We start from the raw sequence: 41,468 nt of genomic DNA, 5'->3' as shown, positions 1-41,468 counted from the left end.
AGTGTGCCGACGGGGTCAGGCTTTTGTTATTGATGTTATCGACCAAGGCCTTTGCCAACGAAAAAAGCCTCGATAATGTCAATAACGAAAGCCTGGCCCCACCACGAAATGCGAACACCGAAAGTTGAGCCAATAACAATAAATCTCATAATAATGCCGAAAAAATGTTAATATACCCCTTAGCCAGTGGAGTGGCCACGATGGTCCCTATTTTTACCAAAATTTTAAGGCGTTAAAATCAAACAATGGAAACAACAATTTTTTACATTATTATCGGAATTCTGGTCTTAAATTATGCACTTGAACGTCTGCTTGACCACTTGAACATAAGCTGCATGGGGCAACCCATCCCCAAAGCCCTTGAAGGGGTATATGATCCTGAAAAATATAATAAACAACAACTCTACCAGAAAACCAACACACAATTTGAGCTGATCAGTTCAACCTTCAGCCTGATGGTTGTCCTTGTATTTTTATTTATCACGGGTTTTGCCAGGGTTCATGTTTTTGCAGCCGGTATCACCGGGAACCCCATCATGCAAAGCCTGATTTTTTTCGGTATACTGATGCTTGCCCAGGACATTATGGGCACGCCCTTTCAAATTTACAAAACCTTTGTCATTGAAGAAAAATTCGGATTCAACAAGGTCACATGGAAGCTTTTCATCGGTGATAAGATCAAAGGATGGCTGTTGACAACACTGCTGGGCGGCGGCATTCTTGCCCTGATCACCTGGTTTTACCACAGAACAACGGACATGTTCTGGATTTACGCCTGGTTGATGGTGGGAGGTGTCAGTCTTTTTTTTACCATGTTTTACTCCAATCTGATTGTTCCGCTTTTCAACAAGCAGACAAAGCTGGAACACGGTGAATTAAAAACCGCCATAGAAGAATTTGCTGTCAAGGTCAATTTCCCGGTGAAAGATATCTACATCCTGGACGGGTCCAAACGCTCCACAAAAGCCAATGCCTATTTCACCGGTCTGGGAAGCAAAAAAAGAATCGTCCTTTTTGATACCCTGATAAAGGATTTGACCACCGAAGAGGTGGTGGCCGTTCTGGCCCATGAAATCGGGCATTACAAGAAAAAACATACCCTACAGGGAATTGTCATTTCCATTGTGCAGATGGGGGTCCTTTTTTATCTGCTTTCCCTTTTTCTGGGGCAAGGGGTGTTTTCCCGGGCACTGGGAGCGGACAGGGCTGTTTTTCACATGGGTCTGGTGGCATTTGCCATGCTCTACAGCCCGGTTTCCCTGGCAACCGAGCTGATCATGAATGTATGGTCACGCAAAAACGAGTACCAGGCTGATGATTTTGCCGTACAACACTTCAATGGCAGTGCCCTGGGAAACGCTCTGAAAAAACTATCAATCAACAACCTCAGCAACCTGACACCCCACCCGGCCTATGTATTTTTTTACTACTCGCACCCCAGTCTGCACCAGCGGATTGTTGCAATGAATAATAAAGGATAATTTTTAATGAAAATTTACAACGATTGCATCCCCTGCCTTGTGCGCCAGTCCCTTGACGCGGCAAGACTTGCAGGAGATGATGAACAAATGCACCAGCGGGTGCTCAAAGAGACGCTTACCAGTCTTACCCAGATAGATCTGGATCAGTCACCGCCCATGATGGCGGCCCACACCCAGGAAACCATCCGCCGGGTGACAGGGGATGCTGACCCTTACAATGCCATTAAAAAACAGTACAACGGCTTTGCCCTGGAACTGTACCCGGAACTGAAAAAAAAAGTTCAAGCCTCCGCCACTGCCCTTGAAACCGCCCTGCGGCTCTCCATTGCCGGGAATATCATTGATTTTGGCGCCCTTTCCACACTGGACAATGACAAGGTTCTAAAAACACTTGATCATGCATTAACACAGGATGTTCATGGTGATCTTGGGGCATTGATAAATGCCATGGGCAAGGCCCGGTCCATTTTGTGGCTGGCGGACAATGCCGGTGAAATTGTGTGCGATCGCCTGGTACTGGAGCTGCTGGACAAAAGCCGGGTGATATTTGCCGTCAGGGGGGCACCGGTTATCAATGATGCCACCCGGGAGGATGCCAGGGTGGCAGGTATCTGTGATATGGTCACCGTTATTGACAACGGCACGGCCATTCCCGGAACGGAGCTGAAACAGTGCTCCAAAGAATTTATAAATGCCTATGAAAATGCAGATTTGATCATTTCCAAGGGTCAGGGAAACTATGAAACCCTGCCCCATGATGATCATCGCATCTATTTTCTTTTTAAAGCCAAATGCCCTGTGGTGGCCCGGGAAGCCGGGTGTGTGGTGGGAGACATTGTGGTTCAAAATAAGGAGAATATTTAAATTTTGAAAAACAGAGAAAATGATGACAACAGTCGACTTGTATATTCAACGGAAACAGGCAAAATGTGCCCTGTGTGCGAAAAACCGGTTCACCGGTGCAAGTGTAAAAAGAAAAAAAACAGCCCTGGCCCGGGGGATGGAAAAATTCGTGTCCAGAGAATAACAAAGGGACGCAAGGGAAAGGGGATTTCTGCCATTACAGGAATTCCCCTTGAAGGCGCTCCTTTAAAGGATCTGGCCAAAAAACTTAAAATCAAGTGTGGCACAGGGGGTACTGTAAAAAGCGGTACAATCGAAATCCAGGGGGATCACAGGGACCTGCTGATTCAAGAACTGGGCAAGCTTGGTTATAAAGCAATCAAAGCAGGGGGCTGACACCCCACCAAATTTCACTGCCGCGGAATGACCAAAAAATTACCGTCATCCTGGTGCTCTGGCAAAAGAGGTCATGGAAAAATATCCCGGCCTGATGTCAGGGGGACGAATTCTGATGGAAGTTGAATTAAATTTCTCATAATATTTCACCCAGTATGTCTAATAAATTGGACGTACTGGTTGTAATTTGTGGGCTGAATTGAAATTTGTTAAAAAATGTTAACAATTTAACGCGATGCTGAGCGGCATCGTGGGCTGTCTATGGTCATTTTTATCCGGGATAACAGTGGAGTGTTTATGAAAAAAAAGACACCATTTGGAAGATTTTACCACAATGCAATTATCAAATCTTCCCCACCGGAGCCAGATAAATAACAAACTCATTCTCACCATCAAGCCCCAGAAATTCATCCATCTCCTCCTGGTCATATGCAGCAATGGCACATGTACCGGCCCCAACAGCTTCACAGGCAAGATACAGATTCTGGCAAACATGTCCGGCATCCAGCGCAATGACCTTATGGGCGGCAAGGCCATAGCGCCACTCCATGCGATAGGGAACCGCCACCCAGATAAAGGTCACCGCCGACCGCCCCGGATAGGTTTGCCCCAGGGAGCCATGAATCATTTTTTCAGAAAGCATCTCATCACTAAATTCAAACACCAGTTGATGGTCCAAGGGAAGATATCGATAAATACCGGGCTCCAGCTCTTCCACATTAAAAACAGCAAGATAGGTTTCAAATGCATGGCGGCACCCGGCAGACGGCACAGTGCGGTATGCATGGCCGTGGGTGGGAGATTCGCGAAGCCCCTGTGTGGTCCATAAAAGATATGCCAGCTCTTCCTTTGAAAGACTTTGGGCCAGATATTTTCGATGACTTTTCCGATTGGCAATGGCCTGGGTAAGGTCGACAGGTGCGATGTTTTCCCATTCTTTTGGTCCGGGAAGATCAATGCGCTTTGCATCGGCCGGACAGGGATTTTGAATGGGCGGCGGCGAAATATTCCGGTTCTGATCGGTGTTGCGAAAGTTGATTCTTTTTCTGATACTGTCCTTTAAAAAATATCGGTATGTTTTCATGGCTTGAGTGTCCATTATCTTTCCTCCCACCTATGATGAGTTATGGTTAATGGAAACAACATAAGGCCGTATTTATATTTTGCCAATCCAATCGATGAATATGAGAAAAGTGAATCTATTTAAAAATTTCAGACTGTCCCACTTAGAAAGTCAGGCAAATCAATTGACCTGTTAATCAGAAAGAAAAGTCGATATTACTAAATATAAAAAACATAAGGGAGTCAGCAGCTTTCAATTTACCGTTTATCCGATATGCCACCCATAAAATATGGCTGTCTGAGTTTTGTAAGTGGTAAATCAATAAGATCTGACTCCCTAAGTGGTAAATTGAAAGCCTCTAAGTCCCTTAGTAATCGGAGATATATTGTTTTATCTTCCGGGCCGCCGACGACTGACTTATTTTCAGGGCCTCCGCCACCTTGACTGTTGTCCGGTGTCTTTCATATGCCTTTTGAATAATCTGTTTTTCCACCATCTGCAAAGCCTCTTTTAAAGGCATGTTTTCATCCGGAGTCATGGTGGATTTATTTGTGGTGCGACTGAGGACGCCGGTCCGGCTGATGTGATTTTTGTCAGAAAGAATAACCAGGCGTTCAACAACATTTTTCAACTGCCGGATATTACCCGGCCATTCATAGGAAATCAGGGTATCCACAGCATCGTTTGAAATGGTTCTGTTCTTATTGTATTTCTTGTTTGCCAGTTTCAAAAAATGCATGATCAAAGGAAGAATATCCTCACTTCTCTCCCTGAGGGGCGGCACATGGAGGGGGACAACATTAAGACGATAAAAAAGATCTTCCCTGAAAAGCCCTTTGTTTACAAGTTTGTTCAAGTCTTGATTGGTGGCGGCCACCAGCCTGAAATTCACACTTGAATCTTCAGTGCTCCCAATGCGTTTTAATACTTTGTCCTGGATCACCTTAAGGAGTTTTACCTGGAGGTTCAAGGAAAGCTCTCCAATCTCATCCAGGAACAGGGTCCCTTCATGGGCCAGCTGGATCATGCCGATTTTTCCGGACTTAAGCGCCCCGGTATAGGCCCCGGGCTCATATCCAAAGAGTTCAGATTCCAAAAGATTCTCTGGTATGCTTCCGCAGTTGATTTCAATGAAGGGTCCTTTGTTCCGGGTGCTGTGCTGATGAATCTTACGGGCAATAAGGCTCTTGCCCACCCCGGATTCCCCGGTGATTAAAAGATTGGTCTCCACCTGGGCCACCTTCATGATCATTTTAAAAATCGTGTTCATCTTCTGACTCTGGGCAACCACCCCGGGCAGATGCATCTCTTTTTCCCGCAGTTCCCGAATCTCTGCTGAATAGCGGGATATCAATGCTTTCATGTTCTGGTACTGCTCACTCAGCTCCAGAAGATAGGAAGGATCAAAGGAGTAACTGACCACCCGTTTGATCTCGTTATCCTTATTAAGGATGGGGATTCCGGTGACCACCAGTTTTTCCCCTTTTTTGGTCTGTTCCAGGATGGTGACTTTTTCCTTGCTCCGTAAAACCATGGGGGCAACGGCCGGATACCATATCCTGCGGCGTTCCATTTCAAAGGTATCTTTGCCGATGAAATCCTGCCTTCGCATGCCATAGGTCTCTTCGCAGGAGGGGCTGACCCATTGAATAACACCCTGCCCGTTGGTGATCACCACATTGTCATGTATGGATTCCATGAGGTAATACAGTTGACTGTCTTCGCTGAGTTTATCTTTATTTTTTTTCTCCATGATCCTTTCCCTGTGCTCAAAACAAATTTACCCATTTTTGGGTAAAGCTAACCAAAATTGGGTAAATACGTCAAGTCCGTTTTATATCCCCATGGGCCGCGTAAATATTCGGCTTTCATGGTGCTGCTTGCTTTATGGAGGCAATCCGGCTACCCAAAAATGAATATCCATTGCATCCCCAAAAAGAAAACCCCTTGAAAACAAAGGCAATTCACATATGGCATTCTTATTGCAAACGTCTTCATTGCAATTGCTCATGGAAATAAATTTTGCCCAGGCCCGGAATCACCGGCCCGGGACCACAACACAAAAAAGGAGAACACTCTGTGATAAAATATCAACCCATCGACCCCCTGGTCTCCCCAAGATTTTCCGGAATACGAACATTCATGCGTCTGCCCAATGAGGAGACCCTGGAGGATGTCGATTTCATTGTTGCCGGAATCCCCTTTGACACAGGCTGCACCTACGGCATCGGGAGCCGGTTTGGCCCCCAAGCCATCCGGGAGGTATCCGGCATATTAAAGCCCTATAATCCGGTACTGGATGTTAATGTGTTTGATCATTGTTCCGGTGTGGATTACGGCGACTTTCCCACTGTCCCCGGCTTTATAGAAGAAACCTATGAAATGGTGGAGCAGGCTCTGGTTCCGGTGTATAAAAAAAATATCATCCCGGTGTGCCTGGGGGGCGATCATTCTGTCACCCTTGCCGAACTGAGGGCCGCAGCCCAGGTCCACGGCCCCATGGCCATTGTTCATTTTGATGCCCACAGCGATACCGGAGACACCTATTTCGGTAAATTGTACAACCACGGCACTTTTTTTCGCCGGGCCATTGAAGAAAATCTCATTGATCCTGAAAGTGCCATCCAGGTTGGGCTCCGCGGTCCCTTATACGACGGCAGACAATTTAAATTTGCCCAGGATGCCGGTGTGGAAATCCTGACAAACTGGGATGTCAGAAAGATGGGAATAAAGGCGACCATCACCCGTATCCGGGAAAAAATTCAAGAAAAACCCGTGTTTGTCACCTTTGACATTGATTTTCTGGATGCAGCCTATGCACCAGGCACCGGCACACCTGAAATCTGCGGCTTTACCACTTTTGAAGCCCAGCAGCTGGTACTTGACGGACTTAAAGGCGCCAATTTTGTGGGGTTTGATATTGTGGAGGTCCTGCCGTCGGGTGATTCACCGGGAAAAATTACCTCCTTTGCCGCTGCCGGAGTTGCGTTTGATTTTATCTCCCTGATTGCATTTAACAAACAACAAGGCAATTAACTGGCATAAATAAAACGGAAAAATCCCATAACTACCATGGGAAGACCCGGTTCTGCCCACAACAAATAAAGGGTCGTAGATGCGGAGCCAAATGGCATTATACCGCCGCCCTCCCAGCACCCAGTACCCAGTACCCAGTACCTAAAATAATAAAATAATGGAGACACACCATGAAAAAACTATTTACCCTGGCTGTTCTAATGATTTTTGCAGCAGCCAATACAGCAACGGCAGATTCCAAGATATTTAATCTTAAACTCCAGAGCTACTACGGCACCAACATGCTCAGCGCGGAAAAAGCCTTTGCTGCAGCCGTGGCAAAAAACAGCAATAACAGCATTAAAATCGCAGTTTATTCCGGTGGAGAGCTGGTACCGTCAAGCCAGATACTCAATGCCGTAAAAACCGGTACCATTGATATGGGCCGGGGAATGGGCCATCATTTCACCGAAAGTAAAATAGGCTCTGTTGAATCCGGCCTGCCCATGGCCTGGACCAGTGCAGACGAAGCACAGGCCATCTATGAAAAATACGGCCTGAAAAATATCATTGCCAAAGAATACAAAGAACTGGGGGTAAAATACCTGGGGCCGGTGTGGGCAGCCCCCTATCATTTCCTGGGAAAACGCCCCATCACCAGCATCAATACCATGAGATCCATGAAAGTCAGGGCCGTTGGGGCCTCAGCAAAAATGCTTAAAAAAGTTGGCGTAAATCCAGTCAACGTGCCTGTTGAAGACATTTATCTTTCCTTGACCACCGGCCAGATAGACGGTGTTCTCTACGGATCTGCCTTTGAATACAAAGAAACCAAGTTTTACGAAGGTGCCCGTTTTTTCAATAACACGCCGGTGCTTGATCCCATTGTGGACACCCTGGTCATCAACCAGAAGGTGTGGAATGAGTTTTCTGCGGAACAACAGAAAATCGTCCAGGAAGCCGCAGATGTTCTGCGATGGAGCTATTATAAATGGATCGCAGCCGAAGACAAAAAGACCCTCAACGAATTGTTCAAAAATACCACCACGAACTTTTCCGATGCTGATTTAAAAGAGATGACAAAAGCGGCTCTTAACGTCTGGAATGACGAAGCCGGCAAAAGCCCCCGCAATAAAGCGGCCATTGAGCTGATTAAAAAAGCAGCCAAGGATTCCGGCCGTCTCTAACCCACAGTCCCAACGGTCCGTTAAAGCAAGGTCGCAATACCACTTTAACGGACCGCATCACCCAAGGAGAGCACTTCAATGAAAAACGGGAAACAACAGCTCATGGGTATGGTGACAATCATTGACCGTACCAACGGTATTATCGGCAAAGTCCTGGCCACCGTTGTGCTGGTCATGGCGGGGATCATGCTCTATGAGGCTGTATCCAGGCATTTTTTCCAGAGTCCCACGTCCTGGGCAAATGAAATTTCCAAGATGGTCTTTGGGTTCTATATGATCTGGGCCGGAGCCCATGCCATGCTCCACAAAGAGCACATCAGCATGGATCTGTTCTACGACAGATGGACACCCCGGGCAAAGGCCATGATGGACAGCATCACCTTTGTCTTTTTTATTCTTTTTATCTCTTTGCTCCTGCAAAAGGTGGGGGCAGATGCCATTTTTGCAGTCTCCATAAAAGAGACATCCAACTCAACACTGAGCCAGCCTCTCTACCATTGGCGGGCAAGCCTTGTTGTGGGCATTGTTCTACTGGCTATCCAGGGACTGGCCCATTTTATCCGCAATATCTGGTTTGCCGTTTACGGAGAAGAACTTAAATGAACAGCACTATAAATACCACCTGTGCAGACGTACTGCCGGCCCGGGCGCCGGACACTGCGAGCCCAGACAATGCATCTGATAATTTTTCCCTGAAGATCTTAGGAATTATGATTCTGGGCTATCTGGGACTCATGGTTTATTTCCATGCCATGGGATATTTTACCCCTGAACACAAGTATGCGATCACCTTTTTCATGTTCACAAGCATGCTGCTCCTCATGGCAACCGGCCTGCCCATTGCTTTTGCTTTATCAACCATTGCCATTGTCACCGCTTTGATCTGGCAACCCACCCTGGTAAATATGCTTTTATTTCAGTTCAAGGCATTTACCCTGGAGTCGGGGAAAACCCTCATTGCCATTCCCCTTTTTATTTTCATGGGTTTCATACTCCACAATTCTGAAATAGCCAAAAATCTTTTTGATGCAGTGTATCTTTGGGCCGGGGGGCTTCGGGGGGGCCTGGGCATGGGCACCATCATCATTTGCGCCATCATGGCGGCCATGATCGGCGTGAGCAGCGCAGCCACCTTATCCATGGGCATTATCGCCGTACCGGCCATGCTGGCCAGAAATTACGACAAACAACTGGCAACTGGAATGGTCCAGGCCGGAGGCGCGCTGGGTTTTTTAATTCCCCCCAGCATGATGATGATCATGTACGCCTTTGTGGCCCAGGAATCTCCAGGCCGCCTTTTTGCCGCAGGCGTGGTTCCAGGGATAATGCTGGCCTCCATGTATATCCTTTATATTGCAGTGCGGGCCTATTTAAACCCGGAACTGGCACCGGCGCTTCCACCGGAACAGCGGGGCTCCACCAGGGAAAAAATCGCGGCCATCCGTTTTCTGATCCTGCCGGGCCTGTTGATATTTTCTGTGCTGGGTTGTATTTTTACCGGGGTGACCTCTCCCACAGAAGCGGCTGCCGTTGGGGCCGTCGGGGCCATGATCTGTGCCGCCGTCCGGGGCAAAATGACCAGAAAAACCTTCTGGGATTCCGCCATACGGACCCTGAACCTTTCTGGATTCAACGCATTCATCATATTTGGTGCCATCACCTTCAGCGCTGTTTACAGTGGTCTGGGGGCCTCGGCCATGATCCGGGACACCATCACGGGACTGGAAGTTAATCCCTGGGTGATCCTGATTCTCATGCAGCTGAGTTTTTTTCTCCTGGGCATGTTCCTGGATGATATTGCCATTCTCTTTTTGTGCATGCCCATCTATGTGCCCATCATAAAGGCCCTGGGATTTGATCCGGTCTGGTTCGCCATTCTCTATGTGGTGAATATGCAAATGGCTTATATCACCCCGCCCTACGGCCTTAATCTTTTTTACATGAAAGCTGTGGCCCCCAAAGAAATATCACTGGGGGATATTTACCGCTCCATTGTGCCTTTTCTGGGATTGCAGTTCGTGGGTCTGGTGGTTCTGGTGGCCTTTCCGGAAATCACCCTGTGGCTTCCCGGTCTCCTCTTTGACTACCTTCAGATGAAGATGAACCCGGATATGCTGTTTGGTAGAATTGATGTCATCCTGGAATATCCCAGCCTGATCAAGGTGCTTATTGCAAATCCGGACCTTCTCTTTGATTCCGGTAATTTCGTAAACATCTTTGCCAAGGCAGACGTTGTGGATCTTCTTTCCACCAGCAAGGCGTTCACCTCCCATGTGTTCAACAGCGCCCGATTCCTGGATATGCTTCACACAGACAGCTGGCTGCTCCAGATTCCTGAAATAGCCGACTTTGTGTCCCACGCCAAGGGATTCCTCCAGCAAAATCCGGACATCATGGAAATGCTGCCCAAATAGTAATTCAACTTTCGGGCTTCATTTCAAAGCCGGCATTTTTAAATGTACCGATGGGCTCAGTGTGCCGACGGGGTCAGGCTTTTGTTATTGATGTTATCGACCAAGGCCTTTGCCAACGAAAAAAGCCTCGATAATGTCAATAACGAAAGCCTGACCCCACCACGAAATGCGAACACCAAAAGTTGAGATAGTAATAGAATGTGCCCTTTTTACATTATCATCTCAATTTCAACTTTTAACGAAAATCCCGGGATGGGTTTTCAACAAAATCCTCTCCCGGGTTAATCTGAGAAGGGTACATAAATAATAATCCCAGCCTCAGCTTGATTAAAGCTCTGCCGATTGTACCCCCATTTTAATTGAGCTGCCCCATCAGCATGGCCAGAATAATGGACATTGCAATCCAGAATCCTGTTTTAAAAGCCCCGGAGATATTGTATCCGGGGTTTTTTATTGAAAAAGACCTTGCCTCCCCAGTGTCAGTGGTGTCTTCCGGGGTTATGCAAAAAAACAACACCCGGCTGATTTTGTTAAAAGAATCCATAAAGGCATGGGAGATATTGTTATTAAAATAAGATTTACGCACTGTACGAACCGAATGATTTAATGCCTGCACCATATCCACCTCATATATTTGAATACCATTTTCAATATTTGTTGTGTCCATCAGGACATGCCTGTTATATGAAAGATGCCTCAGTAAGTACAATTAAATGAATTTAACTATAGATTAAGGCAGGCTTATGTTACAAAATTTAGGTCGACTAAAAGTGTTTTATCACGTCTTTTCCAAAGGAAGCGTGTTATCCGCCTCAAAAATATTACATGTGTCCCAATCCGCCGTCAGCCAAAGTCTGCAAAAATTGGAGGAAGAAATCCAAAGTCAACTTTTCACCCGCATGCATAAGCGCCTGGTGCCAACGGCGGCAGGTGAACGGCTGTTTGCTGTGGTGCATCCTTTTATGCAGGAGCTGGCGGGCTGCCTTAAAAACATCAAACAATCCCGGGAGAAACCGTTTGGAGAACTTCGCATTGGTGCCCCCGTGGAATTTGGCAAAGCCTATTTTCCTGGAATGGTTGCCCGGTTCCGGGAACAATACCCAGAGGTGACTTTTTACTTAAAACTCGGAAATCCGGCAACATTGCTGCCCCTGGTGGAAACAGGGCAAATTGATTTTGCCTTTGTGGATCTTTTTTTAACCCAAAACCAATTCTTTGCAAACCTGGACATTTATCACTTTTCACCGGTTGTGGACGAAGAAATCATCCTGGCCTGCTCTAAACGGTATTACGAAAAACAGATCAAATCCGACCACTCATTCTCCCACTTGAAATCCCAGCAATTCATTGCCTACCGCCACAACGCACAAGATGTTAAAAACTGGTTCAAACATCATTTTAATAAAGGAAATGTAAAATATGATGTGGTTCTGGTGGTGGACAGTCAACAGGCCCTTATTTCAGCCGTTAAACACCATGCAGGGGTGGGCATTGTTGCATCCCACCTTGTGGCCAAAGAGATGAAAGAGGGGTTAATCGTTCCCATCCACACCCCAAAGCCGAAAATTATCAACCAGATCTCCCTTGTGCTTTTGCAGGATAAAGTCCCAACCCTTACGGAAAAAATTTTCCAGAAATTTCTCATAGAAAAAATTCAATCCATGAACCTGTTTTCGTAAGATTCTTCATAATTTCTGCGGGCAGGTCGGCCGTGGGATGCGGCATCATACTACCTTTGTGAAAGTTATTTATGGTCCGTATCTGTAATCTTATATCCAAAGCCGTTGTTTTCAAAAAAACAGTCTTGACTTTAATTCAAGCGACCACTAAATAGTTGAGTATTTACTCATATCGATATTTATAGATGGCATTAATGCCCGGAATAAAATGATGAATTAAAGGGGACCTCCATGAAATCAAAACGCTCCATCAATGCATTACTTATAAAGATAACCCTCAGTCTGCTCCTGGTGCTCCAGGCAGCCTCCTTGTATGCCGCCCCTGGCGGAAAACTGATTATTTTCCATGCCGGTAGTCTTTCTGTTCCCTTTGCCGCCATGGAAAAGGCGTTTGAAACAAAATTCCCGGAGGTGGACATTCTCCGGGAAGCAGGCGGCAGCACAAAAATGGCACGACTCATCTCAGAGGTGGGAAAATCTGCCGACATCATGGCATCTGCCGATTATAAGGTCATAGACAACACGCTCATGCCCGATTTTGCTGACTGGAACATCCGCTTTGCCACCAATCAGCTGGTATTGTGCTACACAGACCAGAGCAAACACAGTGACACTGTTTCTGAAGAGAACTGGCACAAAATTCTCCGGGAAAAAGGTGTGGTATGGGGACATTCCGACCCCAACCTGGACCCCTGCGGATATCGAAGCCTCATGGTCATGCAGCTGGCGGAAAAATTCTATAATATTCCAGGGCTCTACGAGGAACTGATTGCCAATCGTCCCATGAAAAATGTCCGCCCCAAATCCGTGGAACTGGTAAATCTGTTAAAAACCGGCAACATGGACTATGCCTGGGAATATCTTTCTGTGGCTGTGCAACATGGTCTGAAATATATAAAACTCAACGATCACATTAACCTTGGTAACTATAAATATGATCCCTTTTATAAACAGGCCCAGGTAAAGGTCACCGGCAAAAAACCGGGAACATGGAAAATCAAAAAGGGAAAATCCTGCACCTACGGCATCAGCATGATCAAGTCCTGTGCCAACCCTGAAGCTGCCCAGGCGTTTCTCAGCTATCTGCTCTCTCCTGAGGGTGGCCTTAAAATACTCAAAGACATGGGGCAGCCCCCCTTTGTTCCTGCACGGGTAACCACAGATGAGATCAAAAACAGCCTGCCCGGATCATTGAAAATGCTTGTTGAGGTTAAAAACTAAGTTGTTTAAATTGCCTTCCTTCACCAGGGGATCACAACCTTTCTGGTCTTTTTCCATCCTTTTAAGCATACCCCTGGTTCTCTTGATCATCCTGCCCCTGGGCAGGATGATCACCACCCCTGAAATCGGGGACCTTATCTTCACCATCAAGGAAAAAACCGTTCAGGAGGCCCTGGGACGGAGCATTTTCACAGCCCTCATGGCCACCCTTGTGTCCATACTGTTTGGCACCCCCCTTGCCTATATCCTGGCCCGGAAATCCTTTAAAGGAAAAAACATCATTGAAGGACTGGTGGATCTGCCCATCATGATCCCCCATCCGGTCATCGGCATTGCCATTTTAAGCCTGTTTGGCAGAAACACACTGCCGGGAAAACTCATGGCCATGTTCAATGTGGAAATCATGGGATCTATCAGCGGCATTGTCATGGTGCTCACCTTTGTGGGAGCCCCTTTTTACGTGAACACCGTGAAATCAGGGTTTGAAAATATTCCCCTGCGTCTGGAAAATGCCTCCCGCAGTCTTGGGGCAGGCATGGGAGCCACCTTTTTCCGGGTGACCTTTCCCATGGTGTGGCGCCATATGATTCTGGGATCAGTGATGTGCACGGCCCGGGCCATCAGCGAGTTCGGGGCCGTTGTCATTGTGGCTTACCACCCCATGACAGCACCGGTGCTTATTTACGAGCGTTTCACCGCCTACGGCCTGAAATATTCCCAATGTGTGGCCTTCTGGCTCATTCTCATCTCTTTGCTGCTGTTTATCACCCTGCGCCTTTTGTCCAGGGAAAGGCAGGACCGATGATCACACTTTCCGATGTATGCCTTAATCTGCCCGGTTTTTCTTTAAAGCACATTGATCTTTCCATTCCCACCAATGATTTTTTTGCTGTTCTTGGCCCCACAGGCTCTGGGAAATCTTTGCTTTTAGAAGCCATCATGGGACTGATGCCCATCACTTCGGGTACCATTTTCATTGATGACAAAGATATCAAGGATATGCCTCCTGAAAAGAGAAACATGGGCATTGTGTACCAGGATTTTGCCCTGTTCCCCCACATGACCGTAAAGCAAAATATTCTCTATGGGGTCCGATACCATAATATTTCCCCGGGCACCGTGTCCCAACGCTTTGATACATTGGTGGAACAGATGAATCTGTCTCACCTGTTGACCCGACATCCCGGCACCTTAAGTGGTGGAGAGAAACAACGAACCGCCCTGGCCCGGGCCCTGATTTTGAATCCGGGGATACTTCTTCTGGATGAACCGTTATCCGCCCTGGACCCCATGCTCCAGGATGATCTGAAACATCTTCTCAAATCCCTTCACCGGGAATTTTCCACCACCTTTGTCATGGTGTCCCACAATTTCTCCGATGTGCTGTTTCTGGCCAGCAACGGTGCCATCATCAAAGACGGTGCCATTGAACAGACCGGAACCATCAAGGAACTATTTGAACAACCCAATTCACCCTTTACGGCCCAGTTCACCGGCATGAAAAACATATACACCCTGCCTGCCGCCTCCCCGGCCCTGGCCTCCCTTATCCGGCACAATGGCCATCGTCCCCGGGCAGAACATGGGCACCTGGCCCTAAGGCCCGAAGAAATCCTCAATGAAAACAATGGTAAAAAAGAGAGTTGCTGTGCCATGGAAGGGGTGGTTACCCGGTTGATTTCCAGGGGATTTTTCTATGATGTGGTTATACAGATGGATGCCGTGGAACTCACGGCCCAATGGACCCGTCATGATGTGCTTGTGAAACAGATCCAGCCGGGACGACGCATTCCTTTTTTTGTTCCTTTTAGCAGCATCCATACCTTTTAATATATTTATTATATTGGGGTCGGGCCATATTAAGTGATTGAAATATAAGAACATCATCCTATAAAAATCCTTGTTTATGGCCTTAGGCTGTGTTTTTTGGGTATGAAAATGCCCGTTTAAGTTAAATTTATTTTTTACTTGAATCTTTTAAACCCCTATTTCCCATATCAAAAACAACTACTTAAGACCAAATAATCGTCAGAAAAAACACATTGTTCTATAATATCAATTAGTTTTTTTGGCCCGACCCGTATCCGTATCCCTCTGCAATGATCGTTGACAAAAAAAGTATACAGTTATAATATCACGCACTATGAATGAGAAACGGTCGAGCCGGACCAAACAGGCAGGCAACACATCTGAGTTCATTGCAGACAGCTTGAGAGAGGCCATCTTCCAGGGTGAATATAAGGTGAATCAACCCCTTCGCCAGGATCAGATAGCCAAAAAACTCAACGTCAGTAAGATCCCCCTGCGGGAAGCCCTGGTTCAATTAAAATCAGAGGGTTTAGTGCAGTTCATGCCCAATCGCGGGGCTGTGGTGTCCGGTTTATCACCGGCTGAAATCAAAGAAATTTTTCTCATGCGCATTGCATTGGAAAATCTTGCCATAGAACATGCCGTTCCCCTTATCCCTGTGCGGGACCTCATCCGGGCCCAAAGTGTCCTTGAGATCATTGACAATGAAAATGATAAGCACCAATGGAGCGATCTGAACTGGGAATTCCATAAAACACTATATCAATCCGCACAGATGCCCCTGGTTATCAGCACAGTTCACACCCTGCATAACAATGTATCCCGATTTTTGCTCATTTATTATGATACCCTGGCAGGATGTGATGTCTCCCAAAAGGACCACTGGGATCTTTTGGCAGCTTTCAAAAAGAAAGATATACCCAATGCCCAGAAAATTTTAAAAAGGCACCTGAGTACAGCCGAGCGTAAACTACAAAATTTTCTCACCTGAAACAGGCCAATCTCAACGCATAAAAGCGGGAAAACCCTTATTCTCCACGGCAGTTTTTTTATACAAAACTCCGCCCAAGGATTTGTAATAATTAGAGTTTCATTTTTCGTTGTGGGCAGGTCAAATCCCAATACTATCTGCCCGTGGCAGTTATATACAATGCAGCCTCCAAGGCACGCTAAGGCAGAGGCGCCCCCCCCCGATGGGCAATAGGAACCGGACAATTGAGCTGTCTACAGTTCCGGTCCGGGCCCCATTGCCCGTCGGGGGGGCCGCGGCATATCACCACCCATACATCATATTAAAATTACTGAATTGGATCCCTATGTTTTTCTTATTTCTGGCGGTTTTATCGTCTGCCACCATGACCCTGATCCTGAAATACAGCGAAGTCAGACAACAAAATCGCTATGCTGTCACCACCCTTAACTATATTATGGCATCCCTGGTGTTGACCATCAGCATCATCCTTTCCGCCACCCCTTTGCCACCGGTGCAGCCCGGGCTGTTCCTCCAGGAATTTCATCCCGTGGTGGTGGGCAATGAAGGCGTGTTTTCTCCGGGGGCTGCCATGATCTGGATTTTGATCATTGGCATGACAGGGGGATGTTGTTTTTGTGCCGGGCTGATTTTTATCCAGAAAAGCATTGAAGAAAACGGCGTCAGCATAACCGGAGCCTTTGCAAAACTCGGCATTGTAATACCCCTTTGCTTTGCCCTGTTTTTATGGAAAGAAATTCCCACCCTTTTTCAGTTTTTCGGCATTTCCATGGCCTTTGTCTCCATTTTAATGATCAATCCTCCCTGGGCATCCGCTAAAAATCGGTCATCGTCAGGGGTAAAAACCCTTGTTATCCTTTTTCTGGTGTCCGGAATGGGGGATTTCATGGCAAAACTCTTTGAAAAATATGCCACAGGAGAAGCAAAACTGATTTATCTTTGGGTGGTTTTTTCAACAGCACTTTTTATCAGTGCCTGGTATACATGGCAAACCCTGCAACAGGGACACAGCATCAGCAGACGGGATATAATAACCGGTGTGATGGTGGGAATCCCCAACATGTTGACATCCTATTTTCTCATCAGCGCATTTAAAACAGTGAAAACCTCTCTGGTGTTTCCTCTTTTTTCTTCAGGGGTCATTTTCATGGTCACCCTGGGGGGCGTCACGCTTTTCCGTGAAAAGCTGGGAAAACAAAAAATCACCGCCATCTGTATGATTGTGATGGCGGTGATTTTTATGAATACCCATTGAAAATACGAGAAAAGACGTTGATCCGGTTAAAGACGCAGAACCCGGTCACACCGGCAATAATTAAATATCAAATTTAATTCCCTGGGCCAGGGGCAGGCCCTTACCATAATTAATGGTGGTGGTCTGTCGACGCATATACCCCTTCCAGGCATCAGATCCGGATTCCCGGCCTCCGCCGGTCTCTTTTTCACCGCCAAAGGCGCCGCCGATCTCCGCTCCAGAGGTGCCGATATTCACATTGGCAATGCCGCAATCAGACCCGGCAGCAGAAAGAAAGGCTTCGGCCTCCTGGAGATTATCCGTAAATATAGCAGAGGAGAGCCCCTGATCCACATCATTGTTCAGGGCAATGGCAGCCGCCACATCCCCTTTATATTTAATAAGATATAAAATAGGGACAAAGGTTTCTTCCTTCACAATTTCGTAATGATTTTCAGCTTCGGCAATCACAGGGGTAACATAGCAGCCCGATTCATATCCCTCACCTTCCAGCACAGTGCCGCCGGTGAGCACTGTTCCGCCTTCTTTTTTCAGACGCTCCAGGGCATTTTTGTAATCCCCCACAGCACCGGTATCAATGAGGGGTCCCATGTGATTGGCTTCATCCATGGGGGTACCGATTTTCACGGATTCATAGGCCTTGACCAGAAGGTTTTTAACTTGATCGTAGATGGATTCATGCACAATGACCCGGCGGGTGGTGGTGCAACGCTGCCCTGCCGTACCCACAGCAGAAAAAACAATGCCCGGCACAGCCAGTTTTAAATTTGCCTCCGGGGTCAAAATAATGGCATTGTTCCCCCCCAGTTCCAGGATGGATTTACCAAATCGTTTGGCAATGCACTCGGCCCCATGACGTCCCACCCGGGTGGAGCCGGTGATGGATATAAGGGGCACCCTCTTGTCGTTGAGCATCCCCTCTCCCACGTTTGATCCCCGCCCCACGATCATGTTAAAAAGACCTTCCGGCAATTTATTTTCCCGGATCACAGGCTTTAAGATATTTTGAATGGCAATGGCAGTTAAAGGGGTTTTGGAAGAAGGTTTCCACACATTGGTATCTCCGCACACAGCAGCCATCATTGCGTTCCAGGACCACACGGCCACAGGAAAATTAAAGGCTGTGATGATTCCCACAATCCCCAGGGGCTGATAGTGATCATAAAGCCTGTGGTCCGGTCGTTCCGAATGCATGGTAAACCCATAAAGCTGCCGGGACTGGCCCACGGCAAAATCACAGATATCAATCATCTCCTGGACCTCGCCAAGCCCCTCCTGGAGGGATTTTCCCATTTCACAGGACACCAGGGCCCCCAGATCTGCCTTGTATTCCCGCAGGGCATTACCGATCTGTCTGACCACCTCCCCCCGCTGGGGGGCAGGCACTTTGCGCCATTGGATAAAAGCCTTTCCCGCCTGGTCAATGATATTGTCATAATCGGCCTGGGATGCCAGATACACCGAAGCAATTTTTTTGCCGTCTGCCGGAGAAACAATGTCAAGGATTCCCTGATCCCGGGTATTGTTCCAGTTCAATCCTGTGGAAGCGCCCTGATTAATATCATTTAAGCCCAATTTTTCCATGAATGTCATCTTAGAGTTCTCCTTGTGGGATTCCCCGACCAGGCGGCACAATGCGCTCAGCAAATTACACCGCGTTTCTGGATCGGCTCTCCTTTTTCCTGGTTTCGATTTCTTCCAAAATATGGGAGAGCTTTATCTTCTTCATCTTGTTTTCAATTTCCACCTGAATATCACTGAACAGATCCAGAAAATAATGATTGGTCAGGGTGGTCTCTTCCCTGTCATTGATGGGATCTGCCGTCACATCAAGGTGAAATGCCTTCCGGTCCTCCAGGGCGCAGTAAATCTCCTGGAGATCAATGTCCGAAGGATCTTTTTGAAACAAAAAACCACCGGAAGGTCCCTGAATGGTTTTTAAAATACCTTCCTTGGCAAGGGCGGACAAAAGCATTCTCACCTTTGAGGCATTGATACCGGTATTGCGTGAAATGGCCGCACTGGTCTGGGGTTCCGGCATGCGCCGGGCCAGAAAACAGAGCGCTTTCACTGAATTTGATAATTTTGTTGATGCAGACATAAAACTCCCTTATTAATGTTACAGTAACTGGTACATACATAAAACAAAAAGTAATTACAAGATATTTATATTCGTTATATTCTTTTTTTTTAAAAAAATATAACCGTAGGGATTTGAAAAACCAAAACATACCAAAAACAACCTAATGTATTTTTTCTCCTTGCAACACCGCCATCCCCTTCCCCTGTTTCCCACATGTGCTTGTTCATTGATTTTTTAATATGATATTAATGGAAATCCAGCTTCCCGGGTTGACGCAATGCCGGGGTTACTGGTACATTAGCTCCCTTGGGGTATGCTGATGGACGCGCTTTTATTGTCAATACGGCAAACAGGTGGTGTAACCTTATAATTTCACACGGCTGATGAAGAAAGTAAATGAATGACGCAAAAATTTTAGTTGTGGATGATGAACCCGCCATTGTCAGCGGGTGTGAAATGATCCTTTCAGAACAGGGATACCATGTGGAAACCTGCCTTTCAGGCAGAGAAGGTCTGAAAAAGCTGCAAACCGTCCCCTTTGACCTTGTGCTTCTGGACATCAAGTTTCCCAACATCAACGGCATTGACATCCTCAAAATTTTAAAACAGAAAAATATCCAGGTCACCGCTGTGATCATGACCGGTAAAGGCACCATTGAAAATGCAGTGGAGGCCATGAAAAGCGGAGCCTTTGATTTCATCACCAAACCCTTTGGGGAAGAACAACTCCTGGAAGTCATTACCAAAGCCCTTGAAAGTCTCACTCTGATAAAAGAGAATGAAAACTTAAAAAAACAGCTCTACGATAAATTTGATTTTAACAACATCATTGGCCATACCCCCGAAATCCAAAAGCTGTTTGAAAAAATCCAACGGGTGGCTCCCCTGGACAGCACTGTATTGCTAAATGGGGAAAGCGGCACAGGAAAAGAACTGTTTGCCCATGCCATCCATGAAAAAAGCAACCGTTCCAAGGAACTTTTTCTGGCCGTTGACTGTAGCACCTTGGCCTCCACAATCATGGAAAGTGAACTGTTTGGTCACGTAAAGGGAGCCTTTACCGGGGCCGATGCCAATAAGCAGGGAATCTTTGAAACCACATCCCGGGGCACCCTGTTTCTGGATGAAATTGCCAGCCTTGACATGGATATCCAGGGAAAACTGTTGCGGGTTCTTGAAACCGGTGAATATAAGCCTGTGGGCTCCAGCCGTATCAAAAAAACCGCTGCCCGGATGGTGGCCGCCACAAACCGGGATCTTGGAAAAATGGTGGAAAAAAAAATTTTCCGGGAAGATCTTTTTTATCGACTCAACGTCTTTCCCCTTCATATTCCCCCCCTCCGGGAGCGCCGCAAAGACATTCCGGAAATTGCCTACCATTTTCTTAAAATATTTTCCCGCAAAGCTCACAAAAAAATCCATGGTTTCTCCGATGATGCTCTGAGTGCACTGGTAAACTTTGACTGGCCCGGGAATGTCAGGCAATTAAAAAATGTGGTGGAACGCCTTGTGATCATGTGTGATGCACAAGAGTTGAATTATCAGTCTTTGATGGATAATTTTCAAACAGATTCCCAGCCGGCGGAATGTTCCTCCATTCCCACAAACCTTGAGGAGCTCAAAATTGCAAAAAAAAGCCTTCTCAAGGACCGCTTTGGCCCCATTGAGCGGTCTTTTCTTCGCCAGGCCCTGGATGCGGCAGAAGGAAATATCTCCCAGGCGGCAAGATCGGTGGGAATGCAACGATCCAATTTTTCTGCCATGATGAAAAAACACGGCATCCGCTTCTGATTTTTCCTCCCCTTTCTGCAATAGAACGGACATGTCCTGTCAAACAAAACGAATACAGGGTCGTAGACGCGGAGCCAAATGGCATTATGCCGCCTGCTCCAAGGGGCAATGGGCCGGCCCGGCCCGGAACTGTAGACAGCTCGATTGGCCGATTCCTATTACCCCTCGGGGGGGCTCTGCTGAGGGTGCTTGAACATCACCTTTTCATATAAAACCGCGGGCACACCGCATTCTGACCTTGCTCTGAAAACCTGTGTATATTTTTTTATGCAAATCAGGACAAATTCCTTCTTTCCCATTGAATTAAAAACAAACCTCATCTTCCCTTTGCGCTGTTGTCAGGCCCAACCCCACACCCGGCGTCATGGACCTTTTGTGCCATGCCGCCCCCTTCATTTTGGTTAACCGACTAAAATAAATCAAAATTCAGCTTTTAAAAAACCTGAAAAAAGAATAGATGTCTCCTTCCGCTTGCAGAAAAATTTTCAAAAATGCTTTTATCGGCTGTCCAGCATTAAAAAATGGCACGCTCCATGCATTGTGCAATCTCCAAAGAAAAACGCCCATGGAAAACATGGAACCAATGAATTTATATAACTGCCACGGGCAGACCGTATTCTGATCCGGATCTGCCCACAAGAAGCATGGAATACCCCCCCTGATCTGTAGAGTATTTCATATAAAAGGAGAACTATCATGGTCGCATTAAAAGAGAAGCAGTCAACCGTTTCCTCCCCCCACATCCTCATCATGGAAGATGACCTCAATGTTGCCCGGGGGTTGAAGATGGTTCTGGATGAAGATGGATATGATGTGGATCTGAGGGACACGGGATACGGTGCCCTGGATGCCATGGGACAATATCAGTACGATCTTCTCATGGCAGATCTGCGCCTGCCGGACATTGACGGCATGCAGGTCATTAAAAAAGTAAGGGCAACAAACCCCTCAACCGGGATCATTGCAATGACAGGTTATGCCACCAATGATCTGGCAGTGGATGCCATGAAGCTGGGTGCCCGGGACTTTATTGCAAAACCTTTTACCCAGGAGCAGATCAAGACTGTTATTGATGAGGCCCTTGCAGCCAACCTGGCGGAAATGGAGGCGATGGAACGTCTTCCCCAGGCCAAAAAAGGCATCATCTCCATCCAGAAGCAGGAGGTGCTCAAGATATTGAACAGAACATCAGAAGATAAAAAATTTAAAAACAGACTTCTGAAAACCGGTAATAAAGCACTGGATGGATACACCCTTTCCCTGGACGCCAAAACAGCCATTGCCGCCGGTAATCTCAAATGGATCACTGAAAATGTGGGAGAGTTAAACCAGAAACAGCTCATGTACGTTTTCCAATGCCTTGAACAACGGGGCGCACTGTAACAAAATTGTACCCGATAATGCATTGCAGGATAAAAGAGGGGCTATCCTGAAAAAAACACAGGGTCTGGGATTGTGTGGTGAATATTTATTTATACGCAGATAAAGCCGGGCATGGCACGGGCCACAGTAAAATCGTTAAAAAAAGCATATATTTTTTCATACACATTTATCTTCAATAACCATACATCCAATGAATCCCCCAAAAAGAGCACTCCCATAACTGTCTTAATTATAAGGCAATAAAAACAAATTAATTTTAACAAAAAATATATTGAGTCATGGCTCAATAAATGCAATGTATCCAAACAACAAAAAACAATTAGAACGATGCACCAAATTATATTGCTCTAAGGTAAAAAATTTAGAATTTCAGGGAAAAGATTTCCCAATGGAACGACGCCGGCAAAGATAAAGCAGCAAATGAAAAATGCCGAATATAAAATCAATTTTAAATAAAGGAGTTTACCATGGGATCATTAACACAGATGTCCGCAGCTGAGGCAATCTCCCCTGCCCATATTCTCATCATGGAAGATGATTTAAATGTGGCCCGGGGCTTAAAAATGGTTCTGGATGAAGAGGGCTATGATGTGGATCTCCAGGATACAGGTTACGGAGCCCTGGATGCCCTGGGACGTCAGGATTATAACCTGTTGATGGCAGATCTTCGTCTGCCGGACATTGACGGTATGCAGGTCATTAAAAAAGTCCGGGAGTCAAATCCTGACACCGGGGTCATTGCCATGACAGGCTATGCCACCAGCGCCCTTGCCGTGGACGCAATGAAACTGGGAGCCCGGGATTTCATTGCCAAACCGTTCACTGAAACGCAGATCAAAAATGCCATTGACGAAGCCCTGAGTGCCAATCTCAATGACATTGCCGCCATGGGCACACAATACCGGGCCAAAGGAGAGGTCGTCTCCATACAAAAGCAGGAAGTGCTCAAGGTATTGGACAGAACCTGTGAGGACAAAAAATTCTGGAACAGCCTCATGAAAAACGGTGGGGAAGCCCTATGGGAATACACCCTCACCCCCGAAGCAAAGGCGGCCATTGCCTCCGGCGATCTAAGATGGATCAATAAGAATGTGGGAGAATTAAACCAGAAGCAATTGCAGTATGTTTTTAAACGCCTTGAACGGGAAGTGTGGTAAATCACAAGGCAGATAAACCCGATAAATAACAAAAAAAGACCATTGCGCCACCAGGAGAACAGGGAGATTTTCAAGGTTGTCCCCTGGGCATGACCAGGAAAGCATTGTGTCAATGGGTAGCAAAATATGGGGATGATGTATGACGGATTTAAAACAATATAAACGATTTTACCGGCTGTTCAGAGAAGTGAGCCAGGTTGTTCACTCCAAAGGAGATCTGGATGATGTTCTTGATCTGGTGATATCCCGCCTTGTCCAGGGTGTTGACGCCATGGGCGGGGTGTTGTGTGTGATGGGTACGGATTCAAAACAGTTTATACCCCGGGCATCTTATAAAGTGCCGGAGTCCTATCTGTCTTTGAAACCCCTTGCCGGGGAGAAATTATCCAATTGGCCCGAGGCGGATAACAGCATCCACATCATCAATGACATTTTCAAATCCCCCCGGGTGAAATACCCCCAGAAAGCATGGGATGCCGGGGCTCGAATGATGCTGGATATTCCCCTGGTGATCCAGGGCCAGATATTTGGATTCATCCGACTCTATTTTTCCCGCAAGCCGGTGCTGTCCGATGAGGTACTGGATTTTATCCAGGCCATATCCGAGCAGAGCTCCTGCGCCATCAACCACGTCACCGAGATAAAATCCCACATTCTCCAGTATAACCAGCTGGCCACCAAAGTAGACCGCATGTCCTCTTTGGGAAGAATGGCTGCCGGCATCGCCCATGAGATCAACAACCCATTGACAGGAATTTTACTTTACAGCTCAAATCTTTCCAAAAAAGCCGACCCCGGTCCCTGCAAAGAAGGGCTTGAAATCATCATGCAGGAGACCCAGCGCTGTAAAAAAATCATCCAGGGACTGCTGGATTTTTCCCGGGAAAAGAAACCCCAGAAAATCATGGCAAATATCAATAAAGTCATTGAAAAAGCCCTGGCCCTCATGGACAACGAATTATTCATCCGGCGCATTAAAGTGGTGCGGGATTTTGATTATGATGCCAGAAGTTTTTTCCTGGACGACGATCAGATGGAACAAGTGCTCATTAATCTGCTTTTCAATGCCGTCCACGCCATTGGAGAAAAGGGTGTCATTAACATTCGAACCATGAGTAATGAAGAAGATCAAACCGTGTCTGTGGAGATTGAAGACAACGGATGCGGTATTCACAAGGACAACCAGAAAAAAATATTTGAACCGTTCTATACCACCCGGGCAGAAGGCACAGGCCTGGGGCTTGCCGTCAGTTATGGAATCATCAGAAATCATCAAGGCAGGATCAAGGTATCAAGCGAACCCGGTATTGGAACACTGATCAGACTGACCCTGCCGGTGTTGAAGGAGAATAACGATCTTGAATGATAAAAAAAATGAGATAACACAAAAAAAGGTGTTGATCATTGATGATGAGGATGTGATCTGCAAGGCCTGTAAAATGGTATTGAACGAACAGGAAGTTATCTGTGACCATTGCCTGTCCGGAGAAGAAGGCATTGAGAGGGTGATGGAACAAGATTATGATCTGCTCCTGCTGGACATGAAGTTAAAAGAAATGGACGGCATGGATATATTAAAACGGGTCAAGGAAGAGAAACCCGAGCTTTATGTCATTGTCATCACCGGGTATTCCACCATTGCCAACACGGTAAAGGCCATGAAACTGGGTGCCAATGACTATTTGTCCAAACCCTTTGCCGACCATGAATTGATTGATGCTGTCAACGCATTGTTAGACAGCGAGTAATAAATATGGGATCAGGCCTGGGTTGTTGTGGCTGTTTAATAACCATGTGGGCATCAACTGACCTGTCCCTTCATGAACGTTCGAACCACGGAGTTGTTTTATGGATAAAAATATAAATACCCCCGCAAATCCCCAGGGGGCGGTAATGGTAGTGGGGGGCGGTATTGCAGGCATGCAGGCGGCCCTGGACATTGCCAATTCAGGATTTTATGTGTATCTGGTGGAAAAATCCCCGGCCATCGGCGGAAAAATGGCCCAGCTGGACAAAACCTTTCCCACCAATGACTGTGCCATGTGAATTATCTCACCTAAACTGGTCGAGGTCGGCCGGCACATGAACATTGAACTATTGACATTAACTGAAGTCACCGCCATATCCGGACAGGAGGGGGACATCACCGCCACCCTGGTCCAGCACCCAAGATATGTGGACACGGACAAGTGCATTGCCTGCGGGCTCTGTGCAGAGAAATGCCCCAAAAAAGTGCCTGATGAGTACAATGAAGGACTTGGCAAACGAAAAGCCATTTATGTTCCCTACTCCCAGGCAGTACCCCTGAAATATACCATTGATCCAAATAATTGCCTCTATTTGACCAAGGAGAGATGCGGCCTTTGTGAAACGGTCTGTCCCTCCCATGCCATCAATTACCTGGATCAAAAAAAGGAGATCACTTTAAATGTGGGGTCTGTGGTGCTTTCAACGGGTTTTAAATCCTTTGATCCATCAGGGCTTGATCATCTCTCCTTTGGCAAACATCCTGACATTGTCACATCCATGGGATTTGAACGGGTGCTTTCCGCCACCGGTCCCCAGGGGGGACACCTGGTGCTGCCCTCGGATAAAAAGCATAAAAAAGAGCCCAAAAAAATCGCCTGGCTCCAATGTGTGGGCTCCAGGGATGAAAACCGCAGCAAAAACAGCTATTGCTCTTCGGTGTGCTGCATGTATGCCGTGAAACAGTCGGTGATGGCCATGGATCACAGCAAGGCCCCCCTGGATTGTGCCATCTTTTACATGGACATGCGCACCCAGGGAAAGGATTTTGACACCTACCTTGAAAAGGCAAAGGACAATGGCGTTCGATTTGTCAGGTCCCGGGTTCATACTGTGATGCCCGATCCCCACAAAGGCAATCTTGTGATGACCTATGTGGATGAACTGGGAGCACTTAAAACCGAATATTTTGACATGGTGGTTCTCTCCACAGGTCTTGAAATAAGTGCTGACAGCTTTGCCCTGGCAACGGGCATGGGCATTGAACTGGATGCATCCAATTTCATCAACACCAACAGCTTTAACCCGGTGTCCACTTCCATGCCCGGCATTTACGCCTGTGGTGTTTTCACAGGTCCCAAGGATATACCCCAGTCAGTGATGGAGGCAAGCGCTGCTGCCGCTGCCGCCACCGAAGGACTTGCCGTTTCACGGAACACCTTAACAAAGGCCGTTGTCAAACCCAAAGAGCGTGAAGTGGCAGAGGATGCCCCCAAAATAGGGGTATTTGTGTGCAATTGCGGTACCAACATCGGCGGCATTGTGGATATCCCGGCGGTGGCGGCCTATGCTGCCGAACTTCCCGGCGTGGTTTATGTGGAGGAAAATCTTTTTACATGTTCCCAGGACACCCAGGATAAAATGGTGGAGGTGATCCGGAACAAAGGCCTTAACCGCATTGTGGTGGCAGCCTGCACCCCCAAAACCCATGAAGAACTTTTCCGGGAAACCCTCATTGATGCGGGGTTAAACAAATATCTCATTGAAATGGCCAACATCAGAAACCAGGATTCCTGGGTCCATTCTGATGAACCGGAAAAGGCCACAACCAAGGCAAAGGATCTGGTAAGAATGGCCGTGGCCAAGGCCTTCAGGCTGGCACCGTTGTTTGAAACCCAGTTGCCGGTGAGCCCGTCGGCCCTGGTGGTGGGAGGAGGCATTGCCGGTATGACAGCTGCCCTGTCACTGTCCCGTCAGGGGTATCCTGTCACCCTGGTGGAAAAAAACCAACACATGGGGGGCAATGGTCGACAACTTTGCAAAACCTGGAAAAATGAAGAAATCGCCCCCTTTGTAAAGGGCCTCATTGCCGACATTGAAGCCGATGGACAGATCCAAACCCTTTTGGGCGCCACAGTGGAATCTGTGGAAGGCTTTGTGGGGAACTTTAAGACCACCGTTACCTCTGTGGACAAGACCCAACTCATTGACCATGGCGTGGCTCTTATTGCCACCGGGGCTGTGGAATCAAAACCCACGGAATACGCCTATGGCCAACACAAGGCCGTGATGACACTCCTGGAACTTGACGCTCTTTTCATGGAAAAAGATACCCGCCTTGAAAAAGCCATGGAAGTGGTGTTCATCCAATGTGTCGGCTCAAGGGATAAAGAACATCCCTATTGTTCCAAGGTGTGCTGCACCCATGCCATTAAAAGTGCCATGGCCTTTAAGAAAAAAAATCCTGACACCGGTGTATATGTGCTCTACCGGGATATCCGCACCTATGGTCAGCGGGAAACCCTCTACCGGGAGGCCCGGAAAGCAGGCATTCTTTTCTTCCAGTATGACCTGGACAGCAAACCTGTGGTCACCCCGGGGGAAAATCGTGTGAGCGTGGAATTCACCGACACAATCCTGGGAAGACGTTTGTGCGTGGACGCTGACATTCTATGCCTTTCCGCCCGCATTGATGCCAGGGATAACACCCATCTTTCCCAGGCTTTCAAGGTGACAGCGGACAGTGCAGGATGGCTCCTTGAGGCCCACCAGAAACTCAGACCCGTGGACTTTGCCACGGACGGGGTCTTTCTCTGCGGCATGAGCCACTACCCCAAACCTGTGGATGAAAGCATTGCCCAGGCAAAGGCGGCAGCGGCAAGGGCGTTAACCGTACTTTCCCGGAACAGTATCAATGTGGGTGGCATTGTGGCACAAATTGATCCGGAACGGTGTGCCGGATGCGGTGGATGCGTGGAGGTGTGCTCCTACAACGCCATCACCATGGACCCTGAAAGGGAGGTGGCTGTGGTCAACGACGCCCTTTGCAAGGGGTGTGGCGCCTGTGCTGCCACCTGCCCCTCCGAGGCCCCTTCGTTGATGGGATTTAACAATGATCAACTATATGCACAAATCAAGTCTGCCTTGGCAGTTTGACAAACCACATCCGGGAACCGGCTCCAAAGGTTCCCGGTGATAATAAAGGAGTATATTCGGTGAAAACAGATCTTTTTGAACCCCAGATTGTTGCCTTTATGTGCAACTGGTGCACCTATGGTGCGGCCGATCTTGCCGGTGTCAGCCGCATGCAGTACCCGTCCAATTTAAGAATCATACGGGTGATGTGCTCGGCAAGTGTAAGCCCCCATCATATTCTAAGGGCCTTTCAGAGCGGGGCCGACGGTGTCATGGTGGGCGGCTGACACATCGGCGACTGCCATTACCTGTACGGTAATAACATGACTATCAAACGTATCACCTTTGTCCAGGAAATGCTTAAGTTCATGGGATTGGAAGGACGACTTCACCTGGAATGGATTTCCTCGGCCGAGGCCCAGAAATTTGCCCGGGTGGTGACCGATTTCACAGAAAAAATCACCCACCTGGGACCCAGCCCCATTGCCGGACAAACCCGGTCAATTTCCATGGAGCCCCATGAAAACAAAAGGAGGAAACATGAATATCACAAAGCAGGTTGAGCAATTGCTCAAACAGGGCGATGTGGATATTTTTCTGGCTTACAGAGAGCTTGACGGCCATCTGATTCCCCATGGCTACACCCTGGACAACCTGGAAGATCTTGAGAACCTCAAAGTGAGCCAACATCGCTACAGTCTGGAAAAAGTGGCCACCCACCTCACCGAAAAAAAACCGAATCTTAAAATCGGCATTGTGGCAAGGGATTGTAACCAGCGGGCCTTGAATCTTCTTTATACATGGAATCAGCTCAGCCCGGAAAACATCACCCCCCTCATGGTGAACTGTTGTCCTTCCCAGACCAGGAATCACAGCGACTGCACCTACCTTGAACCCAAAAAAACCGGGACATTCAAGCAGAAAAAGGGCATTGATTTTAATGAAAATCCCCGGGAATTCATGGATAATAATGACAACGGCCAGCGTTTTTCCCGGTGGATGTACGAATTCAGCAAATGCATCAAGTGCTATGGATGCAGAAATATCTGTCCGGTCTGTTTCTGCACGGACTGCAGTCTGGAAAACCCGGATCTTGTTGAACCCGGGGCACTGCCGCCGGAAATCCCCATTTTTCATCTGGTGCGGGCCACCCACATGGCTGGACGATGCATTGACTGCGGTCTGTGCGAAGATGCCTGTCCCGCTGAAATTCCCTTAAGATTTCTTTACCGGGAAATGAACCGCATTGTATCTGACGTGTTTGATTACACACCCGGAGCGGGACTGGAAAAATCACCCTTTACCATCATTGGTAATGAGGTGACACTGGAACCCAGACCCATGGATGCGTAGGCTTGATGATAACTTTGGCCATGGCTGACCCCATGGCCCATGCAGGGTGAACGAATTTTTAATCAGGCCTGAACAGGCATTTTTTAATCCGGCACCATGCAAAGAACGCACCCCGGGCATTCACCATAAAGATTGACCCGGGCGGATTGCGTAAATCAGGAGATGAACAATGAATTGCAAGTTTGTACCTTCCGTGTGCTCATATTGCGGAACAGGGTGCGGCGTTCTTTTTGAAGTGATTGATGGAAAAATCAACTCAACGCTGCCCTTGAAGTCCCACCCGGTGAACCAGGGAAAACTGTGTATCAAGGGATGGAGCCTCCACGAATATATCAACAGTTACATGCGCCTTAAAGCCCCTCTGGTAAAAGAGAACGGACACTTTCAAAAGGCCACCTGGGACGAAGCCATCACCCATGCAGCCAAAAATTTCAACCGTATTAAAGAGACCCATGGACCCGATGCCATTGGGGTATTGGTCTCTGCCAAGGTAACCAACGAAGAGAATTACCTGGCCCAGAAGCTTGCCAGGGCCGCCATTGGCACCAACAATGTGGACCACTGCGCCCGACTGTGACATTCCTCAACAGTGGCAGGTCTTGCCGCTGCATTTGGAAGTGGTGCCATGACAAATTCCATCGAAGAATTTGAAACCCATTCCAAGGTGATCTTTGTTATTGGATCCAACACCACAGCATGTCATCCCCTCATTGCCAGCCGAATTATCAAGGCAAAAGAGAACGGTGCCAAACTCATTGTTGCAGATCCCCGGAATATCCAGCTCTCCCGGTACGCAGATTTTACAGTGCACCAGCGCCTGGGTTCTGATGTGGCCCTGCTCAACGGCATGATGCACATCATTATTAAAAACAACTGGCATGACCAGGCCTATATAGAACAGCGATGTGAGGATTTTGAACAATTAAAAGAAACCCTTCACACATATACACCCACCATGGTGGAAGCCATCACCGGCATTGCCAAAAAAGATATTACGAAAATGGCAGAGCTCTATGCCACCCAATCTCCGGCGGCCCTTCTTTATGCCATGGGCATCACCCAGCACACCACCGGCGTTGACAATGTCAAATCCTGCTGCAACCTTGCCATGCTCTGCGGCAATGTGGGGGTTGCCGGGGGCGGTGTCAACCCCCTGAGGGGCCAGAACAATGTCCAGGGAGCCTGTGACATGGGGGGCCTTCCCAATGTGTTCACCGGATACCAGCCAGTGGCCGATCCCAAGGCCCGGGAAAAATTCTCCCAGGCATGGGACTGTGAGCTTTCCGACACCCCGGGCATGACCATCACCGACATGATCTCTGCCATTGAAGAAGGTAAAATAAAGGGGCTCTACGTCATAGGAGAAAATCCCAAGCTCAGTGATCCAGATAAAAATCACCTGGATAACGCGTTTAAAAAGCTGGATTTTCTTATCACCGAGGATATTTTTCTCACGGAAAGTGCCCAGATCGCCGACGTGGTATTTGCATCGGCCTCCCTGGGGGAAAGGGAGGGCACCTTCACCAATACGGAACGGCGATGCATGCTCACAAGAAAGGCCGTGGAACCCGTTGGCAATGCCCTGCCTGACTGGGAGATCATTTCGCGCTTTTCAACGGCCCTGGGGTATGAAATGAATTACGATTGTCCCAGTGATATTTTCAATGAGATGACGTCTTTAACCAAGAGTTATCAGGGCATGTCCTACCAACGCCTTGGCATTGACGGTCTTCAATGGCCCTGTCCCACCCCGGAACATCCCGGCACCCCCTATCTTCACAAGAACATTTTCACCCGGGGCAAAGGGAAATTCCACGCCATTGATTACAAAGATCCGGCAGAGTTGACCTGTGAGGACTATCCCATGCTCATGACCACAGGACGAATGTTTGCCCATTTTCACACCGGTACCATGACAAGGGTTTCCACAAGCCTTGATAGCGAACAAAAAACAGGGTATGTGGAGATCAATCCCAAGGATGCCCGGCGCTTGAACATCAACACCGATGACATGATTCTGCTGACCTCCCGGCGGGGAAAGATAGAGGCTCCGGCCCGGATCACCGATTCCGTACCGCCCAATAACATCTTTCTGCCCATTCACTTTGGTGAAAACCCCACCAATGTGTTGACCAGCTCAACGGCCTTTGATCCCATTGCCAAGATTCCTGAATTCAAGGTAGGAGCCGTTAAGATAGAAAAACTCATTGCCTGATATACCTGACCGGGGCATGATAAATGCCCTGGTTATTTACCTTGACAGGCATGCATACGCAATATTAAAATAGTTTCATCGGGTGTGAAAATTCACTCTGAATTCCCTTTTGACTCCCACCTTCTGTCTGCGTCTCAACTTCTACTCATCCATCCTTGATGAACTTTTAAAAACCCGGCTTATCAAATTTTCATCGCATCATAAAAATGATTACCAACGGTTTGTTTCCAATGGATTGTGACAGGAAACCGGATTTGACTTTTCCACGAAATCACCGGCTGTGAATGGCCCTTTAAATCAGCATGGGCTTCTTTCCCGGGTCCCAATGCTTTATTTCGCCTGATAACGGATATTGCCACACCCTTTGGAAGTTTTAATTAAAACACCCAACGATTTTACAAAGGAGGCAACCATGAGAATCCAACCCCAGAAAATTATGTGTGCCATGGATTTTTCCGATTACAGCCCCACCATACTTTCTTATAGTGTGGCATTGTGCAAAGAATTTGACGCCAGACTCTTTCTGTGCCATGTGGTGATGAATGTCCCGGCAATGCTTGGCACCAGCGAAACCTCCCTGGATCCCATTCAACTCCAGCAGAGCCATAACCGGTCTGCCCAGGAGATGCTGGAAAAAATGGCAGCCGAGGTGCCACTGCCCTGTGAAGTGATCCTGGGCAAGGGCGATGCCGCCGACGAACTGAGTCGCATCGCCCAAGAAAAAGAGATTGATATGGTGGTCACCGCCACCCAGGGACAATCCGCCATGGCACGACTTCTCATCGGATCGGTGACTGAAAAACTGATGAAAACCATCCAATGCCCTCTGCTTGTGCTCCACACCCAGAAGCATGAATTTTTTCCTCCCCCGGATCATGGCATTAAAATGGATAAAATCCTTGTGGGATGCGATTTTTCATCGGATTCCCGCCTTGCCTTTGAATATGGCATGAGCCTGGCCCAGGAATTCCAGGCAAGCTTGCATCTGGCCCATGTCATTAAACCCACGGAACACCTGGCACTGAAACCTGAAAATGATTTTGATCTTTCTCCGGGGGATTATTACCGGCTAACCTCCCCCACCCTCTACCTGGAAACCGCTTCAGAAAAACATGAAACAAGAATAAATAAAATCAAGGAAATCCGAAACAAACTCATCCACCAGCTCCACCGCATGGTTCCGGAAGAAAGCCAACACTGGTGTACCCCGGAAACCATCCTGCTGGATGGAGAACCCTACCGGGAGTTGATCCACTACGCCCAGGATGAAGAAATGGATCTCATCGTGCTGGGAATTCGCGGCCACACCCTCCTGGAAAAACTCATGGTGGGCTCCACCACCCATCGCCTCATCCGTCAATCCCCCTGTCCGGTGCTGGCGGTACGACAAAATAATTGAATCATTCATGTGACCCTGGACATTTCAACACCAGGGTCACACCTGCCGTTCTCCACATCCCCGGCACCACATTCCCCACAATGGCCGGATTTGAACAGATTTTTGTAGAACTGTCATGGGCAAAGCCCATTCTGACCTTGATCCACCCACAACAAAGATTATAACCTGTGGCTCACACAAATCCCTCATATAAAAAAGAACTTGACACAAAAGATGCTCACTGGTATGTCCTTAAAAACTCTGTGATACTTCTATGGTATACTAATAGATTGATTCTGATATTGCTTGTCTATCTCCAGGTATTTGATTGATGGGACGCTGATTTTATATTTGTATTCATACCAAGGTATAAAAAAGCCTCCCATGTAAAGATGGGAGGATCAAAAAAATCGGTGGTTAAAAATCAATGAAACCATAAGCTTTCAGCATGAGGTAATAACAACATGACCGTTTACACCGCAGACAATCCCAAAAGATCCTGGTATGGCGAAGCCATCGGGATACTCATTCTTGATGCCACTTATCCCTGCATTCCGGGCAATGTGGGTAATGCCACCACATATGATTTTCCTGTGAGGTATAAAGTGGTAAAGGATGCCTCCATTGAACGCCTGCTGACCCAGAGAGATCCAAACTTGCTGGAACCATTTATAACAGCGGCCAGGGAACTTCAGGATGAAGGGGTCCGTGCCATCACCGGGGCCTGTGGATTCATGGCGCTTTTTCAACCCCAGATACAGCAGGCTGTGACAATTCCTGTGTTCATGTCCAGCCTGCTCCAGATACCCTTTATCCATCAAATACTGCCCCCGGGTAAAAAAACAGGTGTTATCACCGCCAATGCATCGGTGCTGACCCCTGAACATTTTACCAATGTTGGCGTATCAGACAAAATGCCCCTGGTTATCCGGGGTATGGAAAAACAAACAGAGTTCTGTGAATCCGTGCTTGAAGAAAAAGGCACACTGGATTCTGAAAAAGTGGAAAAAGAAGTGGTGGGCGTTGCCAAGGATATGGTTGAAGAACACCCGGACATTGATGCTATTTTGCTGGAGTGCAGTGATCTGCCACCCTATGCCGAGGCGGTGTTCAAAGCCACAGGACGCGCGGTTTTTGATTTCATAACCATGATCCGTTATGTCCACAGCGCATTGACCCCCACACCTTACAGCGGATTTATGTAATATATATTTTGATACCGGGTTTTACCCACAGATGCTGAAATCAAGCCCGCAATGAAAAAGGAAATAAAAAATGACTGACAAAAATGTAGATCATGGTTTATGGGCAGCCACAGCTCCGGCAGCCCCCACACTCACCCCGTTTAAGGGAGATAAAGACACTGACGTGGCCATCATCGGCGGCGGTTTTACCGGCCTGTCTGCGGCCCTCTATCTCGCAGAATCAGGCACCGATGCCCTGCTCCTGGAAAGTCGGCATGTGGGGTTCGGCGGTTCCGGCCGTAATGTGGGACTTGTCAATGCAGGTTTATGGCTTCCCCCGGAAGATGTCATTAAAATTGTGGGCAACGAGCATGGGGAAAACCTCGTAGAATTTCTGGGCAAATCACCGGACATGGTGTATGAACTCATTGAAAAACATCAGATCTCCTGCGAAGCCATACGAGTGGGAACACTCCATTGCGGTCACTCCCCGGCCGGTCTCAAATCCCTGGAAGCAAGGGAAGCCCAATGGCAAAAACGCGGCGCTCCGGTGAAGTTGCTCAGCCAGGAAGAGACAACAAAAAAAACCGGTAGTAATAAATTTTGCGGTGCTCTGTTGGATGAACGGGCCGGAACAGTACAACCCCTTTCCTATGTCCGTGGACTTGCCCATGCAGCTGTGGCAGCCGGGGCAAATCTTTTTGACAATTCACCGGTAACCGGACTGGAAAAAAAGAATGGCCGATGGGAGCTCACAACCCCCGGCGGAACCATAAGGGCAAAATCCGTTATTCTGGCCACCCAGGGGTATCCTGAAGCAGCATTTGAAAACAAACTCAATTCTCTGATTCCTTTTAATTACTTCCAGTTTGCCACGCCGCCTCTATCTGACAGCATCCGGGAAAAAGTCCTTTGTGAAGGCCATGCCGCATGGGATACGGCATTGATTCTATCCTCCTACCGATTTGATGATGCCAACCGCTTTATTGTGGGCAGTGTGGGGCAGGTGATCAATGGCGGGTTTAACGTCCATGAATCATGGGCACGACGCACCATCAGAAAAGTTTTTCCGGCCATTCCCACCACAGAGCTTGAATATGCCTGGGGCGGACGTATTGCCATGACCACGGATCACATCCCCCGGTTCCACATGCCGGACGAAAGCTTTGTCACTGTAACCAGCTACAACGGCAGGGGCATTGGCCCTGGAACCGTTTTTGGTAAACTCATGGCACAGCTGGTGAACGGCGAAGTGGAAAGCAAAGATGTTCCACTGCCCCTGCAAAGGGAAAAAGCAATTTTCATGAGAAACCTCCGGGGTCTTTTCTATGAAACCGGTGCACGGCTTTACCATACTACCCAGCGTCGGATCTAATTTTTCCAACGAACTGCCACGGGCAGACCGCATTCTGACTTCGGTCTGCCCACAACAAAGATACAAACTCTCCACAGCTTTACGGAGTATTTAATATCAACGAGCATCTCCTCCTGGCGGACACAACAAATATAGGGTCGTAGACGCGAAGTCAAATGGTATTATACCGCCGCCCCCCCGACGGGCAATGGGCCCTGTAGACAGCTCAATTGTCCGGTTCCTATTACCCGTCGGGGGGCGGCTCTGCTGAGGTTGCCTTGGAGGCTGCATTGTATATAAAAACAAATTTCATACTCCCTTTGAGTCATTTATAAGTTCCATGTCCATCCCCTTGCACCCTCATCCGCTTAAAAACTCTCCTTGTCTCCCCACAGGCTCCATGGAAAAACAGTGGACCTGAACATTTGACAAATCCAATAACAATCCAATATTATCAATTGGTAAAGAGATAAAACAGGATTGGGCAAATCAGAGAATTCCCACACACTGGGAAATCAAAGTAGATTGATTTACCGGTTATGAAGACCAGACAATCACTTTTTTGCCTGATAATCGGTAAATAAAGAACTTATGACTCTCTTAAGGAGATTGTATGAAAGTTTTAACATTACAGGGCGGTGCCAGAAAAAAGGGCAACACAGCAACGGTTCTTGCCTGGGTGGAAGAAGAGCTCAAGGCCATGGGCCATGAGGTGGAAACCGTTCATCTGCAAAATAAAAATATCAAAGGGTGTCTTGCCTGTGGAAAATGCAAGGAAAACCCCGGGGCTGTGGCCTGTATTCAAAAAGATGACGCCATTGAGATATTAGACAAAATGGTGGAGGCAGAGCTTGTTATTTTTACATCGCCACTCTATTTCTGGGGAGTTGCCGGTCCTTTAAAATCCCTCATTGACAGAACTTACAGCTTTTATGTGGATTACCACCGGCCCACCCATGCCTCCCTGGTGAAAAACCAGCGCCAGGCCCTTCTGGTGACGGGTGCCGGCCCCTGGGAAAACAATGCTGAAGCCACATTTACAGCCTTTGAGCGACTCCAGGGGCCCCACATGGCCATCCCCGCAGGAAACCTTTATATCGGCAAATGCACCACCCCGGAAAACCTGGACGAAAATGCAAAAGACCAGGCCAAAGCCTTTGCACAAAAAATTGTAAGCTAAAATTTTCTATTTTTTACAGCGCAGAGATCTTTGAGGGTGTTGCAAAAAGTAAATATTCGGGTTGGTTTTGTAAATGTTTGGCCGGTGCCCCATCTTCGCTTAGTTGGGACTGCGTAGCATACTATTGCTATGTGGGCAGGCCCAAATGAGTGAAGATGGGATGCTGCCCGAATATTTACTGCAAAAAGTCTGAAATTTATTTTTTATCAACAACATACCGTAGGTGAACTATCATTGAACCGTGTATAATGTGGTAAAAATTTCATGACCGACTTTTTACAGGACCGTCATCTTTGCTTGTCTGCACCTATTATTATCTCCCCCTGCACAGCCTTTCATGAAGTAACTCACGATGCCCGACTGAAGCGTTCCCGGTACTCCCTTGGCGATAAACCCGTATATTTTCTGAACAATCGCCGAAAGGAATTGCTGTCTTCATACCCCACCTGCCAGGTTATTTCTGTGATATTTTCCATTGTGGTCTCCAGCTTTCGCTTGGCAGCCTCTATGCGAACCCGCTGGAGATAGGTCAAAGGAGAATCACCGGTGGCTTTTTTAAACCGTCGCTTAAAATGACGGGGGCTTATTCCCAAATCCGATGCCAGGGCATCCAGGGGAATGGCCTGCTCAAAACATTTTTCCATGCGATTCTGGGCCAACAAAATCTTTTCGTCGGAATGGTTTTTCTGGTAATCAAACACCACATAAGGCGATTGATTACGGCGATTGGGTTCCACCAATAAGGCTTTGCCACAATGAGCGGCAAGCTCTTCAGACCCGAATTTTTCAATGAGAAACAAAGAAAGATCCAGAAAAGAAGTGGTGGCACCGGAACAGATCAATCCGCCATCTTCGGTGAGAATTCGTTCCGGCTTTAATTGAACATGGGGATAACAACGCTGAAAGTATCGTACAAACTCCCAATTGGTGGTGGCTACCTTTCCGTCCAGCAAACCGGTCTCCGCCAAAAAAAAGGTGCCTGTGCAACTGGCACCGATCATGGCATTTCCATGATGCCAGCGTTGAAACCACTTGATAAGTGTCCGGGGTATTTTTCCCATGAAATCCAATGGAGGCAAAAACCCGGGAATCAAAATAAAATCTGTAGTTTTAATCCCATGGATCGATTGATGAGGCTGTATAATAACCCGTCCATATCCTTCAACAATTTCTCCGTCCAGAGAGACAATATCCCAGGAAAAAAGAGGCTCTGGACAGATCTCCATGGACTGAGTGCGCCGGTGGCATAAATTGGCCATGGCAAAGGCGTCAATGGGACCGATAATGCTGGACATGGAACAATGGGGGTATGCAAGCAATGTGATATGGGGCATATTTTTTCCTTTATCTTCCGGTTCCACACCGCACCGGAGCAATGGGAGTCTGGTAAAAAACAATGTTCATCAGATTACATCATCCTGAATGTTCGGCCTTAGCATGCAGCGGCCTGGATATAGACTTGTCTTTTTCAGCATGGTTAAAGTCATATATGCCTCTTTTTATTTTTCTGGTCAACCCATAATATAATTACACGGGCACCCCTTACTTTAAACCACGATCTGCCCAAAACAAAGCTTGAAATACGCTCCTGATTTTCGGAGTATTTCATATAAGGGAGTCAGACCTTATTGATTTACCATTTACAAAACTCAGACCACCATCATTTTATGGGTGGTATATTGGATAAACGGTAAATTAAAAACTGCTGCCCCCCTAAAACAGGCATCCCCTGACGGGCACAACCAATGTAGAAAATAAAATTATACGGACCCAACAGCCTGCCCGGAATGGAAATGTCAAAACCAAAGAATGAGGAAAGTCAGAACTAAAATTCAAACAATATTTAACATGGGAGGTTACATGAAAGATCCCCTGCTCCAACCCATTGCCATCAACACTCTTGACATTAAAAACAGAATTTATCTGCCTGCCATGCACCTTGGCATGGCGGAAAATTTCCTGGTCACAGACCAGATAACTAAATTTTATGCGGAACGGGCCCGGGGGGGGGCCGGGATGATCTGTGTGGGGTTTGCCACGGTGAATGAACTGGCCGGTAACACCCAGAACATCGGTGCCCACAAAGACGAGTTCCTGCCGGGGCTGACAAAACTGGCAGATGCCATTAATTCCAATGGGTCACGCTCCTGTGTTCAACTCAACCACGCCGGCCGGTATAATTTTTCTTTTTTTCTGGAAGGAAAACAACCCGTGGCCCCGTCGGCCATTGCTTCCCGCATGACCCGGGAGACTCCCAAAGCCCTGGATCTTAATGAAATTAATGAAATCATTGATGATTTTGCCAAGGCAGCCCTGAGGGTACAAAAGGCAGGCTTTGATGCAGTGGAGGTGTTAAGCGGTACCGGATACCTCATCAGCGAATTTCTCTCCCCCTTGACCAACCAGCGCACAGATGAATATGGCGGCTCCCTGGAAAATCGCATGCGCTTCGGTCTGGAGGTGATGCAGGCCATCCGCAAGGCAGTCGGGAAAGACTATCCTGTGATGGTGCGCATGAACGGCAATGATTTCATGCCCGGGGGCCAGGGACGGGATGAACTGCGGGAATATGCCAGGGCACTGACCACAAAAGCCGGTGTAGATGCCCTTTGCATCAATGTAGGGTGGCACGAGGCAAGGGTACCCCAAATCACAGCCGCAGTTCCCCGGGGGGCCTTTGCCTACCTTGCCCGGGGAATAAAAGAGGTTGTTGATGTACCGGTGATTGCCAGCCATCGCATCAATGAACCTGAAACGGCCCGGGAAATCATTGGTGACGGCATGTGTGACATGGTGGCCATGGGTCGAAGTCTTATTGCAGATCCTTTTTTACCCAAAAAGGTGGAAGAGGGGCGGGAATCTCAAATTCTCCATTGCATTGCCTGTGCCCAGGGATGCTTTGATAACCTGTTTAAACTAAAACATGTGGAGTGCCTTTGCAATCCCAGGGCAGGCCATGAATGCAATACTGAATATGAAGCCGCAGAAGTGCCCAAAAACGTGATGGTCATCGGCGGTGGACCTGCCGGTATGAACGCTGCCCTTGCAGCCCGGAAACGGGGGCATAATGTCACCCTGTATGAAAAAAACGGTGGTCTGGGGGGCCAGCTCTTCCTTGCCGCCTCTCCCCCGGGCCGGAATGAGTTTGCCGAACTTGCATGGGATCTGGGAGAAAAAGTCTATGACAATGATATTATAGTGGAACTGGATGAAGTGGTGGATGGCGATCTCATTGACCGGGAAAAACCTGATCACATTATTCTGGCCACCGGAGCCCTGCCCATGACACCCCCCATCCCCGGCGTGGAACTGCCCCACGTTGTCCAGGCCTGGGATGTGCTCTCCCACCAGGTATTCACCGGTAAAAAAGTGGTCATCATCGGTGGAGGGGCCGTGGGGGTGGAAACCGCTCTGTTGCTTGCAGAAAAGGGCACCCTGTCCGCTGAAGCCTTAAAATTTCTATTTGTTAATAAGGCAGAATCCCCGGAAGTATTGTTTGAAATGGCCACACGGGGCACCAAGGAAATCACTGTTCTTGAAATGATGGAAAGCATTGGTAAAGAGTTTGGAAAATCCACCCGCTGGGGCATGCTGCAGGATATCAAGCGCCACGGCATTACCTCCAGACCCGGTGCCAAGGCCCTGGAAATTACCCCCACGGGCATTAAAATTGAAACCCGGGACGGTATTGAAGAACTGCCCGCAGACACCATTGTCCTGGCAGCCGGTTCCCGATGTGAAAATGCCCTGGTTGAAACCATCAAAGCCCGGAACATCCCCTTTGATGTGGTGGGGGATGCAAAGAGCATCGGCATGGCCTTTGATGCGGTGCACAAGGGGTATGCAGCCGGTATGAAAATTTAGCGGGTTATAGGTAAATTCTCATCAGCCATAACAATGGTTCGGACAGTTTTTAGATCTATGGTCATTTGAAAGTATAATCTATTGAAATTATTAAACTCGATTTTTTTACAGTCAATCTATCGGATTTAATAAAAACAGACACTTACAAAAACTGTCCGAAGTATTGCCATAAGGGAGCCGGCAACTTTTAATCTACCCTTTTCCCCAAACAAAAAAGCCCTGACCATTATAAAATAATGATCAGGGCTATTTAAAAAGATAATCCGGCGGCGTCCTACTCTCCCACACAGC

The 41,468-nt window shown here is 47.7% G+C and carries 34 protein-coding genes; 27 read left to right on the top strand and 7 right to left on the bottom strand.

Annotated features, from left to right (window positions below; genetic code table 11):
* Positions 1-245: 245 nt before the first annotated feature.
* The 3 genes from B9A32_RS19025 to B9A32_RS19015 are packed head-to-tail and all read left to right on the top strand — an operon-like array spanning position 246 to position 2,720.
* Positions 246-1,481, top strand: a complete 1,236-nt coding sequence (locus tag B9A32_RS19025) for a M48 family metallopeptidase (RefSeq protein ID WP_084071548.1) — start codon at positions 246-248, stop codon at positions 1,479-1,481.
* A 6-nt stretch (positions 1,482-1,487) separates the two neighbouring features.
* Positions 1,488-2,345 carry a damage-control phosphatase ARMT1 family protein gene (locus B9A32_RS19020; protein ID WP_084071547.1) on the top strand — a complete coding sequence of 286 codons (858 nt, stop codon included), beginning with the start codon at positions 1,488-1,490 and terminating at the stop codon, positions 2,343-2,345.
* 3 nt (positions 2,346-2,348) lie between these two features.
* Complete coding sequence (locus B9A32_RS19015) at positions 2,349-2,720, top strand: translation initiation factor Sui1 (protein WP_084071546.1); 372 nt, start codon at positions 2,349-2,351, stop codon at positions 2,718-2,720.
* Positions 2,721-3,063: 343 nt separating this feature from the next.
* On the opposite strand, the gene B9A32_RS19010 is transcribed toward B9A32_RS19015, so the two are convergent.
* Both B9A32_RS19010 and B9A32_RS19005 read right to left on the bottom strand, forming a co-directional pair.
* Entirely contained in the window at positions 3,064-3,804 is a 741-nt protein-coding gene (locus B9A32_RS19010) for a SagB/ThcOx family dehydrogenase (protein ID WP_232367237.1), read from the bottom strand.
* Between the two features lie 346 nt (positions 3,805-4,150).
* A complete protein-coding gene (locus B9A32_RS19005; RefSeq protein WP_084071544.1) occupies positions 4,151-5,536 on the bottom strand; it encodes a sigma-54 interaction domain-containing protein in 1,386 nt (461 codons plus the stop codon).
* Between the two features lie 326 nt (positions 5,537-5,862).
* Here B9A32_RS19005 and speB point away from each other — a divergent pair, with 326 nt between their 5' ends.
* From speB to B9A32_RS18985, 4 genes are all read left to right on the top strand, one after another.
* Positions 5,863-6,819: an agmatinase gene (gene speB / locus B9A32_RS19000; protein ID WP_212638021.1), complete on the top strand. Its 957-nt coding sequence runs from the start codon at positions 5,863-5,865 to the stop codon at positions 6,817-6,819.
* Positions 6,820-6,989: 170 nt separating this feature from the next.
* Entirely contained in the window at positions 6,990-7,985 is a 996-nt protein-coding gene (gene dctP, locus B9A32_RS18995; RefSeq protein WP_084071543.1) for a TRAP transporter substrate-binding protein DctP, read from the top strand.
* A 78-nt stretch (positions 7,986-8,063) separates the two neighbouring features.
* Positions 8,064-8,588 carry a TRAP transporter small permease subunit gene (locus B9A32_RS18990; RefSeq protein WP_084071542.1) on the top strand — a complete coding sequence of 175 codons (525 nt, stop codon included), beginning with the start codon at positions 8,064-8,066 and terminating at the stop codon, positions 8,586-8,588.
* Complete coding sequence (locus B9A32_RS18985) at positions 8,585-10,399, top strand: TRAP transporter large permease (protein WP_212638020.1); 1,815 nt, start codon at positions 8,585-8,587, stop codon at positions 10,397-10,399. Before B9A32_RS18990 ends, B9A32_RS18985 begins: the two co-directional genes overlap by 4 nt.
* Positions 10,400-10,754: 355 nt before the next feature.
* Here the strand turns inward: B9A32_RS18985 and B9A32_RS18980 are convergent, their stop codons facing one another.
* Complete coding sequence (locus B9A32_RS18980; RefSeq protein WP_084071541.1) at positions 10,755-11,066, bottom strand: hypothetical protein; 312 nt, start codon at positions 11,064-11,066, stop codon at positions 10,755-10,757.
* Positions 11,067-11,142: 76 nt separating this feature from the next.
* Here B9A32_RS18980 and B9A32_RS18975 point away from each other — a divergent pair, with 76 nt between their 5' ends.
* The 6 genes from B9A32_RS18975 (at position 11,143) to B9A32_RS18950 (ending at position 17,354) form a co-directional block, all read left to right on the top strand.
* On the top strand, positions 11,143-12,078 hold the full coding sequence (locus B9A32_RS18975) for a LysR family transcriptional regulator (RefSeq protein WP_084071540.1): 936 nt from the start codon (positions 11,143-11,145) through the stop codon (positions 12,076-12,078).
* A gap of 231 nt (positions 12,079-12,309) precedes the next feature.
* Positions 12,310-13,299, top strand: coding sequence for a tungstate ABC transporter substrate-binding protein WtpA (gene wtpA, locus B9A32_RS18970; protein ID WP_084071539.1), 990 nt, complete (start codon positions 12,310-12,312; stop codon positions 13,297-13,299).
* A gap of 1 nt (position 13,300) precedes the next feature.
* The gene (locus tag B9A32_RS18965; RefSeq protein ID WP_232367236.1) at positions 13,301-14,104 is read left to right on the top strand and encodes an ABC transporter permease; all 804 of its coding nucleotides are present in this window, start codon (positions 13,301-13,303) and stop codon (positions 14,102-14,104) included.
* Positions 14,101-15,129: an ABC transporter ATP-binding protein gene (locus B9A32_RS18960; RefSeq protein ID WP_170923909.1), complete on the top strand. Its 1,029-nt coding sequence runs from the start codon at positions 14,101-14,103 to the stop codon at positions 15,127-15,129. The genes B9A32_RS18965 and B9A32_RS18960 overlap by 4 nt, the downstream gene beginning before the upstream one ends.
* A gap of 313 nt (positions 15,130-15,442) precedes the next feature.
* Positions 15,443-16,099: a GntR family transcriptional regulator gene (locus B9A32_RS18955; protein WP_084071537.1), complete on the top strand. Its 657-nt coding sequence runs from the start codon at positions 15,443-15,445 to the stop codon at positions 16,097-16,099.
* A gap of 325 nt (positions 16,100-16,424) precedes the next feature.
* A complete protein-coding gene (locus B9A32_RS18950; protein WP_170923908.1) occupies positions 16,425-17,354 on the top strand; it encodes an EamA family transporter in 930 nt (309 codons plus the stop codon).
* 60 nt (positions 17,355-17,414) lie between these two features.
* On the opposite strand, the gene amaB is transcribed toward B9A32_RS18950, so the two are convergent.
* On the bottom strand, positions 17,415-18,947 hold the full coding sequence (gene amaB / locus B9A32_RS18945; protein WP_084071535.1) for an L-piperidine-6-carboxylate dehydrogenase: 1,533 nt from the start codon (positions 18,945-18,947) through the stop codon (positions 17,415-17,417).
* 55 nt (positions 18,948-19,002) lie between these two features.
* On the bottom strand, positions 19,003-19,455 hold the full coding sequence (locus B9A32_RS18940) for an RrF2 family transcriptional regulator (RefSeq protein WP_084071534.1): 453 nt from the start codon (positions 19,453-19,455) through the stop codon (positions 19,003-19,005).
* A 378-nt stretch (positions 19,456-19,833) separates the two neighbouring features.
* Here B9A32_RS18940 and B9A32_RS18935 point away from each other — a divergent pair, with 378 nt between their 5' ends.
* From B9A32_RS18935 to B9A32_RS18865, 13 genes are all read left to right on the top strand, one after another.
* On the top strand, positions 19,834-21,228 hold the full coding sequence (locus B9A32_RS18935; protein WP_084071533.1) for a sigma-54-dependent transcriptional regulator: 1,395 nt from the start codon (positions 19,834-19,836) through the stop codon (positions 21,226-21,228).
* A 696-nt stretch (positions 21,229-21,924) separates the two neighbouring features.
* A complete protein-coding gene (locus tag B9A32_RS18925; protein ID WP_084071531.1) occupies positions 21,925-22,611 on the top strand; it encodes a response regulator in 687 nt (228 codons plus the stop codon).
* Between the two features lie 467 nt (positions 22,612-23,078).
* Positions 23,079-23,768 (top strand): response regulator, encoded by a 690-nt coding sequence (locus tag B9A32_RS18920; RefSeq protein ID WP_084071530.1) that lies wholly within the window; start codon positions 23,079-23,081, stop codon positions 23,766-23,768.
* A gap of 139 nt (positions 23,769-23,907) precedes the next feature.
* Positions 23,908-25,134 (top strand): GAF domain-containing sensor histidine kinase, encoded by a 1,227-nt coding sequence (locus B9A32_RS18915; RefSeq protein WP_084071529.1) that lies wholly within the window; start codon positions 23,908-23,910, stop codon positions 25,132-25,134.
* Positions 25,127-25,516 (top strand): response regulator, encoded by a 390-nt coding sequence (locus tag B9A32_RS18910; RefSeq protein ID WP_232367235.1) that lies wholly within the window; start codon positions 25,127-25,129, stop codon positions 25,514-25,516. The genes B9A32_RS18915 and B9A32_RS18910 overlap by 8 nt, the downstream gene beginning before the upstream one ends.
* A gap of 100 nt (positions 25,517-25,616) precedes the next feature.
* Positions 25,617-28,670, top strand: coding sequence for an FAD-dependent oxidoreductase (locus B9A32_RS18900; RefSeq protein WP_170923907.1), 3,054 nt, complete (start codon positions 25,617-25,619; stop codon positions 28,668-28,670).
* A gap of 98 nt (positions 28,671-28,768) precedes the next feature.
* The gene (locus B9A32_RS18895) at positions 28,769-29,212 is read left to right on the top strand and encodes a hydrogenase iron-sulfur subunit (RefSeq protein WP_170923910.1); all 444 of its coding nucleotides are present in this window, start codon (positions 28,769-28,771) and stop codon (positions 29,210-29,212) included.
* The gene (locus B9A32_RS18890; protein ID WP_084071526.1) at positions 29,190-30,002 is read left to right on the top strand and encodes a 4Fe-4S binding protein; all 813 of its coding nucleotides are present in this window, start codon (positions 29,190-29,192) and stop codon (positions 30,000-30,002) included. The genes B9A32_RS18895 and B9A32_RS18890 overlap by 23 nt, the downstream gene beginning before the upstream one ends.
* A gap of 169 nt (positions 30,003-30,171) precedes the next feature.
* A complete protein-coding gene (gene fdhF, locus B9A32_RS18885; RefSeq protein ID WP_084071525.1) occupies positions 30,172-32,217 on the top strand; it encodes a formate dehydrogenase subunit alpha in 2,046 nt (681 codons plus the stop codon).
* 412 nt (positions 32,218-32,629) lie between these two features.
* Positions 32,630-33,616, top strand: a complete 987-nt coding sequence (locus B9A32_RS18880) for a universal stress protein (RefSeq protein WP_084071524.1) — start codon at positions 32,630-32,632, stop codon at positions 33,614-33,616.
* Between the two features lie 443 nt (positions 33,617-34,059).
* Positions 34,060-34,800, top strand: coding sequence for an aspartate/glutamate racemase family protein (locus B9A32_RS18875; protein ID WP_084071523.1), 741 nt, complete (start codon positions 34,060-34,062; stop codon positions 34,798-34,800).
* A gap of 70 nt (positions 34,801-34,870) precedes the next feature.
* The gene (locus B9A32_RS18870) at positions 34,871-36,154 is read left to right on the top strand and encodes an NAD(P)/FAD-dependent oxidoreductase (RefSeq protein ID WP_084071522.1); all 1,284 of its coding nucleotides are present in this window, start codon (positions 34,871-34,873) and stop codon (positions 36,152-36,154) included.
* Between the two features lie 592 nt (positions 36,155-36,746).
* Entirely contained in the window at positions 36,747-37,313 is a 567-nt protein-coding gene (locus tag B9A32_RS18865) for a flavodoxin family protein (protein ID WP_084071521.1), read from the top strand.
* Positions 37,314-37,660: 347 nt separating this feature from the next.
* On the opposite strand, the gene B9A32_RS18860 is transcribed toward B9A32_RS18865, so the two are convergent.
* A complete protein-coding gene (locus B9A32_RS18860; protein ID WP_139795895.1) occupies positions 37,661-38,647 on the bottom strand; it encodes a GlxA family transcriptional regulator in 987 nt (328 codons plus the stop codon).
* 149 nt (positions 38,648-38,796) lie between these two features.
* Positions 38,797-38,922, bottom strand: a complete 126-nt coding sequence (locus B9A32_RS22425) for a hypothetical protein (RefSeq protein WP_269749046.1) — start codon at positions 38,920-38,922, stop codon at positions 38,797-38,799.
* Between the two features lie 251 nt (positions 38,923-39,173).
* Here B9A32_RS22425 and B9A32_RS18855 point away from each other — a divergent pair, with 251 nt between their 5' ends.
* The gene (locus tag B9A32_RS18855) at positions 39,174-41,177 is read left to right on the top strand and encodes an oxidoreductase (protein WP_084071519.1); all 2,004 of its coding nucleotides are present in this window, start codon (positions 39,174-39,176) and stop codon (positions 41,175-41,177) included.
* Positions 41,178-41,468: the final 291 nt, after the last annotated feature.

Source organism: Desulfocicer vacuolatum DSM 3385, assembly GCF_900176365.1.
GTDB lineage: Bacteria > Desulfobacterota > Desulfobacteria > Desulfobacterales > Desulfobacteraceae > Desulfocicer > Desulfocicer vacuolatum.
Note: the sequence above shows the minus strand (reverse complement) of the source record. Positions and strands in the feature narration are given on the sequence as shown.

What these genes read in the sequence shown, in the direction of transcription:
- B9A32_RS22425 (WP_269749046.1), bottom strand. Translation starts at nt 38,922, where the DNA reads ATGAAATACTCCGAAAATCAGGAGCGTATTTCAAGCTTTGTTTTGGGC.
- B9A32_RS19005 (WP_084071544.1), bottom strand. Translation starts at nt 5,536, where the DNA reads ATGGAGAAAAAAAATAAAGATAAACTCAGCGAAGACAGTCAACTGTAT.
- B9A32_RS18875 (WP_084071523.1), top strand. Translation starts at nt 34,060, where the DNA reads ATGACCGTTTACACCGCAGACAATCCCAAAAGATCCTGGTATGGCGAA.
- B9A32_RS18955 (WP_084071537.1), top strand. Translation starts at nt 15,443, where the DNA reads ATGAATGAGAAACGGTCGAGCCGGACCAAACAGGCAGGCAACACATCT.
- B9A32_RS18940 (WP_084071534.1), bottom strand. Translation starts at nt 19,455, where the DNA reads ATGTCTGCATCAACAAAATTATCAAATTCAGTGAAAGCGCTCTGTTTT.
- B9A32_RS18880 (WP_084071524.1), top strand. Translation starts at nt 32,630, where the DNA reads ATGAGAATCCAACCCCAGAAAATTATGTGTGCCATGGATTTTTCCGAT.
- B9A32_RS18890 (WP_084071526.1), top strand. Translation starts at nt 29,190, where the DNA reads ATGAATATCACAAAGCAGGTTGAGCAATTGCTCAAACAGGGCGATGTG.
- amaB (WP_084071535.1), bottom strand. Translation starts at nt 18,947, where the DNA reads ATGACATTCATGGAAAAATTGGGCTTAAATGATATTAATCAGGGCGCT.
- B9A32_RS19025 (WP_084071548.1), top strand. Translation starts at nt 246, where the DNA reads ATGGAAACAACAATTTTTTACATTATTATCGGAATTCTGGTCTTAAAT.
- B9A32_RS18925 (WP_084071531.1), top strand. Translation starts at nt 21,925, where the DNA reads ATGGTCGCATTAAAAGAGAAGCAGTCAACCGTTTCCTCCCCCCACATC.
- B9A32_RS19010 (WP_232367237.1), bottom strand. Translation starts at nt 3,804, where the DNA reads ATGAAAACATACCGATATTTTTTAAAGGACAGTATCAGAAAAAGAATC.
- dctP (WP_084071543.1), top strand. Translation starts at nt 6,990, where the DNA reads ATGAAAAAACTATTTACCCTGGCTGTTCTAATGATTTTTGCAGCAGCC.
- B9A32_RS18935 (WP_084071533.1), top strand. Translation starts at nt 19,834, where the DNA reads ATGAATGACGCAAAAATTTTAGTTGTGGATGATGAACCCGCCATTGTC.
- B9A32_RS18975 (WP_084071540.1), top strand. Translation starts at nt 11,143, where the DNA reads ATGTTACAAAATTTAGGTCGACTAAAAGTGTTTTATCACGTCTTTTCC.
- B9A32_RS18920 (WP_084071530.1), top strand. Translation starts at nt 23,079, where the DNA reads ATGGGATCATTAACACAGATGTCCGCAGCTGAGGCAATCTCCCCTGCC.
- B9A32_RS18960 (WP_170923909.1), top strand. Translation starts at nt 14,101, where the DNA reads ATGATCACACTTTCCGATGTATGCCTTAATCTGCCCGGTTTTTCTTTA.
- B9A32_RS18950 (WP_170923908.1), top strand. Translation starts at nt 16,425, where the DNA reads ATGTTTTTCTTATTTCTGGCGGTTTTATCGTCTGCCACCATGACCCTG.
- B9A32_RS18985 (WP_212638020.1), top strand. Translation starts at nt 8,585, where the DNA reads ATGAACAGCACTATAAATACCACCTGTGCAGACGTACTGCCGGCCCGG.
- B9A32_RS18865 (WP_084071521.1), top strand. Translation starts at nt 36,747, where the DNA reads ATGAAAGTTTTAACATTACAGGGCGGTGCCAGAAAAAAGGGCAACACA.
- wtpA (WP_084071539.1), top strand. Translation starts at nt 12,310, where the DNA reads ATGAAATCAAAACGCTCCATCAATGCATTACTTATAAAGATAACCCTC.
- B9A32_RS18870 (WP_084071522.1), top strand. Translation starts at nt 34,871, where the DNA reads ATGACTGACAAAAATGTAGATCATGGTTTATGGGCAGCCACAGCTCCG.
- B9A32_RS18915 (WP_084071529.1), top strand. Translation starts at nt 23,908, where the DNA reads ATGACGGATTTAAAACAATATAAACGATTTTACCGGCTGTTCAGAGAA.
- B9A32_RS18855 (WP_084071519.1), top strand. Translation starts at nt 39,174, where the DNA reads ATGAAAGATCCCCTGCTCCAACCCATTGCCATCAACACTCTTGACATT.
- B9A32_RS18980 (WP_084071541.1), bottom strand. Translation starts at nt 11,066, where the DNA reads ATGGACACAACAAATATTGAAAATGGTATTCAAATATATGAGGTGGAT.
- B9A32_RS19020 (WP_084071547.1), top strand. Translation starts at nt 1,488, where the DNA reads ATGAAAATTTACAACGATTGCATCCCCTGCCTTGTGCGCCAGTCCCTT.
- B9A32_RS18990 (WP_084071542.1), top strand. Translation starts at nt 8,064, where the DNA reads ATGAAAAACGGGAAACAACAGCTCATGGGTATGGTGACAATCATTGAC.
- B9A32_RS18860 (WP_139795895.1), bottom strand. Translation starts at nt 38,647, where the DNA reads ATGCCCCATATCACATTGCTTGCATACCCCCATTGTTCCATGTCCAGC.